General features: G+C 65.0%; 50 protein-coding genes (2 of these 50 cut by a window edge). 28 read left to right on the top strand and 22 right to left on the bottom strand.

What is annotated here, in order from left to right:
• Positions 1-394 carry the beginning of an MFS transporter gene (locus Q0030_RS22540; RefSeq protein WP_298371816.1) on the bottom strand. The gene continues 899 nt to the left of window position 1, outside the view, so the window shows 394 of its 1,293 coding nt (coding positions 1-394); its start codon is at positions 392-394; its stop codon lies beyond the left edge, outside the window.
• 704 nt (positions 395-1,098) lie between these two features.
• Between Q0030_RS22540 and Q0030_RS22545 the strand changes: the two genes are divergently transcribed.
• From Q0030_RS22545 to Q0030_RS22555, 3 genes are read left to right on the top strand one after another with little or no spacing between them, the layout of a single operon-like run.
• Positions 1,099-2,868 carry an adenylate/guanylate cyclase domain-containing protein gene (locus Q0030_RS22545; protein WP_298371818.1) on the top strand — a complete coding sequence of 590 codons (1,770 nt, stop codon included), beginning with the start codon at positions 1,099-1,101 and terminating at the stop codon, positions 2,866-2,868.
• 43 nt (positions 2,869-2,911) lie between these two features.
• A complete protein-coding gene (locus tag Q0030_RS22550; protein WP_298371820.1) occupies positions 2,912-3,793 on the top strand; it encodes a phosphatase PAP2 family protein in 882 nt (293 codons plus the stop codon).
• The gene (locus Q0030_RS22555) at positions 3,790-4,827 is read left to right on the top strand and encodes an A4/G1 family peptidase (protein ID WP_298371822.1); all 1,038 of its coding nucleotides are present in this window, start codon (positions 3,790-3,792) and stop codon (positions 4,825-4,827) included. Before Q0030_RS22550 ends, Q0030_RS22555 begins: the two co-directional genes overlap by 4 nt.
• A 59-nt stretch (positions 4,828-4,886) precedes the next feature.
• Here the strand turns inward: Q0030_RS22555 and Q0030_RS22560 are convergent, their stop codons facing one another.
• From Q0030_RS22560 to Q0030_RS22590, 7 genes are all read right to left on the bottom strand, one after another.
• Positions 4,887-5,630, bottom strand: a complete 744-nt coding sequence (locus Q0030_RS22560; RefSeq protein ID WP_298371824.1) for an ABC transporter ATP-binding protein — start codon at positions 5,628-5,630, stop codon at positions 4,887-4,889.
• On the bottom strand, positions 5,611-7,410 hold the full coding sequence (locus tag Q0030_RS22565; protein ID WP_298371825.1) for an ATP-binding cassette domain-containing protein: 1,800 nt from the start codon (positions 7,408-7,410) through the stop codon (positions 5,611-5,613). The genes Q0030_RS22560 and Q0030_RS22565 overlap by 20 nt, the downstream gene beginning before the upstream one ends.
• Positions 7,410-8,267 (bottom strand): branched-chain amino acid ABC transporter permease, encoded by an 858-nt coding sequence (locus tag Q0030_RS22570; protein WP_298371826.1) that lies wholly within the window; start codon positions 8,265-8,267, stop codon positions 7,410-7,412. The genes Q0030_RS22565 and Q0030_RS22570 overlap by 1 nt, the downstream gene beginning before the upstream one ends.
• Positions 8,268-8,286: 19 nt before the next feature.
• Positions 8,287-9,483, bottom strand: a complete 1,197-nt coding sequence (locus Q0030_RS22575; RefSeq protein WP_298371828.1) for an ABC transporter substrate-binding protein — start codon at positions 9,481-9,483, stop codon at positions 8,287-8,289.
• A 162-nt stretch (positions 9,484-9,645) separates the two neighbouring features.
• A complete protein-coding gene (locus Q0030_RS22580; protein WP_298371830.1) occupies positions 9,646-10,629 on the bottom strand; it encodes an NAD(P)-dependent oxidoreductase in 984 nt (327 codons plus the stop codon).
• Between the two features lie 12 nt (positions 10,630-10,641).
• Positions 10,642-12,498, bottom strand: a complete 1,857-nt coding sequence (locus Q0030_RS22585; RefSeq protein ID WP_298371831.1) for a TRAP transporter large permease subunit — start codon at positions 12,496-12,498, stop codon at positions 10,642-10,644.
• Positions 12,499-12,507: 9 nt separating this feature from the next.
• A complete protein-coding gene (locus tag Q0030_RS22590; protein ID WP_298371833.1) occupies positions 12,508-13,539 on the bottom strand; it encodes a TRAP transporter substrate-binding protein in 1,032 nt (343 codons plus the stop codon).
• Between the two features lie 181 nt (positions 13,540-13,720).
• Here Q0030_RS22590 and Q0030_RS22595 point away from each other — a divergent pair, with 181 nt between their 5' ends.
• Complete coding sequence (locus Q0030_RS22595; protein ID WP_298371835.1) at positions 13,721-14,467, top strand: FadR/GntR family transcriptional regulator; 747 nt, start codon at positions 13,721-13,723, stop codon at positions 14,465-14,467.
• Between the two features lie 307 nt (positions 14,468-14,774).
• Here the strand turns inward: Q0030_RS22595 and Q0030_RS22600 are convergent, their stop codons facing one another.
• Complete coding sequence (locus tag Q0030_RS22600) at positions 14,775-16,820, bottom strand: adenylate/guanylate cyclase domain-containing protein (RefSeq protein ID WP_298371837.1); 2,046 nt, start codon at positions 16,818-16,820, stop codon at positions 14,775-14,777.
• A gap of 190 nt (positions 16,821-17,010) precedes the next feature.
• Here Q0030_RS22600 and Q0030_RS22605 point away from each other — a divergent pair, with 190 nt between their 5' ends.
• The 10 genes from Q0030_RS22605 to Q0030_RS22650 all read left to right on the top strand — a co-directional run bounded on the left by Q0030_RS22605 (position 17,011) and on the right by Q0030_RS22650 (position 26,597).
• Entirely contained in the window at positions 17,011-17,742 is a 732-nt protein-coding gene (locus Q0030_RS22605) for a cytochrome c biogenesis protein CcdA (protein ID WP_229166761.1), read from the top strand.
• A 128-nt stretch (positions 17,743-17,870) separates the two neighbouring features.
• Positions 17,871-18,335 carry a DoxX family protein gene (locus Q0030_RS22610; RefSeq protein ID WP_298371842.1) on the top strand — a complete coding sequence of 155 codons (465 nt, stop codon included), beginning with the start codon at positions 17,871-17,873 and terminating at the stop codon, positions 18,333-18,335.
• A gap of 97 nt (positions 18,336-18,432) precedes the next feature.
• Complete coding sequence (locus Q0030_RS22615) at positions 18,433-20,223, top strand: DUF255 domain-containing protein (protein ID WP_298371844.1); 1,791 nt, start codon at positions 18,433-18,435, stop codon at positions 20,221-20,223.
• A 322-nt stretch (positions 20,224-20,545) separates the two neighbouring features.
• Positions 20,546-20,809, top strand: coding sequence for a hypothetical protein (locus Q0030_RS22620; RefSeq protein ID WP_298371846.1), 264 nt, complete (start codon positions 20,546-20,548; stop codon positions 20,807-20,809).
• A gap of 185 nt (positions 20,810-20,994) precedes the next feature.
• Entirely contained in the window at positions 20,995-21,252 is a 258-nt protein-coding gene (locus tag Q0030_RS22625) for a hypothetical protein (protein ID WP_298371848.1), read from the top strand.
• 103 nt (positions 21,253-21,355) lie between these two features.
• Positions 21,356-22,255 (top strand): DUF692 domain-containing protein, encoded by a 900-nt coding sequence (locus Q0030_RS22630; RefSeq protein ID WP_298371849.1) that lies wholly within the window; start codon positions 21,356-21,358, stop codon positions 22,253-22,255.
• Positions 22,252-23,037, top strand: a complete 786-nt coding sequence (locus Q0030_RS22635; protein WP_298371850.1) for a DNA-binding domain-containing protein — start codon at positions 22,252-22,254, stop codon at positions 23,035-23,037. The genes Q0030_RS22630 and Q0030_RS22635 overlap by 4 nt, the downstream gene beginning before the upstream one ends.
• Positions 23,038-23,049: 12 nt before the next feature.
• Entirely contained in the window at positions 23,050-23,826 is a 777-nt protein-coding gene (locus Q0030_RS22640) for a creatininase family protein (RefSeq protein ID WP_298371852.1), read from the top strand.
• The gene (locus Q0030_RS22645; RefSeq protein WP_298371854.1) at positions 23,823-24,812 is read left to right on the top strand and encodes a hypothetical protein; all 990 of its coding nucleotides are present in this window, start codon (positions 23,823-23,825) and stop codon (positions 24,810-24,812) included. The genes Q0030_RS22640 and Q0030_RS22645 overlap by 4 nt, the downstream gene beginning before the upstream one ends.
• Positions 24,813-24,908: 96 nt before the next feature.
• Positions 24,909-26,597: a SulP family inorganic anion transporter gene (locus Q0030_RS22650; protein ID WP_298371856.1), complete on the top strand. Its 1,689-nt coding sequence runs from the start codon at positions 24,909-24,911 to the stop codon at positions 26,595-26,597.
• Positions 26,598-26,732: 135 nt separating this feature from the next.
• On the opposite strand, the gene Q0030_RS22655 is transcribed toward Q0030_RS22650, so the two are convergent.
• The gene (locus Q0030_RS22655) at positions 26,733-27,125 is read right to left on the bottom strand and encodes a hypothetical protein (protein WP_298371857.1); all 393 of its coding nucleotides are present in this window, start codon (positions 27,123-27,125) and stop codon (positions 26,733-26,735) included.
• A gap of 32 nt (positions 27,126-27,157) precedes the next feature.
• Positions 27,158-28,582, bottom strand: a complete 1,425-nt coding sequence (locus Q0030_RS22660; RefSeq protein ID WP_298371859.1) for an FAD-linked oxidase C-terminal domain-containing protein — start codon at positions 28,580-28,582, stop codon at positions 27,158-27,160.
• A 130-nt stretch (positions 28,583-28,712) separates the two neighbouring features.
• On the opposite strand from Q0030_RS22660, the gene Q0030_RS22665 reads away from it, so the two are divergent.
• On the top strand, positions 28,713-29,228 hold the full coding sequence (locus Q0030_RS22665) for a thioesterase family protein (RefSeq protein WP_298371861.1): 516 nt from the start codon (positions 28,713-28,715) through the stop codon (positions 29,226-29,228).
• Positions 29,229-29,479: 251 nt separating this feature from the next.
• On the opposite strand, the gene Q0030_RS22670 is transcribed toward Q0030_RS22665, so the two are convergent.
• Complete coding sequence (locus Q0030_RS22670; protein ID WP_021077209.1) at positions 29,480-29,653, bottom strand: DUF1328 domain-containing protein; 174 nt, start codon at positions 29,651-29,653, stop codon at positions 29,480-29,482.
• Positions 29,654-29,946: 293 nt separating this feature from the next.
• Here Q0030_RS22670 and Q0030_RS22675 point away from each other — a divergent pair, with 293 nt between their 5' ends.
• The 5 genes from Q0030_RS22675 (at position 29,947) to Q0030_RS22695 (ending at position 35,742) form a co-directional block, all read left to right on the top strand.
• Entirely contained in the window at positions 29,947-32,529 is a 2,583-nt protein-coding gene (locus Q0030_RS22675; RefSeq protein ID WP_298371865.1) for a UvrD-helicase domain-containing protein, read from the top strand.
• 89 nt (positions 32,530-32,618) lie between these two features.
• Positions 32,619-33,032, top strand: a complete 414-nt coding sequence (locus Q0030_RS22680; protein ID WP_229166772.1) for a hypothetical protein — start codon at positions 32,619-32,621, stop codon at positions 33,030-33,032.
• Positions 33,029-33,721: an OmpA family protein gene (locus tag Q0030_RS22685; RefSeq protein ID WP_298371867.1), complete on the top strand. Its 693-nt coding sequence runs from the start codon at positions 33,029-33,031 to the stop codon at positions 33,719-33,721. Before Q0030_RS22680 ends, Q0030_RS22685 begins: the two co-directional genes overlap by 4 nt.
• Positions 33,722-34,060: 339 nt before the next feature.
• Positions 34,061-34,984: an ABC transporter ATP-binding protein gene (locus tag Q0030_RS22690; RefSeq protein WP_298371869.1), complete on the top strand. Its 924-nt coding sequence runs from the start codon at positions 34,061-34,063 to the stop codon at positions 34,982-34,984.
• On the top strand, positions 34,981-35,742 hold the full coding sequence (locus Q0030_RS22695) for an ABC transporter permease (RefSeq protein ID WP_097674556.1): 762 nt from the start codon (positions 34,981-34,983) through the stop codon (positions 35,740-35,742). The genes Q0030_RS22690 and Q0030_RS22695 overlap by 4 nt, the downstream gene beginning before the upstream one ends.
• Before the next feature lie 113 nt (positions 35,743-35,855).
• On the opposite strand, the gene Q0030_RS22700 is transcribed toward Q0030_RS22695, so the two are convergent.
• Positions 35,856-36,185: a hypothetical protein gene (locus Q0030_RS22700; RefSeq protein ID WP_298371871.1), complete on the bottom strand. Its 330-nt coding sequence runs from the start codon at positions 36,183-36,185 to the stop codon at positions 35,856-35,858.
• 296 nt (positions 36,186-36,481) lie between these two features.
• Between Q0030_RS22700 and Q0030_RS22705 the strand changes: the two genes are divergently transcribed.
• Together Q0030_RS22705 and Q0030_RS22710 are read left to right on the top strand one after the other, a co-directional pair.
• Positions 36,482-37,279: a L,D-transpeptidase gene (locus Q0030_RS22705; RefSeq protein ID WP_298371873.1), complete on the top strand. Its 798-nt coding sequence runs from the start codon at positions 36,482-36,484 to the stop codon at positions 37,277-37,279.
• Between the two features lie 261 nt (positions 37,280-37,540).
• Positions 37,541-38,389 carry an alpha/beta hydrolase gene (locus tag Q0030_RS22710; protein WP_298371875.1) on the top strand — a complete coding sequence of 283 codons (849 nt, stop codon included), beginning with the start codon at positions 37,541-37,543 and terminating at the stop codon, positions 38,387-38,389.
• Positions 38,390-38,439: 50 nt separating this feature from the next.
• Here Q0030_RS22710 and Q0030_RS22715 read toward each other — a convergent pair whose 3' ends face one another.
• Complete coding sequence (locus Q0030_RS22715; RefSeq protein ID WP_298371877.1) at positions 38,440-38,997, bottom strand: DUF308 domain-containing protein; 558 nt, start codon at positions 38,995-38,997, stop codon at positions 38,440-38,442.
• A gap of 137 nt (positions 38,998-39,134) precedes the next feature.
• Between Q0030_RS22715 and Q0030_RS22720 the strand changes: the two genes are divergently transcribed.
• A complete protein-coding gene (locus Q0030_RS22720; protein WP_298371879.1) occupies positions 39,135-39,722 on the top strand; it encodes a TetR/AcrR family transcriptional regulator in 588 nt (195 codons plus the stop codon).
• Positions 39,723-39,840: 118 nt separating this feature from the next.
• Here the strand turns inward: Q0030_RS22720 and Q0030_RS22725 are convergent, their stop codons facing one another.
• Complete coding sequence (locus Q0030_RS22725; protein WP_298371881.1) at positions 39,841-42,105, bottom strand: fused MFS/spermidine synthase; 2,265 nt, start codon at positions 42,103-42,105, stop codon at positions 39,841-39,843.
• Between the two features lie 178 nt (positions 42,106-42,283).
• Between Q0030_RS22725 and Q0030_RS22730 the strand changes: the two genes are divergently transcribed.
• The gene (locus Q0030_RS22730; RefSeq protein ID WP_298371883.1) at positions 42,284-43,885 is read left to right on the top strand and encodes an NAD(P)/FAD-dependent oxidoreductase; all 1,602 of its coding nucleotides are present in this window, start codon (positions 42,284-42,286) and stop codon (positions 43,883-43,885) included.
• 273 nt (positions 43,886-44,158) lie between these two features.
• Here Q0030_RS22730 and Q0030_RS22735 read toward each other — a convergent pair whose 3' ends face one another.
• Positions 44,159-44,323 carry a Flp family type IVb pilin gene (locus Q0030_RS22735; protein WP_229169912.1) on the bottom strand — a complete coding sequence of 55 codons (165 nt, stop codon included), beginning with the start codon at positions 44,321-44,323 and terminating at the stop codon, positions 44,159-44,161.
• A gap of 170 nt (positions 44,324-44,493) precedes the next feature.
• On the opposite strand from Q0030_RS22735, the gene Q0030_RS22740 reads away from it, so the two are divergent.
• On the top strand, positions 44,494-45,378 hold the full coding sequence (locus Q0030_RS22740) for a 50S ribosomal protein L11 methyltransferase (protein ID WP_298371885.1): 885 nt from the start codon (positions 44,494-44,496) through the stop codon (positions 45,376-45,378).
• A gap of 1 nt (position 45,379) precedes the next feature.
• Positions 45,380-45,886 (top strand): hypothetical protein, encoded by a 507-nt coding sequence (locus Q0030_RS22745; protein ID WP_298371887.1) that lies wholly within the window; start codon positions 45,380-45,382, stop codon positions 45,884-45,886.
• Between the two features lie 18 nt (positions 45,887-45,904).
• On the opposite strand, the gene Q0030_RS22750 is transcribed toward Q0030_RS22745, so the two are convergent.
• The gene (locus Q0030_RS22750) at positions 45,905-46,090 is read right to left on the bottom strand and encodes a hypothetical protein (protein ID WP_298371889.1); all 186 of its coding nucleotides are present in this window, start codon (positions 46,088-46,090) and stop codon (positions 45,905-45,907) included.
• A gap of 187 nt (positions 46,091-46,277) precedes the next feature.
• Here Q0030_RS22750 and Q0030_RS22755 point away from each other — a divergent pair, with 187 nt between their 5' ends.
• Positions 46,278-48,107, top strand: coding sequence for an aminopeptidase P family protein (locus Q0030_RS22755; RefSeq protein WP_298371891.1), 1,830 nt, complete (start codon positions 46,278-46,280; stop codon positions 48,105-48,107).
• A gap of 293 nt (positions 48,108-48,400) precedes the next feature.
• Entirely contained in the window at positions 48,401-49,693 is a 1,293-nt protein-coding gene (locus Q0030_RS22760) for a multidrug effflux MFS transporter (protein ID WP_298371893.1), read from the top strand.
• Positions 49,694-49,833: 140 nt separating this feature from the next.
• Here Q0030_RS22760 and ligA read toward each other — a convergent pair whose 3' ends face one another.
• From ligA to ftsZ, 5 genes are all read right to left on the bottom strand, one after another.
• Positions 49,834-51,987 carry an NAD-dependent DNA ligase LigA gene (gene ligA / locus Q0030_RS22765; RefSeq protein WP_298371894.1) on the bottom strand — a complete coding sequence of 718 codons (2,154 nt, stop codon included), beginning with the start codon at positions 51,985-51,987 and terminating at the stop codon, positions 49,834-49,836.
• Between the two features lie 8 nt (positions 51,988-51,995).
• The gene (gene recN, locus Q0030_RS22770; RefSeq protein ID WP_298371896.1) at positions 51,996-53,666 is read right to left on the bottom strand and encodes a DNA repair protein RecN; all 1,671 of its coding nucleotides are present in this window, start codon (positions 53,664-53,666) and stop codon (positions 51,996-51,998) included.
• Between the two features lie 13 nt (positions 53,667-53,679).
• Positions 53,680-54,573 (bottom strand): outer membrane protein assembly factor BamD, encoded by an 894-nt coding sequence (locus Q0030_RS22775; RefSeq protein ID WP_298372037.1) that lies wholly within the window; start codon positions 54,571-54,573, stop codon positions 53,680-53,682.
• Between the two features lie 273 nt (positions 54,574-54,846).
• Complete coding sequence (lpxC, locus tag Q0030_RS22780; protein WP_298371898.1) at positions 54,847-55,809, bottom strand: UDP-3-O-acyl-N-acetylglucosamine deacetylase; 963 nt, start codon at positions 55,807-55,809, stop codon at positions 54,847-54,849.
• A gap of 350 nt (positions 55,810-56,159) precedes the next feature.
• Positions 56,160-57,671 carry the 3' portion of a cell division protein FtsZ gene (ftsZ, locus tag Q0030_RS22785; protein WP_298371900.1) on the bottom strand. It continues 273 nt past the right edge of the window, so the window shows 1,512 of its 1,785 coding nt (coding positions 274-1,785); the start codon falls outside the window, past its right edge; it ends in the stop codon at positions 56,160-56,162.

Consider the following 57,671-nt stretch of genomic DNA (forward strand, 5'->3'; position numbering starts at 1 on the left):
GGCGGAGAAACCAGTTCGGCACGAACAGCGATTGGCCGGAATAGCCGAGGCAGACGCTGCCGGCGCCGACCAGCACGCCGATGGTGAGATAGAGGTGCCAGGGCTGTGTGGTCAGCGGCGCCAGCAGCAGGCCGGAGCCCATCAAGAGCACACCAAGCTCCATCACCGCGCGCGGCCCGCCGCGGTCCATCAGCCGGCCGATCAGCGGGCTCGCGATCGCCGAGGCAACGAAGCCGAACGAGAATGCGCCCGCGGTGACGCCGCGCTCCCAGCCGAATTCGGAGATGATCGGCGGATAGAACAGCGAGAATGCCGTCCGTGCGTTGACGCCGATCGCCATGGTGACGAAGGTCACCGCGACGATGATCCAGCCGTAGAAGAAGGGAAGTCGCATGGGGGGCTTCGTTGCCAGGGTTGGAGGACGACTACCTGTTTCAGCCCGCGCCCGCTGACGGTCAAGTCCCACGGACCGACAAGGCGGCTTCAAGGGCCGGTATTCCACCAGCCCGCGTCAATTCGCTCAATCAACAGGCCAAATTGTGTGAAGCAATTCATAGACAATCAGGCCTGGCGCGGCAGACTTGCGCGCGATGTCAACCACCTCGGCCATGTCAGTGACCTTCTGTTATCTGCGGGACTTCCGAGTACGCTCCATCGGACGACTGGCAGCACCGGATCCGACGATGGTGGTCGCTCCAGCGGTAACGCCGCGCTCCCGGCTAATCTCGCCCCTGATCGGCGGGAAGAAAGGAGAACACCGCTCCCGCATTGACCCAGATCAATGGAGACAAGTTTCGCCGCGACGATGATCCAGCCATGAAGCCAAGGGACGCATTTGCGTTGCATGTTCAAGGCGCGAATGCCTGCTTGGTCCGCACCGTATCCACTCGTCGGGCGGATCGCGATTGCGCGCCCACGGTCACCCCCTCAAAGGTTGCAAACATCATACTGTACCAGCGCACTTGGTTGGCACAGCCCACCGGATGGACCCTTCCTTTATGATCTTGATGAAGATATCCTTTTCGCGTTGATGTCCTTTTCTTCGTGCCGGATTTTAGTCGCGTATCAGTAAAATTTTGCAGAAGTATCAATAATATGATGACCCCATCGGTCCCGGAAGTTCGCCGACGTCTCGCGGCAATCCTTGCGGCAGACGTGGTCGGGTATACGCGCCTGATGGAGGCGCACGAGGAAAACACCCATACCCGGCTGATGCGATTGCGCTCGGAAGTCCTCGACCCCGGCGTCACGGCGCAGAACGGCAGGATCGTCAAGAATACCGGCGACGGCTTCCTTGCGACATTCGATACCGCGCGCGATGCAACGCGGTGCGCTCTTTCGCTGCAAGAAGCCCTGGCCGTGAACACGGCCGCGATGCCCGCCGACGAGCGCATCAGCTTTCGCATCGGGCTGAATGCCGCGGACATCATCGTTGAAGAGGATGACGTCTATGGCGAGGGCGTGAATATCGCCGCGCGCCTTCAGAACTATGCGCAAGCGGGCGGCGTCGTGGTGTCGGGAGCCGTTGCGGAGCAGATCGGCCAGGACCTGGACGTCAGCGTGATCGATCTTGGTGATCTGCATCTTCGCAACATGGGCCGGCCTGTCCGCGTGTATGCGCTCCACCGACCCATGCAGCCCGCGAAGCTGGTTGGCGAAGCCCCGGTGGGCTCGGAACCCCGCCCCTCGATTGCCGTGCTGCCGTTCCGCATGAACCTGGCCACGCCGGAAGAGGGCTATTTCGCCGATGGTGTCGTTGACGACATCATTCGCGGCCTGGCCGGGCTCAAGGAGCTTTTTGTCGTATCGCGCGGGTCCAGCCTTGGCTTCAGCGGCCGCAACGTCGACGTGCGCGAGATCGGACGTCGGCTCGGGGTTCGCTATGTCCTCTATGGCGGGATTCAGAGGACGGTGACCTCGGTCCGCATCGTGACCGAGCTCAGCGACGCCGAGTCGGGCGAAGTCATTCGTTCGGATTTGCACGAAGGCGACCTTGGCGAGCTGTTTGCGCTCCAAGATCGGATTGCCATCAATGTCGTAAGACAAATCGCGCCGCAGGTTCGCGAGCGCGAACTGATGCGATCGATGCGCAAACATCCGGAGAACCTGACCGCCTACGACCTCGTGTTGCAGGCGCTCGATCTGCTGTACCGGATGGACTACGATTCCTTCTCCAAAGCGCGTGGCCTGCTCGAGCAAGCCATTTCATACGACCCTAATTTTTCGTTGGCCTATTCCTACGTCGCGCTGTGGTACGTGTTCCGGATCGGGGAAATCGGATCGCCGGATCCCGAGGGTGACGTCATCGCCGGCGCCAGATACGCCAAGGAGGCGATCGATCGAGGCGGTGACGATGCATTCGCGTTGGCGGTGTATGGTCACGTCCAATCATTCCTGCTGCACGACTTTCAAAGCGCAAGGATAGCCCTCGACCGCGCGATTGCCGCCGGCCCAAGTTCGGCCATGGCCTGGACCATGGCGAGCGCAACATCCGGCTTTCTCGGTGACGGCCCTGCCGCCCTGCACCAGGGTGAGCAGGGCGTCCGGCTCTCGCCGCTCGACGCGCGCTCGTTCTGGCACGAGGGATTGTTCGGCCAGGCTCACTACGTGAATGGCGATTATGAGCAGGCATTGGAGTGGGTGCGTGGCGCACTGAACCGCAACGGACTTATTCGCTTCAATCATCGCCTGCTGATCGTCACGCTCGGTGCCTTGGGCCGTCGTGAAGAAGCGGCGGAGGCGGCGCGCCGCTACCTGGAAATTCAACCTGGATTCCGCATTTCGTCCTACGCGCCACACTGCCCGTTTCGTGGCGATGCATTGGAAACCTGGCTCGGCCACCTGCGATCGGCGGGGCTTCCTGATTGACTGCTATTGCTGACGACAACTGCCGACAGAGGGAGAGACGTCAATGACAGGCAACACGGGTAACACGGGCAATACCGGAAACACCGGCAATACGGGAAACACCGGCAACGTCGGAGGGGGTGGTTGGTTTATCTCAGACCGCGTCGACTTGCCGTTCGTCACGAGGCTCGACCCCTCGGGCACCAACGAGCTGAGCACCCTGCGGCGGACGCCGCCGGCGCATTTCGGCAGCCGGCAATGGTCTGCAGAATGGTATGCGTGGCGTGTCCTGCATCAGTTCGTCGCCAATGCCCCCGGCTGGGCAGCGACCGTCGACGCCGACGCTACCCTCACGCAGATTCGGGCCGACCTGGTCGCCGGCTATGCCGCCCAGATCGACAACCTCGTGCTCGCCGCGCGGGATGAGCGGCCGGATGCCATGGGCCTGATCCTCTCGCAGGACGTTGAATTCTTCACGGATTTTCTGGCCGTGCTGACCGCCAGGCCCGGCTCGCATACGCAAACCTGGCGCCTGTTGAATATCGCGAGTTTGATTGGGTCCTTTGCGGCATTGTATTTCAAGGACAGATACGATTTGCCTCGGCCGTCGCAGATTTGCCCCGCATTGCTGCCGCCGATCCAGGTCCCCGGTCACTCATCCTGGCCAAGCGGGCATTCCACCCAGGCGCATTTCATGAAGAACTGTATGCTTCGGGTGTTCGCTGCGACGGCGATGTCCGCGGCCGACCAGGCCGTCTGGAAATCCGACCTGTCGATCCTGGCGGATTCGATCGCCCGAAACCGCGAGATTGCCGGCGTGCATTATCCGAAGGATTCGGAAGGCGGCGCCAGAATCGCGGATCTGCTGGACACCGTCATTCTGACACCAAACGTCGTGCCGATGTTTGACGCCGCAATCGCGGCTGCCGCAGGCGAATGGCAATGAGCACCCGGGACGGGCGGAGCCCCACATACGACACCGAAGGCCTGAGGAAGGTCATCAGGGATTCGACAACCAGCGTGCTTCCTCCCACTGGATTCCGCACGATGGTCGCGTCGCAAGACGAGTTGAAGGCGCTCGGTTTTCCAAGACGACCGGACCCGGTGCTGCAGCCGGCCGAGTACGCATTCTGGCAGAAGATGTTTGGTCCGACGGTGGCGTTCGAGGCGTTCGATTTCCACGTGCTTTCCCCCGTCACGGCGGGCCTGCGCCGATCGCTCGACCAATCGCCGCGGCGGGAAAGCAGCCTCAACTGGTCCGGCGCCTACATAATGCCGAGGGATGGCACCGTATTCTCGTCGATCTGGGGGAAGTTTCAGGTGCCGACGCCAACCCAGCCGGCGAGCGGCCGCGCCAGCGAGACATATCACAGTTCGACGTGGATCGGCTTTGATGGACAACGTCGGTATTACAGATCGACGCTGCCGCAGATCGGCACCGCGCAGAACATCGACCCCGCCACGGGCGCGGGCAGCCCGACGACCTCGTTCTTCGCGTGGTGGCAATGGTGGGTAAGGGGCGATCCGGCCCAGGCGCATCCCATCACGCTCGTGTCGCCGAAGATTCATGCCGGCGATCTGATCATGTGCCTCATGCAGGTGGCGCCCGATCGCACCGGCGTGTCGTTCGTGATCACGAACCTCACGACCAGTCGCTCCGTGCAGTTCTTTCAAACCGCACCCATGACCCAGCTGGGGCAACCCTTCAAGATTCCCGGCGCGACGGCGGAATGGGTGATGGAGCGGTCGGCTCTCCCGGGAAATCCAACCCCGCTGCAGCTCCCGGACTACGGCACCGTGGTCTTCCACGACTGCGGCGCGTCGGCAATCAACATGGATACCGGAGCGATGGTCGAGCGCAATCTCTCCGGCGCGAAGCTCATCGACATGTACGTCGTGAAGGAGGGCCCGGAAAGGACCGAGAAGCCCTCGATTGCGAAACCGATCGATCCGACGGAGTTTCTCACCTACTTCCGCTAGCGCGCGTTCGACAGCACTCTGGCTACGAGACTCGGCACTGACGAAATTGGAACGGCGCCCTACGCCAGGGCGTGGCTTTCATGGCCGAAATAGGCGCGCTCGAGCCGATGGGCGAGGTCGCTCTCGCCGGTCACGGCCTCCAGCGCGATCGTTCCCTGCACCAGCGCGTAGACGCGATCGGCGCAGGCCAGCGCCTTCTCGAGCAGCTGCTCGACCAGCAACACCGAGGTTCCCTGCTCGCGCAGCCGCCCGATGACGTTGAGGACGCGATCGACCAGCACCGGCGACAGTCCCGCGGATGGCTCGTCGAGCATCAACAGCCGCGGCCGGCGGACCAGGCCCTGCGCCACCGTCAACATCTGCTGCTGCCCGCCCGAGAGTGCGCCGCCGCGCTCATGCCGCTTCTCGGCGATCTCGGGAAAGAATGACAATGCTTCCTCGATGCGCGCGGCGCGTTCGGCGCGCCGCAGATCATAGCCGGCGAGCAGCAGATTGTCGGTGACGGAGATCTGCGTGAACACGCGATGACCCTCGATCACATGCACGAGCCCGGCGCGTGCGGCATCGCGCGGCGTGGCGTTGGTCATGTCGCGACCGCCGAACCGCACTTGCCCGGCACTGACGGGCAACAGACCCGACATCGCGCGCAGCAGCGTGGTCTTGCCGGCGCCGTTCGGACCGAGCAATGCGACGACCTCGCCGGCGGCGATCGTCACGTCGATGCCGTGCAGCACGCGGATCTTGCCGTAGCCGGACTCCAGCCCGCTCACGTTGAGCAGAGGTTCAGCCGCCGAGGTAAGCACTGACGACCTCCTTGTGGACGCGGATCTCCGCCGGCGTTCCCGCCGCCAGCGTGCGGCCGAGATTGAGCACGGTGACCTGGTGGCAGATGTCGAAGATCAGGTCGGCATGATGCTCGACCAGCAGTACACCGGTGCCGCGGCCGCAGATCGCCTTGATCAGGCTCGCCAGCCGCTCGATCTCGTCGTTGGAGAGGCCAGCCGCGGGCTCATCGAGCAGCAGGAAATCCGGATCGAGCATCATGGCGCGTGCGATCTCGATGAAGCGCAGCTCGCTGTGCTGCAGGCGGTCGGCGCGCACATCGGCGAGCGCCTCCAACCCGACCACGCCGAGCAGCGCCCGCGCCTTGGCGGCAAGCAGACGTTCGTCCGCAGCGTTGCGCGGCAGTGCGAGCATCGCCTCGACGAAGTTCGCCCTGCCCTCGATCGAGCCGCCAATCATGACGTTCTCCAGCACCGAGGCTTCCCCGATCACGCGCGGCGTCTGGAAGGTGCGCGCGATGCCGCTGATCGCCCGCAGCACGGGCTGGCCGGCCGGCAACGCCGCATCGCCCAGCGTCATGGTGCCGGCCTTCGCGGCGTAGTACCCGGAGATCACGTTCAGCGTGGTGGTCTTGCCGCTGCCGTTCGGTCCGATCAGCCCATGGATCTGGCCAGGCGCAACATCGAGGTCGAGGCCGTCGATCGCCTTCACATTGCCGAAGCTCAGCGCGATGCCGCGCAACTGCAGCGTCTTGCCACCGTCGCGCCGGCGCACGATGTCGGCGAGCGCCGCCGGGCGCGGAACGATGGCGCGGTTGCTGGCGAGCGGACGGCGGTTGCGGAAATCGAGCAGCGCCGCGATGCCGCCGGGCATCACCAGCACGATCAGCAGCAGCAGCACCGCGTAGAGGAAGGTCGACCACGCCGCGAGCGGCGCCGCGATCTCCGGCAGGATGGTCAGGATGATGGTACCGAGCATCGGCCCGAGGATCGAGCCGCGGCCGCCGATCAGGATCGCGATGAAGAACAGCACCGAGAGATCGAAGGTGAAGGCGTCCGGCGTGATGTAGGTCTGTAGCGTCGCGAACAATCCGCCGGCGATCGCCGCCAGCGCCCCGGCGAACAGGAAGATCGCGATCAGCATCTTCGGCTTGGAGATGCCGCTGGCTTCGGCCGCGACCTCGGCGTCGCGCACCGCGATCAGCGCACGGCCGAAGCGGCTGCGCGCGACGTTGGCGCTCATCCATGTGGTGAACGCGGCAAACGCGATGCAGAGGCCGTAGAAACCCCACGGCGTGTTGAATGGCGCCGGGAATTCCGGACCGGCAATGCCGATGCCGCCGCCGGTTACGCTCTGCCAGGCCAGCGCGATCTGGGTCACGATGGTCGCAAAGCCCAAGGTCGACATCGCGAAATAGAAGGTGCGCAGGCGCAAGGCCGGCAGGCCGACGATCACGCCGAAGATCGCGCCGATGAGGCCCGCGACCGGCAAGGCGGCGAATACCGGAATAGCCGGCATCACGTTGCCGGCGACCAGCACGCTGGTCGTGTAGGCGCCGAGCGTCAGCAGCGCGACATAACCGATCGCGAGATGCCCCGCGAAGCCGACGACGAGATTGAGGCCGGACACCAGCACCCAGTAGATCGCGGCGCGGGTGCCGATCAACACCCAATAGTCGTTGCTGACGAAGGGCAGCAGCACCGCCGCGACCAAGATACCGATGAACGGCAGGATGTGCGGCAGCGCCGCGCGCCATGCGCCGCCGTCGGTTCGGGGCGAAGTGGCTGCGACCGAGGTCATCACACCCTCCGCGCGGTCGAGGCGCCGAACAAGCCTTGCGGCGCCGCGAGCAGCACCACGATGAACAGCGTGAACACCGCGACCGAGGAGAAGATGCCGCCAACCAGGAAGTTCGCCGCCTGCTGGAACAGGCCGAGCGCCAGCCCGCCGATGATCGCGCCTCGGTTATTGCCGAGTCCGCCGAGCGCCACCGGCACGAAGCCGTAGAAGTTGAGCAGCGCGCCATTGGCGAAGAAGGCCAGCAGCAATTGCCCTCCGGAAAATCCGGCGATGCCGCCGACCACTCCGGCGAGCGCGTAGCTCGCGACGCGCAGATTGCGCTCGGGCAGGCCAAGCGCCCGCGCCGCGAAATTGTCCTCCGCGATGGCCAGGAACGCGCGGCCGACCAGCGTGCGGCGGTAGAGATACTCAAGGCCGACGATGGTGATCGCGCAGGCGGCGACCGGCAGCCAGAATTTCTCGTCCCAAACGCCCTCGCCGAATCCTGCGATGCGCGGGAACGGCTGTGGCTCGGTGCCCCATTTAATCGCGGTGACCTGCTGGATCATCAGTGCGACCGCCAGGGTCGACAGCACGTACAGATGCTGGTCGAGGCTCTTGAGCACCGGCCGCACCGCGACGAATTCGGTGATGATCCCGATCACCGCGCAGCAGAGCAGCGTCAGCACGAAACCGGCAGCGATCGGCAGGCCGAGCTTCAGCGTGAACATCGAGCCGAACACGCCGCCCAGCATCGCGAGCTGGCCGGCGGTGAAGCTCATCACCCGCGAGGTCGAGAACATCGTGTTGTAGGTGACGCCGACCAGCGCGTAGATCGCGCCCGCCGCGAGACCGGATGCAAGGATCGAGGCCAGCATCGGCCGCGCCCTCGCCCTTCTATGTGTATCCCGGCGCCAGCGCGAAGGTGCCGTCCTTGGCGGTCGAGGCTTCCGACATCACGATCTCTTCGGTCAAATAGCCGTTATGCTGGGTCGGCGAGAAGCGGTAATTGCCGAAATAGCCGGGATAGGTCGATAGCGAATTCCAGTAGTTGACGATGCCGGCGCTGTCGGTCGAGCCGCTTTCCGCAACTGCTTTCGCGATCAGCTCGATGCAGTCGATGCCGCCCGCGATCCACCATAGCAGCGTGTCGTTCAGCGCGATGTTGGCCTTGGTCAGCCGTGCGACCAGGTCTGCGCTCTTTGGCGGCAGCTTGCCGGCGCTGTCATAGCTGCAGCTTTTGTAGCCGATCGCATAGACCTTCTTCCAATTCTCGGGCTTGGCGACCAGGCTCGCGAGCTCGCCCGACGCCATCGAAGGGTGGCCGACGAACGGAACGTCCCAGTTCATCGCGGCGCGGGTGTTGAACATGCGCGCCTCCATGCCGGTCGAGACGCTCCACACCACGATCGCCTCGGCGCCGGCATTCTTGGCGCGCAGCATGTCGGGCGTCATGTCGGGCTGCGTGGCGTCGATGTTGGCCTGATAGACCACTTCGGCACCGTCTTTCTTGAAGGCCGCGACGGACGCCCCGACCGCGGTGACGCCATAGCCGGTGGTGTCGCCGATCACGGCGACCTTCTTCACCTTGAGGATCTTGAGACAATAATTGCGCACGGCATCGTCCCATTGATTGTTCGACGGCGCGATGCGGAATGCATTGGGGAACTTGACCGGATCGATCAGGGTCTCGACGACGCAAGGGTGCAAATCGGGCATCTTGGCCCGCGCCATGATCGGCGTCGTCGCCAGCGCCTCGCCCGAATTCAGCGGGCCCCAGATCGCATGAACCTTGGCCTGGCTGATCAGCTCCTGCGTGGCGTTCACCGCCTTGGTCGGGTCGCCCTGGGTGTCGCGCATCACAAGCTCGATCTTGCGGCCCTTCACCCCGCCCGCGCCGTTGATGGCGTCGACCGCGAAGTTGACGCCGCGGTTGAAGCCTACGGTCGGCGCCGAGCTCGGGCCGGTGATCGCCGCGAGACAGCCGATCTTGATCGGTTCCGATTGTGCGATGGCTGGAGCCGGGAAGGAGAATGAGGCGGCGCCCAATGCACCGGCGCTGCCCAATATGACGTCACGGCGTGAAATGGCCATGTGATGCACTCCCTGTTTCCCTCTCGGCGCCCGTCGTTTGTTGCGGGACGTCCGTTGATTGATTGTCCGCGCGCTCAGGGCCGCGGTTTGACAGGCTCAAGTTTGAGCTGGATGCGAAGGTCTTGTCCAGCCCCTCGGACCGCATTGGGATCGGCCGAAGGTTCATGGCTTCGCCCGCCGCGTCCAGTGCTCGGCATTGACGGCGCCGACAGGGATCTCGCCGGCGATGATCTTCGCGACCTGGCGCACGGTCTCCGACGATTGATGCTCGATGGCTTGCGGCGTCAGGCCGCCGACATGCGGGGTTGCAATGACATTGCGCAGCTTCGCGAGCTCCGGCGTCGGCATCTGGTCGGGCGCGCGGCCGACATCCATCGCCGCACCCGCGATGCGGCCCTCGCGCAACGCGGCCGCCAGCGCCGCCTCGTCGACGAGATTGCCGCGCGACAGGTTGATGAAGAACGCGTGCGTCTGCATCCGCGCCAATGCGGCCCGCCCGACCAGGTTCTCGGTCTCTGCATTGGCGATCGCGAGACAGACGACGTAGTCGGCGCGCGCCAGCAGATCGTCGAGCGGCGGATGCTCGATCGCCGCATCGTCCGGCGTCACGAAGGGATCGGCAACCAGCACCTTCATGCCGAGCACCTTCGCGATCCCGGCAAGATAGCGCCCGATGCTGCCATAGCCGATGATGCCGATCGTGCTGCCCGCGAGCTGGCGGCCCATCACGACCTCGGGCGCCCTGCCCGCATGATAGTCAGCGGTGGCGCGCGAGACGCCGCGCGACAGATCGACCATGAAGCCGAGCGCGAGCTCGGCGACCGATTGGATGAAGCCGGCGCTCGCCTGCGTCACCAGCACGCCGGCGGCGGATGCTGCCGCGACGTCGATATTGCGGATATCGACCGCGCAGCGCACGAAGGCACTCAGTTTTGGTAGCCGCGGAAAGATATCACCGGGCCCCGGCGTCATGCGATCGGCGACGATGATGTCGACGTCGGCTGCGGCCGCGACCAGGGCAGCCGCGTCGAGCGCCTCGTCGCCCTCGTGCAGCCTGACGTCGGCGACCGCGCGCAGGCCGTTCAGGCTGCGCTCGCCGTAATAGTCGCGGCGCATCTGCGGCGTATGAGCGAGCAGGACCTTCACGCTTCTATTCCCCTAATAGCCGAGCGCATGCGGCAAGGCCGTGCTGATGGCGGGCACGAACGCGATCACCAGCAGGCACAGCAACAGCAGGCCGAGATACCCTGCTATCGGCTTGATGGTCTGCTCGATCGGCACATTGCCGATCAGGCAGGCGCCGTAGAGGCCAAGACCAAGTGGTGGCGCAAACAGCCCGAGCCCCATCGCGATCACAAGCACGATGCCGAAATGCAGCGGATCGATGCCGAGCTTGACGGCAACCGGCAGCAGCAGCGGCCCGAAGATGATCAGCGCCGCGGCGCCTTCCAGCACCGAGCCCATCACCACCAGCACCAGGATCGACAGCAGCATGAACAGCCAGACGCCGTGGCTGCCCGAGATCGCCAGCATGAGCTCGCCGACCGCGTGCGGTACCTGTTGCAGCGTCAAAATGAAGGCGAGCGACTGCGCCGCCGCAACGATGAACAGTACCAGCCCCGAACGAATAGCCGATTGCACGAAGCAATGCGCGAGGCTCTTGGCGCCGAGATCGCGGAACAAGAGGCTGCCGACGGCGATGGCGTAGACCGCGGCAAACGCGGAGATTTCCGTTGCCGTGGCAAAGCCGCTCTTGAAGCCGAAGAAGATCATGAAGATCAGCCCGAACGAGGCGATCGCGCCGGTCCACAGGCCCGATACTGCGGCGCGCGGCTCGGGCTCCTCGTTCGCGGCGGGACGCTTGCCGAAGATGATCGACACTGCGATCAGCGCCAGCGCCATCAGCGCGGCCGGCAGCATGCCGGCGACGAACAGGCCGCCGATCGACAGATTGGCGACGAAGCCAAGAATGATCAGGTTGATGCAGGGCGGAATGGTCTCCGCCATCACCGCGGAAGCGGCGAGCAGCGCCACGGCGCCGCCCGGGTTCTGCTGCGAGCGGCGTGCCGCCGGGATCAGCACCGAGCCGACGGCCGCGACATCGGCCATCTTGGAGCCGGAGATGCCGGAGAACAGCACCATCGACATCACCATCACGACGTTGAGGCCGCCGCGCATCCGTCCGACCGCGCGCTGCAACAGCTCGATCAAACGGACCGACATGCCGTTGGCTTCCATCAAATAGCCGACCAGGATGAAGAACGGGATCGCCAGCAGCACGAAATTGTCGATGCCGCGCGCCATCTGCTGCGCAAAGATCACGCCGGGCAGCGTGCCCTCCACCCAGATGAAGATCAGCGCCGCCAGCGCTAGCGCAAAGCCGATCGGCAATCCGCCGAACAGCGTGAGGAAGAAGCCGATCAGCATCAACGCCTGCGACGACGGCACGGACGATGGTGCAAACGCATCCCAGGCCAGATAAAGGCCGGCGATGATTGCGGTCGCGACGATGCCGGCCACCATGTCGCGCAGCGGCCGGCCGCAGAACGTCTCGAACGCGAAGATCGTCATGAACGCCGCGCCGACGCCCATCGGATAGAACGTCCATTCCAGCGGCAGGCCGGAACCGGAGGTCTGGCCGGTCGTCAACCAGCCCATCTTGACGGCGTTGAACGCGACATAGAAGGCAATGATGGTGACCAGCAGCGCACCGACCGCATCGACGACGCGCCGCACGGCCGGCGGCAGCATGTCGACGAAGAAGGCGACGCCGAGGTTCTCACTGCGCGCGAGCGCGCTCGCGGCACCGAAGAAACTCGACCCGACCATCAGGCCGCGGGCGACGTCGTCGGACCATTCGACGGGTGCATTGAACAGGAAGCGGGCCAGCACCGAGACGCAAACCACCACGAGATCGGCGGCGAGCAGGATCGCCGCGATCGCGTCACTGATGGCGAGCAGCGGCGCCGTGATCCGATCTGCGCTGCTTCTCGTCGCAACTGCGGCGACTGACATGCGCCGACCTCAGGCCTGGGTGGCGCGGATCAGATCGACGACGGCCTTCGCCTCGGGCCGTGCCTTGATGAAATTGTCGGTCTGCGGCAGCACGCGCTTGCGGAACGCCTCCTTGTCGCATTCGACGACGGTGACGCCCTTCTCCACCAGGGTCGCCAGCGCCTCCTTCTCCACCGCAAGGCCGTGTGCGCGGGTGTCGGTCGCGGCCTGCTTCGCCGCGTCGAGGAAGCCTTCGCGAAGCTTCGGGGCCATGCGGTTGAAGGTGGTATCGCTGAAATAGACCGCGAGCGGCGAGAAAATGTGCTGGGTCAGCGCGTAGTGCTTCGCCGTCTCGTAGAACTTGCTGGCCAGAATGGTCGGCGGATCGTGCTCAAGACCATCGAGCACGCCGGCTTGCAGCGCCGTATAGATTTCGCCGAACGCCAGCGGAGTCGCCGCGGCTCCCATCAGGCGCAGGCATTCTGTGATGATCGGGTTGGGCAGCGTGCGGATCTTCAGGCCGGCGAGATCGTCCGGCGTCTTCACCGGCTTCTTCGCCAGCACGCTGCGGGCGCCGAAATTGTAGGCCCAGGCGATGATGTGGATGCTGCCACCCTTGAGCAGCGCATCCTCGATCGGCTTTGCGGCGCCGGCATCGAACGCCTTGGTCTGCTGTTGGTAGCTGGTGAAGAGGTAGCCGAGATCGAAAGTGCCGACCAACGGCACGAGGTTCGCCGAGATCGACGAGCCCGAGACCATCAGGTCGATCACCCCGAGCTTCACCGAGTTGATGACGTCGATCTCCTGGCCGAGCTGGTTGTCGGGGAAGAAGGTGACCTCGATCTGCTCGCCGAGCCCGTTGGCTTTCAGGCTCTTGACGAGGTTGTCGTAGTAGACGCGGCCGTTGGCATATTTGGGGTCGTTCGGAAGCGACGACGAGCACCGCATCTTCATGGTCGCAGCCTCTGCGCGGCCGATGATGGCGGGCGCGGCGGCGAGCCACGCCGCAGCCGCGGCCGACGACCGCAGCACGATGCGGCGGTTCACATGCTTCGAGATCATGATGATGCTCCTCCCCAGGAACGGATCGTTTTTGTCGTCTCTTTGTCTTGGCGTTCTCTTGGCCGCCCGCCGCCTGGCGCGAGCTTGGCAGCGCTTTTGTCATAATGTATGACAAAACACATTCGGTTGTGCAAGAGCGCCGCGGCGGCGGTGCAGACAACCAACCGCAGCGAGGCTTCCGATGTTCCAGACCTCCAACGCGTTGCGCCGGAGCGTGCACAGCCAGGTCGCCGACCGGGTCGGCAGCAGCATCGTGCGCGGCGAGATCGGCGTCGGCGAGACGCTGCCGCCGGAAATGCAGATCTGCGAGATGATGGACGTCAGCCGCACCGTGGTGCGCGAGGCAATGCGGACGCTGACCGGCAAAGGGTTGATCGAGTCGCGGCCGAAGAGCGGCACGCGGGTGCGGCCACCCGAGCAGTGGAATCAGCTCGACCCCGACGTGCTGCGCTGGCACCTCGAGACCACGGAGATCGATCGCTATCTGGCCAAGTTGTTTCAGCTGCGCTCCGCGGTCGAGCCCGCCGCCGCGGCGCTGGCAGCGACCCATGCCGCAGAAGACGACATCGCCCGCATCCGCGTCGGATGCGACGGCATGGACGCGGCAAGGACCAATGAGGAGTTCGTCGCCGCCGACATCATGTTCCATCAGGCAATCTATTTCGCGACCCGCAACGAGTTCTTCTGGCCGATCGCGCAGATGTTCGAGATCACCCTGCGCCAGAGCTTTACGATCGCAGCCCCCGGTTCGCACCGCCCGCGCGCGCTGATCGAGCACCGCGCGGTGCTGGACGCGATCGTCGCGGGAGATGCCGAGGCTGCACGCGAGGCCACAGTGGTGCTGCTGACGCATTCCGCCGACGATCTGGTGCGGATTCGGGGACGGGAGTTCGAGACGGCACCGGGCAAAGGCGCGCGCAAGCCGTGATGGTAATAGCGATGAGTACACGGCTCTTTCCCCATCGTCGTCCCTGCGAAAGCAGGGACCCATAGCCACCGATGCAAATTGGTTTGCAGCACTGGGGCCGCAGCTCGCTTCAACAACAAAACCCTGTGGTTATGGGTCCCTGCTTTCGCAGGGACGACGATGAGGATGGTTCTCGATTCAAGTTGCCACACCACGCACTGTCATCGCCCGGCTCGAGCCGGGCGATGACGGGTGAGGATGAGGACGCAGCTTCGCATTGAGTTGCCCGTCGGGCTGTTTTGTCGCAGCCACAGCAAAAGCGAGGCCGCTATTTCGACCGAGCCACCGTGGTGCCGTCCCAATCCTCATCGGTGGGATTGGCGAGCTGATGCCTGCATCGCGCGATCATCTGCGCCGAGGCCGCATCCGTGCCGCGAAGTTGCAAGGACCTCTCGAACGCCGCGATCGCCGCGGTGAAATCGCCGGCGCGCCAGGCCGCAAGCCCGGCCTCATAGGACGCGATCCAGTCGCGCGCGACGGCGCCCTCGTCGGCCATTGCGATCAATTCGTAGATTTCCAGCCCGCCGGCGCGGCCGTAGACGGCGAGCCGGTCGAGCTCGCGGACGACGATGCGGTCACCGGCCAGACGCCGCGTCTCCGGACCGATGATGATCGTCGATCCATAGACCTTGTTGGTGCCCTCAAGGCGGCTCGCGATGTTCACGGCGTCGCCGATCACGGTGTAGTTGAGCCGCACCTCCGAGCCGATATTGCCGACCAGCATGTCGCCGGAATTGATGCCGATGCGGATCCTGACCGCCTCTCCCTTGTCGTCGGCGAGGCCGGCCTGCGCGACCGCGCGCTGGCAGGCGAGCGCCGCCCGGCAGCAATCCGCGGCATGGTCCGGGTTGGCCGCAGGCGCGCCCCAGAACGCCATGACGGCGTCGCCAATGAACTTGTCGATCGTGCCACCCTCCTTCTGGATCGCCGCGGAGACGATGTCGAAGTAGCGCGACAGCAAGGGGATGATGCGGTCGCCGAGCCGTTCCGACATGCCGGTGAACCCGGCAAGATCGATGAACATCACACTCATCGGCCGCACCGCGCCGCCGAGCCGCGCGCCGTTGCCGTCGCTGACCAGCCGCCGCACCAGATCGGCGGGAATGTATTTGCGGAACGCGGCGAGCCCCTGCGCCATGTCGCCGATCGCGCCCGAGAGGTTCTCGAGCTCGGCAAGGCGCGACGGATGCCGCTCGACCTTGTCGAGGTCGAAGCGCTCGACATGCCTGATCTCGCCGACCACCCTGATCAGGGGCGCCGCGATCAGGCGCTGCGCCAGCCAGGCCGACAACAGCCCGGCGCCCGCGATCAGCGCCGCGAGCCCGATCAGCAGGTTGCGGATCGTCATCCGCACCGGGCCGAGGAATTCGGCTTCCGGCACCACCGTCACTAGCGACCAGCCCGGGAACGAGATCGGCGTCAGCACCGCCTGATAGGCCTGCCCGTCCCGCGTCACCTGGGACCGGTACGCCTCGCCCTCGCCGGGATCGTAGGCCTTGCCGGCCTGCCTGATCGCGGCGACCGCAACCGGCAGCAGCGGGTGGTCGGTCTTCAGCGCATTCAACTCGTCGGCGTCAGCATCGGGAGACGCGATCACGCTGCCGTCGCGATCGAGCAGGAAGGCGCCCGCGGACTTGCCGACCGTGAGCTGCGAGAGGAAGTTCGACACCCGGGTCAATTCGATGATGATGGCGAGCACGCCGGTGCGCTCGCCGTCGACGTCGATCGGCACCGATAGCATCGCGGCCAGCCGCTCGCCGCGGGGCAGCGCCGTCAGCGTCGACCATTGCTGGTCGCGGGCTGCGATCGCATCGCGAAACCAGGGCTGCTCCGTGACCAGGTATTTGCTGTCCTCGACGGTGCTGCCCCTCGGCTTGATGTCGATGCCGGCATAGTCGTATTGATCGGCACGCAGCTTGCGGTCGGGCGAGATGGTCAGCATCTCGACGCCGGCATCGCCGAGCTTGTGGGCGCCAAAAAACGAGCCGTCCGGCCAGCCGAACGCGACCCACGAGATGGTCGGTTGCGACTGCAATTGCGACAGGAACACGAACTGCCGCTTGCGCGCGTCGCGGGCGTCCAGCACCTTCTCAATCAGCAGCGTCCGCACCGCCGTCATCGACGAGCGCGCTTCGGTCGTGATCGACTGCAGCTCGTCGCCGACCGCGGACACGATCTGGTCGTTGATGGTGTCGGCCAGCGTCTGGCTCACCCGTTGTGCGGTGCGCCACCACAACAGATGCACGCCGACGGCGCTGACCACGATCGAGGTCAGGACGAGGGCGGAGATGGCGCTGCGGATGCCGATACGCATCGATGAGGTCCGGATCAGCGGTTGCTTTACCGCATTACGGAACATATCCGCGATTGTTTCGCCAGTTCGGGACGCAACGCAGCCCCCGGACACGGGCCTGTGACCATAGTTGAAGGCCTCAGTGACGAAACTTCTGGATTGTTGGCAGCGTACACGCCAAGACAAGACAGCTATCTTCGAAGGTTCCTTGATGCACGACGTCACGATCCCGGCCGCCTTGATCGCCGGTCTAGTCAGCTTCCTGTCGCCCTGCGTGCTGCCGCTGGTGCCGCCCTATCTGATCTACCTGACCGGTGCGACCATCGAGCAGGTCAACCAGGACGGCGCCACTGCGGCCTCCAAGCGCGCGGTGATGACGGCGGCGCTGATGTTCGTGCTCGGCTTCTCGACCGTGTTCGTGGCGCTCGGCGCCAGCGCCTCGATCGTCGGCGGGCTGGTGCGCGCCTGGTCGGCCGAGCTCTCGATCCTGGCCGGCATCGTCATCATCATCATGGGGCTGCACTTCCTCGGCATCACCCGGATCGGCCTGTTGATGCGCGAGGGGCGGCTGACCGCGCCCAAGCCGGTCGGGCTGTGGGGCGCCTATGTCATGGGGCTGGCGTTCGCCTTCGGCTGGACGCCCTGCATCGGACCGATCCTGGCCGCGATCCTCTCGATTGCGGCCGCGGAGGCCACGGTGACCAAGGGCGCCGGCCTGCTCGCGGTGTATTCGGCCGGGCTCGGCATCCCCTTCCTGCTCGCCGCCTTCATGGTCAAGCAGTTCTCCTCGGTGTTCGCGCGGATGAAGCGCCATCTCGACACCGTCGAGCGCGTGATGGGCGTGCTGATGGTGGTCACCGGCATCGGCTTCCTGACTGGCGCGGTGTCCGGTGTCAGCGTCTGGCTGCTGGAAACCTTCCCGGCGCTGCAAAATATCGGCTAGCGCCCGTAACAAGCCCGCCTCCCCGGCGAAACTCCCACCATGACGCAGCCGTAGCTTCTGGCTCGTGCCTTTGCGTTCGCACCGGACACCGGCGCAGGCTGCGTGGCGGAATATTGGGAGGGTTTCGCATGAATTTCATCGTCAACCTGCTGATTCTGCTGCCGGCGCGGATCGCCGCGCATTTTTCCTGGGCCGGGCCGCTGATCATGCGGATCATCGTTGGCTACACCTTCATGCTGGCCGGCTGGGGCAAGCTCACCAACCTCGCCCAGGTCACCGAGAACTTCGCCGGCTGGGGCATTCCGTTCCCGACCATCCTCACCCCCTTCGTGTCCGGCGTCGAATGCTTCGGCGGCGCGATGCTGATCCTCGGCCTGTTCACCCGCATCCCGGCTGCGATGCTCGCGGTGGTGATGATCGTCGCGATCAAGTCGGCCAAATGGGGCGACGTCGATTCGCTGGAGACGCTGCTCGGGTTCGAGGAAGCGACCTACTTCGCCGCCTTCATGTGGCTTGCGATCGCAGGTCCCGGCGCCGCCTCGCTGGACCGCCTGCTGGTCAACGCGACCGAGGGCCAGAAGGCGCCGACCTGAGATCAGCCCGGAAGGCCGGCTCACAATGCCGTGACATGGCGAGCCCCGATCCCGGCGGCCCCGTAGCTGAAACGACCCTCGCCTCCGGGAGCGCGCCATGAGACTTGTCCGCAGCATCGCAATCCTCATGGCGTTGAGCGCACAGCCCTCACTTGCGGCGGACGCCCCGGCATGGAGCGACTGGAGCCACGATCTGTTCACGCGCGCCGCGACCGAGAAGCGGTTCGTCATCCTCGATCTCGAGGCGGCGTGGTGCCACTGGTGCCACGTGATGGAGAAGACGACCTACGCCGACCCCAAGGTACAGGAGCTGCTTGTGGCGAAGTATCTCCCGGTCCGCGTCGACCAGGACGCCAATCCGGATCTCTCGAGCCGCTACGGCGACTGGGGCTGGCCCGCGACCATCGTGTTCGCGCCCGACGGCAGCGAGATCGCCAAGATCAGGGGCTATATCGAGCCGGAGCGGATGCAGGCACTGCTCAAGGCCATCATCGACGATCCCTCGCCGGGCCCGTCGGTCGGCGAGGCGTTCGAGATCAAGCCCGCCACCTCGGCCTTTCTCGGCAAGGCGCAACGCACCGAGCTGACCAGGACGTTCGACGAATCCTACGACGACAAGCTCGGCGGCTGGGGCGAGAACCAGAAATATATCGACGCCGACAGCCTCGACCTTGCGATCAGCCGAGCCGAAGCCGGCGACACCACGGCAACGAGGCGCGCAAGGCAGACCCTCGATGCCGCGATCGCGCTGATCGATCCGGTGTGGGGCGGCGTGTTCCAGTATTCGGAAGGCGGCTCCTGGAGCCATCCGCATTTCGAGAAGATCATCTCGTTCCAGTCGCAATATCTGCGGCAGTACAGTCAGGCCTATGTGCAGTGGAAGGAGGCGAAATATCTCGCGGCCGCGCGCAACGTCGAACGTTACCTGACGGATTTCCTGCTGAGCCCCGACGGCGCCTTCTACGTCAGCCAAGACGCCGATCTCGATCACGAGGTCGACGGCCACGCTTATTATGGGCTTGATGATGCCGCGCGCCGCAAGCTCGGCCTGCCTCGCGTCGACAAGAACCTCTATGCGCGCGAGAACGGCTGGGCGATCTCCGGCCTCGTGGCCTATTACGACGCGAGCGCCGATCCGAAGGCGCTGGCGATCGCCGAGCGCGCCGCGAAATGGGTGCTCACCAATCGCGCGCTGCCGGACGGCGGCTTCCGCCATGGCGACAAGGATCGCGGCGGCCCCTTCCTCGGCGACACCGTCGCGATGGGACAGGCCCTGCTCGATCTCTACGCCGCGACCGGCAATCGCGACTGGCTGATGTCGGCGGTGCGAGCCGGCGACTTCGCCGCGACGTTCCGCGACGAGGCCGGCGGCTTCTTCACCTCGAAGACGTCGGAAGGGCAGGCCGGCGTGTTCGCGAGGCCCGCCAAGCTGATCGACGACCAGATCCAGGTCGCGCGCTTCATGAACATGCTCAATCGCTATGTCGGCAGCGACGGCACCCGTGAACTGGCCGCGCATGCGATGCGCTATCTCGGTGCGGCTTCGAGCGAGATGCCGCGGCCGATGCCCGGCGTGCTGCTCGCCGACGAGGAACTGGCCACCGAGCCGACGCATGTCACGATCGTCGGACACAAGGACGACGCTCGCGCGCAACGCCTGCATACGATCGCCCGCGCCCTGCCCGCCCGCTACAAGCGGCTCGAATGGCTCGACCTGCGCGAGGGCAAGCTGCCCAACCCGGACGTCGACTACCCCGACCTCGGCGAGCCCGCGGCCTTTGCCTGCAGCAACCGCATCTGCTCGTTCCCTGCGTTCAGCGCCGAGGAATTGCAGGCGAACGTGGCGCAGATGGCGAAGCTGAAGCCGGCGCGCGCGGCACAAAACTGATTAAAATGCAAACTGTGCAACGCAGCAAACCGATCGGCTCGGCGCAATGAAATACTCTCCGGCCGACGGTGTTTGACATGGACCGGGCGTCAGACCCGGCCCAGACAAAATTTTCTTTTGAAGCGCTGTAACCAAATCGCCTGATACCCCGTAGCTGATCTTGGACGAGCACTCAAATCGCGGGAAGCACCGCGCCGCGGACGCCCCTGCGATCTGATTGTTCTCCGAATGTCCATCCGTTGTGCGGTCCGGGATCGAACGATCGAAGGATGCTCACGGCGCCATGTTTTTTTGCCTTCAAACAATCACCGAGGAGATCGTCATGAAGTTGAATTCGAAGTCCGGCGCAACGCTCGCCGTCGCTGCGGCCACCCTGTTCCTCGCCGGCTCGGTGGTTTCGACCACCTCGACGCCCGCGAATGCCGCCATGGGCAAGTGCATGGCCGGCAACGCCTGCAAGGGCCAGAGCGCCTGCAAGGGCGGCGCCAATTCCTGCAAGGGCCTGAACGCCTGCAAGGGCACCGGCTTCTCGCTGAGCTCGGAAAAGCAGTGCAACGCGATGGGCGGCAAGTTCGTCAAGGGCTGATCGCATCGTCTCACGAGGGGCCCGGCGACGGCGCCGGGCCTTTTCACGCCAAGGCGTGGATAAATGATCCCGGCATGGGTAACCAAAGCCGACCAGATCCGTAGCTATCTTTGGGTGCAGCCTTCGGCCAACTCACACGGTTTGCAGGCGGCGCACCTTCAACCATCTTGCACAAGGAGACGCTCATGAAGCTTACAACCAAGTCCGGTGCCACACTTGCCGCCGCCGCCGCCACGCTTTTCCTGGCCGGAGCCGTGGTGTCGACGCAGTCCTACGCTGCGAGCGAAGGCAAATGCGTCGGCGCCAATGCCTGCAAGGGCCAGAGCGCCTGCAAGGGCGGCAATCACGCCTGCAAAGGTCAGAATGCCTGCAAGGGCCAGGGCTTTGCGCAGATGACGAAGGCCGACTGCACCGCGGCGAAGGGCAAGTTCAAGGCCGGGTGAACGGATCGGACCAAGCGGGGCCCGGTGTAGGCCGGGCCTCGTTTCCATGATAGTTTTTTGAAGTTGGGCGCCACGACCCTGGCGCCAGAAGCGCGGAGCCGCCATGAACGTCGCGAGCCGATCACCGGACAAGTCGGTGCTCGCAGAGCGCCCGCTGCAATCAGCCAAGCCGCCGTTCCTCGGCTTCGGCCTCGGCCTGCGTGCCCAACACTACGACGAGATCCTGAACGGAAATCCGCCGATCGACTGGTTCGAGGTGATCAGCGAGAACTACATGCTGCCGGGCGGCCAGCCGCTGCGCATCCTCGACCGAATCTGCGCGCGCTATCCCGTGGTGATGCACGGCGTCTCGCTGTCGATCGCCTCCACCGCGCCGCCGAATTTCGACTATCTGCAAAGCCTGAAGGACCTCGCGGCGCGCGTGCAGCCTAAATGGGTGTCCGACCATCTGTGCTGGACCGGTGTGCACGGCAAGAACCTGCACGATCTGCTGCCGATCCCCTACACGCAGGAGGCGCTCGATCACGTCGTGAGCCGGGTGCAGCTGGTGCAGGATTTCCTCGGCCGCGCCATCGTGCTCGAGAATGTCTCGACCTATGTGCAGTTCAACAATTCCGAGATGACGGAGTGGGAATTCCTCTCCGAACTGTCGCGCCGCTCCGGCTGTTGGCTGCTGTTCGACATCAACAATGTCTATGTCAGCGCTTTCAACCACGGCTACGATCCGATGGCCTTCCTCAACGGCATTCCAGCCGATCGCGTGGTGCAATTTCACATGGCAGGCCACAGCCATATGGGCACCCACATCATCGACACGCACGACCATCCGGTGTGCGAGGATGTCTGGGACCTCTATGTCGCGGCGTTGAAACGGTTCGGACGCGTCTCGACCATGATCGAGCGCGACGACAACATCCCGCCGCTCGACGAATTGCTGCGCGAGGTCGAGCGGACCCGCGAGATCGCCGGGCAGGTGCTACCCGCAGGCGCGCCGGCGGCATGAGCGACTTCGCGCGCCAGCAGAGCGAGTTTCAGCACGCCATCCTCACCGGCGACGAGGGCATCTTGACCGAAATCCTCGACAGCCCCAAGGAGACGCGCGCGACGCTGTTCGGCGTCTATCGCCATGCCTACGGCTCGCGGCTGGTCGAGGCGATGCGCAACGACCACGAGCTGCTGCATCAATTTCTCGGCGACGAGATGTTCGACGAGATGGGCCATGCCTACGTCAAGGCACGGCCGTCCGAGCATCCGAACCTGCGCTGGTTCTCGCAGGGATTGCCGGATTTCCTGAAGGCCACCGCACCGTACAGCAACCATCCGGTGCTCGCCGACCTCGCCGCGCTGGAGAAGGCGCTCAACGACGCGTTCGACGCCGCCGAGGGCGCCGTGCTCGCGCTGGAGGCGATGGCCGGTTTCGCACCCGAGCAGTGGAACGATCTGGTGTTCCAGCCGCATCCGAGCGCTGCGAGGGTCGACCTGTCGACCAATGCGGCCGCAATCTGGATGGCATTGAAGAACGACGAGACGCCGCCCGAGGCGGAGGCGCTCGTCGAACCCGCCCGCCTCCTGATCTGGCGCCAGGACACCACGCCGATGTTCCGCGAGCTGCCGACTGAGGAAGCGATGATGTGGGATGAAGCCTCTGATGGCGTTCCGTTCGGCGTGCTCTGCGAGATGCTCGCGACCTATGATGATCCCGACAACGCCGCAGCGCGCGGCGCCGGCTATCTGCATGGCTGGATCACGGCGGGGCTTCTGACAGCGGCATCCATCCGCAAATAGAGGGCCCGCGGCATGGGCGCCGACATCGTCAGCCATTTCATCGAACGCCTCACCTGGGACGAGGTCGCGCGGCGAATTGGGGCTGAGCGACCGGCGATCCTGCCGATCGGCGCCGCCGCCAAGCAGCACGGTTTCCATTTGCCGCTCAACACCGACCGCCTGCAGGCCGAGTGGTTTGCGGCGCATCTCGCCGAACGCATCGACGCGCTGATCTGGCCAACCGTCACCTACGGTCACTACCCCGCTTTCGTCGAATATGCCGGTAGCGCCAGCCTGTCGGCAGCAACGTTCGAAGCCATGGTGCATGAGATCGCTGCCGGCATCCTCGGCGGCGGCGTCAACAGATTGTTCGTGCTCAACACGGGGATCAGCACGCTCGCTCCGGTCGAACGCGCGCTGGCGGGCTTCGAACCGGGCCGGGTGAGGCATCTGCGGCTCTACCAGGGCCCGCGCTTCCGCCGCACGGCCGAGCAGCTCTCCGAGCAACGCCATGGCAGCCATGCCGACGAACTGGAGACGTCCCTGATGCTAGCGCTGGCTCCGGACGTAGTCGATCCGGCACGCGCCGAAGCCAGCCCCGCCCTGCGGCGCGAGGCGCCCGGCCGCCTGACGCCGTCGGACCGCACTTCGCCGAACTACAGCCGCTCCGGCAGTTACGGCGATCCGACGCTCGCGACATCAGCCAAGGGCGAGGCGCTGCTCGCGGCGATTCTCGACGATCTCTCCGATCAGGTGACCGCGGCCCTTGGCGAGAACGCCATGCCACGGCGGCGCGGCACACCGCGATGAGGAGCATCCCGACCTATCGCGTGATCGCCGCCGCGATGCTGGTCGCGGCGATCCTGATCGGCATCGCATCGTGCCACGTCGAGGCGCAGTCCGAGTTCATGCGCGGCGAAGGCATGCCTTACGACGCCTTCGACCGGTTGCCCAAGACCGATCTCGACGTCGCCGGCGCCACCATTCATGTCGGGTTCGCTCCCGGCGATATGGCGCTGCCGAAGGAAAAAATATTCGACTGGATCAAGGCGTGCGCCCGCGCGGTCTCGATCTATTACGGCCGGTTTCCCGTCAGCTCGTTGCGGCTGCTGATCGTGCCGGTCGACGGTTCGCGCGTTCGCGGCGGCACCACATGGGGCTATCGCGGCGCCGCGATCCGGCTGCCGATCGGCCGCGACGCGGGCGTCGACGATCTCAAGCGCGACTGGGTGATCGTGCACGAGATGGTGCACACCGCCCTGCCCGATCTCGACGACCGCTACGCCTGGCTGTCGGAAGGGCTCGCGGTCTATGTCGAGCCGGTCGCGCGGGTGCAGGCCGGCGATCTCACGGCGCGGGAGATCTGGCTGGCGATGCTGCGCGACATGCCCAAGGGCCTGCCGCAGGCCGGCGACGCGGGCCTCGACAATACCGACACCTGGGGCCGGAAATACTGGGGCGGCGCGATGTTCTGCCTGTTCGCCGATGTCGAGATCCGCAAACGGACCGGCAACAAATTCGGCCTGCAGGACGCGATGCGCGGCGTGCTCGCCGCCGGTGGCAATCACGAGAAGGACTGGCCGATCGCGCGGGTGCTCTCGACCGCCGACAAGGCGGTCGGCGTCGACGTGCTGACGCGGCTGCACGACGAGTGGGGATCGAAGCCCGTGACACCTGATCTCGCCGCGCTGTGGCGCGACCTCGGCGTTAGGCTTCAGGGCGAGAGCGTCGAATTCGACGATCGCGCGCCGCTGGCGGATATTCGCAAGGCGATCACCGAAGCGCGCGCGGGATAGCGACCGCTTCGCGGCTGCACACGGCCCAACTCTGCTGGATTTTGCCGGCGCGATGTCGGACTATCGGGGAATCGCCGCAATCCTCACGGGAGACCGATGGCCGACGTTCATCAGACACGCGCCAACTGGCCGATCTTCCGCTCGCTGAGGGCGTTCCGGCCGGGCGACTTGCCCGGAGATCTGATCGCCGGGTTGACGCTCGCCGCAATCGCGATCCCCGAGCAGATGGCGACCGCGCGGCTCGGCGGCTTCTCGCCGCAGATCGGCTTCTTCGCCTTCATGGCCGGCTCGCTCGGCTTTGCGATGTTCGGCGCCAACCGCTTCCTGTCCTGCGGCGCCGACTCCACCATCACGCCGATCTTCGCGGCCGGCCTGGCGCTGATGGCGACCGCTGGCTCGCCCGATTATCAGTCGCTGGCGATGGCGCTGGCGCTGATGGTCGGCGCGATCATGATCGCCGGCGGCCTGTTCAAGCTCGGCTGGATCGCCAATCTGCTGTCGACGCCGGTGACGGTCGGCTTCCTCGCCGGCATCTCCGTCCACATCCTGGTCTCGCAATTGCCGGGTGTGCTCGGCCTGACCACGCCGGACGGGCCGACGCTCTACAAGCTCGGGGTCCTCACTGAGAAGATCGGCCAGACCAATGCCTACACGCTGGCGATCGGCCTCGGCGTGCTGGCGCTGGTTGCCGGATCGGAGAAGATCAGCGCGCGGATTCCGGGCGCACTGATCGGCCTTGTGGTGGCCACTATCGCCGTGATCGCCGGCCAGCTCGAAAGCAAGGGCGTCAAGGTGGTCGGCACCGTGCCCGGGTCGCTGCCGACGCCATCGCTTCCGGTCATCGCTCCGGAGCGATGGATCAAACTGTTGTCGCTGGCGATCCTGATCTCGATCGTGGTCATGGTGCAGACCGCGGCGACGACGCGCTCGTTCCTGTCAGATCCGGACAAGCCGGCCGACGTCGATCGCGACTTCCTCGGCGCCGGTGCCGGCAGCCTGCTCGCCGGCCTTTTCGGCGCCTTTCCGGTCAATGCCAGCCCGCCGCGCACCGGCATCGTCTCGGAGACCGGCGGCCGCACGCAGCTTGCCGGCCTGTTCGCCGCCGCCATCGTGCTCGCGCTGCTGGCGTTCGGTGCGACGCTGCTGCAGCACGTGCCCGATGCGGCGCTCGGCGGCGTCCTGCTGTTCGTGGCGCTCCGCATCATCCGCGTGAAGCAGATCGTCGCGATCTACCGCCAGTCGTTCTACGAATTCCTGCTGGTGGTGGCGACGGCAGCCGCGATCATCGTGCTGCCGATCGAGCAAGGCGTCGCGGTCGGCATCGCGTTGTCGCTGCTGCACGGCATCTGGACCACGACACGCGGCCAGCTGGTGGAATTCGTCCATGTGCCCGGCACCACGATCTGGTGGCCGACCGGCCCGCACGTCGCCGGCGAGCGCAAGCCCGGCATTGCCGTGGTCGGCCTGCAGGCGCCGTTGTCGTTCCTCAACGCAGAAGGTTTTCACAGCGGCGTGCTCAAGACCATCGGCCGCGCGACACCCAAGCCGAAACTGCTGGTGATCGAGGCCAGCGGCATGGTCGAGATCGACTTCACGGCGGCGCAGGCGTTGCGCGACCTGTTTCGCGAATGCCGCGATGACGGCGTGACGGTGGCGGTGGCGCGGCTCGAATCCTCCCGCGCCCAGGAGGCGTTCGAGCGCTTCGATCTCTACGGCGTGCTGCAGAGAGACCACGTCTTCCACAGCGTCGATGAGGCGGTCCGCACGCTCGGCGGGCAGAGCTAGCGATTGGTGAGATCCGTCGCTGCGTAGCCCGGATGGAGCGAAGCACAATCCGGGATTCTCGCGCACGTTGAAGAACCGTCCCGGATTTCGCTTCGCTCCATCCGGGCTACTGGCTCTCCACTCGGCCAGACCAGCTCAAGCCTGCTCGCCCTCGAGCGTCGGATGCTCCTTCAGCACCTCCGCCTTGATCGAGGCCGCGTGGATGGCGCGGAACAGCGCCCGCCCGGCCTTGATGTTGTTGGCCTTCATGCACAGACTGACGATCTCGCGCACCGCGGAATCCCGCACCAGCTCGTCGGAGATCTTCATCGCGGTCTCCATCGCGACCTTGGCGGCACGTTCGTAACGTTCGCGCTCGATCTGCTGCTTCTCCTTCGCGCGCTTGTTGGGCGAGCCGACCGCCTCGGCGCAGCTGGCCGCATCGCGGCAGATCGCACGGATCCGCTGCGCAGCCTCGATGTCGCCGAGCGGCTGCGCGACGGGATCGTCCCAGATATCCTTTCGCCTGGCCTTGCTGAACCACGACATCGCAAAGTCCTGTGGCCGGAATATCCGATCGGTTAAGCCGCAGGAACGATCTTGCCGGGATTGAAAATATTCTGCGGATCGAGCGCCTGCTTCAGCGCCCGCATCGCGTCGAGCGCCTCCGGGCCGAGCTCGGCCTTCAGATATTTCTGCTTGCCCTGGCCGATGCCGTGCTCGCCGGTGCAGGTGCCGCCCATGGCCTGCGCCCGTTCGACGAGCCGGTGCATGAACTCCTCGCCGCGCGCCATCTCTTCCTTGTTGTTGACGTCGCAGACCAGCGAGCAGTGGAAATTGCCGTCGCCGACATGGCCGACGATCGGCGACAGCAGGTTGAGCCGCTTCAGATCGTCCTCGGTCTCGGTGACGCAGTCGGCAAGCCGCGAGATCGGCACGCAGACGTCGGTTGCGACCACGCCGATGCTGTCGCCAGGACGAATCGCCTTCACCGACCAATAGGCATCGTGCCGGGCCTGCCACAGCTTCGTGCGGTCTTCCGGCTTGGTGGTCCAGCTGAAGTCGCCGCCGCCGCACTCGGCGGCGATGTCGCGGAAATTCTTCGACTGCTCGGCGACCTCGACCTCGCTGCCGTGGAATTCCAGCAAGAGCAGCGGCGTCTCCGGCAGCGACAGCTTTGAGTAATTGTTGCAGGCCTTCACCTGCGCGGCATTGAGCAGCTCGATCCGCGCGACCGGGATCCCGGTCTGAATCGCCAGGATCGTGGCCTGGCAGGCGCCGCGCACCGTCTCGAACGAACAGGCGGCGGCCGCGATCGTGTCGGGAATGCCGCGCAGGCGGATGGTCAGCTCGGAGATGATGCCGAGCGTGCCCTCGGCGCCGACGAACAGATGCGTCAGGTCGTAACCGGCCGACGACTTCTTGGCCCGCGTGCCGGTCGTGATGATCTCGCCGTCGCCGCGCACCACCTTCAGCGCCAGCACGTTCTCGCGCATGGTGCCGTAGCGCACCGCATTGGTGCCGGAGGCGCGGGTCGAGGTCATGCCGCCGAGCGAGGCATCGGCGCCGGGATCGATCGGGAAGAACAGGCCCTGGTCGCGCAGATGCTCGTTCAGCGCCTTCCGCGTCACACCGGGCTGGATCACGCAGTCGAGGTCCTCAGCGTGCACCTCGAGCACCTTGTTCATGTCGCGCAGGTCGATGCAGACGCCGCCCGCGGGCGCGTTGACCTGGCCCTCGAGCGAGGTTCCGGTGCCGAACGCGATGACGGGCACGCGATTGGCGGCGCAGATCCGCACCACGTCCTGGATGTCGGCCGTTTCCTGCGCCATCACCACCGCATCGGGCGGCTGGGTCGGCAGCCAGGTGGTGGTATGGGCGTGCTGCTCGCGCACCGCCTGCGACGTCACGAGCCGGTTGCCGAACCGCGCCGCCAGCGCGTCGATCGCGCGCTTCAGGGCCTCCGGCTCAGGTCGCGTCACATTGCTCGAAATCGTTGTCGCCACGTCGAATTTCCTCCCGGATTTAGCCGACCGTGACAAAGCTTGTATAAGGGGTCAAGAGAGCCTGACTTGAAAAAGTGGACGCCGGTGTCACAGAAAAGTTCATGCTCGCACGCCAACGAACCGGGGATGGATGATGACTTCAGTGACTGCCGCCAGCGAGACGCCGCTCCCTTCAGCTCCGTTCAAATCCTCGGTGATGCAGATCGAGCCGCAATGGATCGATTATAACGGCCACCTCAACATGGCCTATTACAATGTGATGTTCGACCGCGCCATCGACGAGATGTGGCTGGAGCTCGGGATCGGGCCTGCCTATATGAAGGAACGGCACTGCTCGACCTTCACCGCCGAGTGCCACGTCCGGTACTTGCGAGAGATTCATCTCGGCGATCCCGTGCAGGTCTCGGTCTTCCTGCTCGGCGCCGACGAAAAGCGGCTGCACACGTTCGAGGAGTTGCGCCACGCCACCGAGGGCTGGCTTTCCGCGACCTCGGAAAACCTGACGCTGCACATCGACATGGAGGCGCGCAAGGTGGCACCGTTTCCACCTGACATCCGTGCCCGCGCTCAAAGGATCGTGGATAGCTATGCGGGCGTGCCGCGGCCCGAGGGCATCGGCCGCAACGTGGCGATGCCCTCGAAGTAGATCAGCGCTGCGCCAAAGTGGGATGGCGTTAGAGATTCAGCAGTCGGTCCGGCCGCAGGCTCGCTGCACCTCTCCCGCTTGCGGGGGAGGTCGGATCGCATCGTTAGATGCGATCCGGGTGGGGGCTCTCACCACCAAGCGACTCGTGGAGAGAGCCCCCACCCTAGCCCTCCCCCGCAAGCGGGAGAGGGAACGCAGTTTCGATGCCGCTACGGCTCGACCTCATCTCATTGCTTCGCTTCATTGCCTCGCTAGACCCTTGTGCGGCCGCGCGCCAGTCCGACCACCGCCGACACCAGGAACAGGATGATGGCGATGAAGAAGATCGCCTTGGCGATTTCGATCGAGGCGCCGGCGATGCCGCCGAAGCCCAGAATGCCCGCGATCAGGGCGATAACCAGGAATGTGACGACCCAGCTCAACATGATCAAACCTCTCGCTTCGTTTCCTCGTTCGATTCCCGGCGCGGGCGCTTAGCCGACGCCGCATTCGTTGAAACAATCCTGCGGGGAAACGCTGGTTCCTGAGCGCGAAACCGGGAAATTTTCGCCGATTTCAGGAACCAGGCCGGTTGTGCACTGCTGCCAAAACCGTTCCAAGCGGCCGCGATAAAACCTGTCAAAACGGCCGATCAGGCCCTATATGCCACTCAATCCCTGTTAAGAAGGCTCCCCTTCACCGTCCCACGGTGCCATCGTGGGGCCGAGACGATTCGCCAATGACCGAGCCGAGCAAACTGCCCCATCACGGCGTTCCCGAGCACCAGCCGGTGGCTGGCGGCATCGCTGCGCGTGCGCGGGCTGCGGCGGGCGCTCCGCAATATCTCAACGGCCTCAATCCGGAGCAGCGCGAGGCGGTCGAGACGCTCGACGGCCCCGTGCTGGTGCTTGCCGGCGCCGGCACCGGCAAGACCCGGGTGCTCACCACGCGCATCGCGCATATCCTGAGCCAGGGCCGCGCGCGGCCGCAGGAAATCCTGTCGGTGACCTTCACCAACAAGGCGGCGCGCGAGATGAAGCTGCGGCTCGGCCAGATGCTGGGCCAGGCGGTCGAGGGCATGCCGTGGCTCGGCACTTTCCACTCGATCGGCGGCCGCATCCTGCGCATCCATGCCGAGTTGGTGCAGCTCAAATCCAACTTTACGGTGCTCGACGTCGACGACCAGGTGCGGCTGCTGAAGCAACTGCTGCAGGCCGAGAACATCGACGACAAGCGCTGGCCGGCACGGATGCTGGCCGGCCTGATCGACAGCTGGAAGAACCGCGGGCTGTCGCCGTCGCAGGTGCCTGCGGGCGAAGCCGCCTCGTTCGGCAACGGCAAGGGCGGCAAGATCTACGCGACCTATCAGGAGCGGCTGAAGATCCTCAACGCGGCCGATTTCGGCGACCTCCTGCTCGAGAACATCAGGCTGTTCCGCGAAAATCCTGACGTGCTGCGGCAGTACCAGAACCGCTTCAAGTTCATCCTGGTCGACGAATATCAGGACACCAACGTCGCGCAGTATCTGTGGCTGCGGCTGCTGTCGCAGGCGCCGTCGCGGCCGGGGCGATCGCTCGCGGATGTCATTCCGGGCGACATCACCTCTCCCGTCATTCCGGGACGCCTCGACGAGGCGAACCCGGAATCTCGAGATAGTGAGGACTCATCTCGAGATTCCGGGTCTGCGCCTGCGGCGCATCCCGGAATGACGGAGAATGCGGCCCCACTGAAAAACATCTGCTGCGTCGGCGACGACGACCAGTCGATCTATGGCTGGCGCGGCGCCGAGGTCGACAACATCCTGCGCTTCGACCACGATTTTCCCGGCGCCAAGGTCATCCGTCTCGAGCGCAATTACCGCTCCACCGGCCACATCCTGGCCGCGGCCTCGCATCTGATCGCGCACAATGAGGGCCGGCTCGGCAAGACACTGCGCACCGAGGATGTCGACGGCGAGAAGGTCACCGTCACTGGCTCCTGGGATTCGGAAGAGGAAGCGCGCGCGATCGGCGAAGAGCTCGAGGAGCTGCAGCGCTCAGGTGAAAACCTCAACAACGTCGCCATCCTGGTCCGTGCCTCGTTCCAGATGCGCGAGTTCGAAGACCGCTTCGTCACGCTCGGCCTGCCCTACCGCGTGATCGGCGGTCCGCGATTCTATGAGCGCGCCGAGATCCGCGATGCGCTGGCATACTTGCGCACCATCAATTCGCCGGCCGACGATCTCGCTTTCGAGCGCATCGTCAACGTGCCCAAGCGGGGGCTCGGCGATGCCACCGTGCAGCTGCTGCACGACCATGCCCGCAAGCGCCGCATTCCGCTGTTCGAGGCGGCGCGCGCCGTGGTCGAGACCGACGAGCTGAAGCCGAAGGCGCGCGGATCGTTGCGCGATCTGGTCATGCATTTCGACCGCTGGCGCACCCAGCGCGAGGTCACCTCGCATACCGAGCTCGCCGAGATCGTGCTTGACGAGAGCGGCTACACCGAGATGTGGCAGAAGGACCGCTCGGCGGACGCCGCGGGCCGGCTGGACAACCTCAAGGAACTGGTGCGTTCGATGGAGGAATTCGAGAACCTGCAAGGGTTTCTCGAACATATCTCGCTGGTGATGGACCGCGACGGCGAGGCCGGCGACGAAGCCGTGTCGCTGATGACGCTGCATTCGGCCAAGGGCCTCGAATTCGACAACGTGTTCCTGCCGGGCTGGGAGGAAGGCCTGTTTCCGAGCCAGCGCACGCTGGACGAACAGGGCCGCGCCGGGCTCGAGGAGGAGCGCCGCCTCGCCCATGTCGGGCTGACCCGCGCCCGCCGCCGCGCAAAAATCTATTTCGCCACCAACCGCCGCATCCATGGCACCTGGTCGACCACGATCCCGTCGCGCTTCCTCGACGAGCTGCCGGCGCACAATGTCGAGATCACCGAATCCAAGGGCGGATCGGGCTGGGGCGGCAGCGGCGGCTATGGCGCCTCACGCTTCGACAACCTCGAATCATTCGGCTCGAGCTATTCGACCCCGGGCTGGCAGCGCGCCCAGGCCAACCGCAACCGCGGCGGCGGGGGGCGTAGCGGCGGCGGCTTCGAGGAGCGGCAGTCGTCGTTTTCCTCCGATAGCTTCAGCCGCAGCAAGCGCGGCCCCATGGTGATCGAGGGCGAGCTGGTGGCGAAGTCCACGGGCACGACGTCGGAATTTTCGCTTGATGACCGGGTGTTTCACCAGAAATTCGGCTACGGCCATGTGGTGAAGATCGACGGCAACAAGCTGACCATCGCCTTCGAAAAGGCCGGCGAGAAGAAGGTGGTCGACAGCTTTGTGGAACGGGCGTGACATAGCGGCCTTGCTTGGCGGCTTTCCTTGGCGGCCTTCTCTGTTCGTAGCCCTTGACCATTGCTGATTTCACGGGTTGAGATGGCCCCATGGTCCGGGGTGGGTTTTTTCTTTTTGTCATCGCGCTCACTGCGCCGTCGCTGGCGGTCGCAGAGACGATCAGCTTTGGCGATTCCGCAGCGCAGCTCGCCAAGGCCTGCGGCGCCGACATCACCGCCAACTGCCGCGGCGTCAATCTCGACTCCAACCGCCTCAAGGAATGCCTGTCGCGCAACCGCGACGTGATATCGCCGCAGTGCAAGGAGAGCTATTTCTCCACCCTCGATGCGATTCAGAAGCGGATCGCGGCGCGCGTGACCGTTGCCAACGTATGCACCCGCGAGATCGTCAAGGTCTGCGGCGGCTCGACCAAGGAGACCAGCAAATCGGTGCCCTGCCTCGTCGGCGCCAAGGGCCTCAGCCGCAATTGCGCCCAGGCGATCAATGACGCGGGGTATCAATGATGCGCCTGACGACGCGAGGCTTGCGCGATCTTGGCCTTTTGGGCGTGCTTGGCACGCTGGTCTTGCTGGCGATGCCGCTTGCGCCAGCTCAGGCGCAAACCGCCATCACGCGCGACGACGTCATCGCCAAGCTGAATCACTACGAAACGGACGCAACGATCGACGTCCCCGCATTGCGCCAGCAAGTGCTCGAACGATCGCGGTCGCGATCGAAGAACGAGCCGCCGCCGCAAAAGCGCCCGCCGATCGCCCCCGACCTGACCAACCTGCCGACATTCAACGCCGACATCCAATTCGACGTCGACACGCCGATCGTGCTGCCGGACTCCTACCAGTCCGTCGGGCGCATCGCCGATGCGCTGACGCACTCTTCGCTGCTGCCGTACACGTTCCTGATCGTCGGCCACATCGAATCGACCGGACGGCGCGAGAACAACGTGCTGCTGAGCCAGCGCCGCGCCGACGCAATCCGCGACATCCTGGTCAACACCTTCAAGATCACGGCGAAGCGCCTGCAGTCGGTCGGGCTTGGCGAAGAGCAATTGCTCGACCCCGCCCGCCCCAACGCGCCGGTCAACAACCAGGTGCAGATCATGCTGGTCGGCAAGGTCGCCGATACCGCGCCGCCCGCGCACCCCGCCCCGGCGGCGGCCGCCAAGAAGCCGGCGAAACCGGCGAAGCGGCACTGATTGGATTGAATAGCGGGGCGTCGGAACCGCGTCCCCTCCCGCCCGTATGCGATGGCCCCGGAGCGAAGGGCGCCTCCACGACTTCGGAATACTAGAAGTAGTACCGCTGATTTGCCCGACTGGTCAAATTGCAATGCCCGCCGCCAGCCGCCGGCTCCTTTGCATGGGGTTGTTTTTGATATTTAGGCAGTGCGCCCCTAAGGCGCGCCGCAGAATAAATTTCTCCCTCGCCGACCGATTGCAGAACGGACCGTGCGTTCATATCTGGGCTGAACCCGCATCACGCCCCCGCCCGGGCTCCAATCCGCGCGCGCCCTTCCCTCACGCTGCCGATCCTCCATGTCGCCGATCATTTCCGTATCCAATCTTTCAAAGACCTATGGCTCCGGTTTCAAGGCGCTGAAGGGCATCAATCTCGATATCGTCAAGGGCGAGATCTTCGCGCTGCTTGGGCCGAACGGCGCCGGCAAGACCACGCTGATCAGCATCATCTGCGGCATCGCCAATCCAAGCGAGGGCCGCGTTTCGATCGGCGGACACGACATCATCGCCGATTATCGCGCGGCGCGGTCGATGATCGGGCTGGTTCCGCAGGAACTGCACACCGATGCCTTCGAGACGGTCTGGGCGACGGTCAGTTTCAGCCGCGGCCTGTTCGGCAAGCCGAAGAACCCCGACCATATCGAGAAGGTGCTCAAGGACCTGTCGCTGTGGGACAAGAAGGACAACAAGATCATCACGCTGTCCGGCGGCATGAAGCGCCGCGTGATGATCGCCAAGGCGCTGTCGCACGAGCCGCAGATCCTGTTCCTCGACGAGCCCACCGCCGGCGTCGACGTCGAATTGCGCAAGGGGATGTGGGAAGTGGTCCGCACACTGCAGGCCTCCGGCGTCACCATCATCCTGACCACGCATTACATCGAGGAAGCCGAGGAGATGGCCGACCGCATCGGCGTCATCAACAAGGGTGAGATCATCCTGATCGAGGACAAGGCGACCTTGATGCAGAAGCTCGGCAAGAAGGAGCTGACGCTGCAATTGCAGAACAAGCTCGATGCCATTCCGGCTGCGCTCGCCGCCTACAATCTCGAATTGTCCGACGACGGGCACGCGGTGACCTACGACTACGACACCAAGGGCGATCGCACCGGCATCACCAGCCTGCTCAACGATCTGCGCAATGCCGGCGTCCGGATCTCCGATCTCGATACCAGGCAGAGCTCCCTCGAAGACATCTTCGTCAGCCTCGTGAGGGCGCCATGAACTACCGCGCAATCCGGGCGATTTACCTGTTCGAAATGGCGCGCACCTGGCGCACGCTGCTGCAGAGCATCGTCTCGCCCGTGGTCTCGACCTCGCTGTATTTCGTGGTGTTCGGCGCCGCGATCGGCTCGCGCATCACCGAGGTCGAGGGCGTCAGCTACGGCACCTTCATCGTGCCGGGCCTCGTGATGCTGTCGGTGCTGACCCAGAGCATCTCGAACGCCTCGTTCGGCATCTACTTCCCGAAATTCGCCGGCACGATCTACGAGATCCTGTCGGCGCCGATCTCCTATTTCGAGATCGTCATCGGCTATGTCGGCGCGGCCGCCACCAAGTCGATCATCCTCGGCCTGATCATCCTGGCAACCGCGGGACTTTTCGTACCTCTGCATATCCAGCATCCGGTGTGGATGCTGACCTTCCTGGTGCTGACGGCCGTCACCTTCAGCCTGTTCGGCTTCATCATCGGCATCTGGGCCGACGGCTTCGAGAAGCTGCAGATGATCCCGATGCTGGTGGTGACGCCGCTCACCTTCCTCGGCGGCAGCTTCTACTCAGTGAACATGCTGCCGTCGGGCTGGCGCACGCTCACGCTGTTCAATCCGGTGGTCTATCTGATCTCCGGCTTCCGCTGGAGCTTCTACGAGATCGCCGATGTTAGCGTCGGGCTCAGCCTCGGCATGACCGCGGGTTTCCTGATCGCGTGCATGGTGATCGTGGCCTGGATCTTCCGGACCGGCTACCGGCTGAAGAATTGACGTCGGTCACGTAGCCCGGATGAAGCGCAGCGCAATCCGGGACAGCCTCGCAATTTGGCAGGACCGGCCCCGGATTTCGCTTCGCTCCATCCGGGCTACAGGTTCTTCCCCAATCAGTAGCAATGAAAATGCCCGTGGCGGTAATAGCCGCGGCAACGGTGGCCACGGCGGTAGCCGCGATCCGGGATACCGAACACGCCCTTGACCGCGCCCATGGCGCCGCCGACGCCAGCACCGACGGCTCCGCCAACCACACCGCCCACCGGACCGGCGACCCGGTTGCCCTCATGGGCGCCTTCATGCGCCCCGCGGACGATGCCCTGGGCACGGCCGGCATGGGGGACAGTCACCAGCGCCAAAGCGAGGGCTGCGGCCGCAAGCAGGAGCCGCGCCGAGAGGCCGGCTGGGACGACGGCCGCGGTCTTAACCTTGGTGTTGTTCATCTTGGTTCCTTGGTGCGCGGCGCGAATGCGCCGCCGGGGCGGGATTGCGCCGCCGGGGCGGGATTGTGAAACGCCCATGCGGCCAAATGGTTGCGTAGCGGGCCGTTGTCGCGGCCTGCTCGCGAAAATGTCAGTCCGCCGTGACAGGAGAGCCCGGCTTCGGCCTTGTTTGCGCCGCGTGCGGGATTAACGATGCACGAGATCCGCGACTGGAACCAAATTCGGATTCCGTGCATATTGGTTGCGGGGACGGAGAGCTGCTACTGCGATCGGGCCTGGAGGCCAAAGGTAAAAAAATGCGTTCGTTCCTCATTGCATTCACTTCCGTGATGCTTTTCACGGCCGGCGCCGCGCAGGCCAAGGTCGATATCACCATCGACAAGGACAACCAGCAGATGACCGTCGCGGTCGACGGCGTCGCGCGCTATCACTGGCCGGTCTCGAGCGGCATCCCCTCGCGCGAAACCCCGAACGGCACCTTCCGCGCCTTCCGTATGGAAGAGGATCACTACTCCAAGGAATTCGACGACGCGCCGATGCCGCACTCGATCTTCTTCACCAAGATCGGGCACGCGATCCACGGCACCGACTCGGTGAGCCGCCTCGGCACGCCAGCCTCGCATGGCTGCGTGCGGCTGTCGCGCGACAACGCATCGACGCTCTACGCCCTGGTCCAGAAGGAAGGCGTGCTCAACACCACGGTGACGCTGACCGGTTCGGCGCAGGTCGCGCTGGCACGCAATCCGCGTGGGCGCAACGGCACCGCCGTCGCCCGCCGCGTGCCGCAGCAGGACGAGCAGTATGGCACCGCCGCCGCCGGCGACCCGGTCGTCCTGACGCCGCAGCCGCGTGAATATCCGGCGGCGCAGGCCCGCGTCGACGATGGCTACATCTATCCGGCCGACGGCAGCTCGACCGCGCAACGCTACCCGGCGCCGCCGTCAAGCCGCCGCGTCTACGACGCGCAGGCCTATGGCCAGCAACAATACTACGGCAACCAGGGCTACGCGGCGGCGCCGCAAGGCACCTATCAGCCGCGATCGTACTACCAGCAGCAGCAGCGCGGCTTCTACGGCAACAACTATCAGGACTGAGACGCGCAATCTCCTGATCCACTGACGGCGCCACAGCACTCGCGCCGTCAGCTCACAGCCCCCTCACCCGCTTGTGACCGTCGCAAATGGCCCGCGACGTCGTGCGCCGTGGCCCGTCGTCGCGCTGTCATCTGATTGTAAAATTACCCCGATATTCGGCGGCAAGAGCGCCCGCCTGGCCCCTGGAGGCCGATTCACGCGGAATGCCCGATGAAACCAGGGCGAGAAGCGCGGGTCGCGTAGTCAATATCAGAGGTCGACATGAAACGGGGCATCATTGTCCTTTGCCTGTGCATCGTGGCGATGGCCGGCTATTTCACGACGGACAGGTGGGCCATCCGTCACACGACGCTGACGTTCCACGACGTCCTGCGCGACGACCGCAACGTCACGGTCGAGGTCGCGGTCCGGCGCGACCGGCAAATGCAGGCGATGGCCGAGATGATCGAGCTGCCGGTCGCGATCCTGAGCCACGGCAACACCGTCAGGAACACCGAGTACTCGTTCCTCACCAATGTGTTCGCGTCACGCGGCTACCTCGTGGTCAGCATCCAGCATGATCTCGACAGCGATGCACCGATGGTGACCAAGGTCGGCGAGGAATATGTCGGCCGCCGCATGCAATACAATCGCGGCGCCTTCAACATCATGTACGCGATCGACGAGCTGAAGAAACTCTATCCGAACGCAAACTTTCGCGCGCTGACCTTGATCGGCCACTCCAACGGAGGCGACATCTCGATGTTCTTCGCCAAGCAGCATCCTGACCTCGTCAAGAAGGTCGTGACGCTGGACAATCTGCGCGTCCCCTTCATCACCGACAGCAAAATCAAGATCCTGTCGTTCCGCTCCAGAGATCCGGTGTTCAAGGCCGATCCGGGCGTCGTGCCTGACGACGAGACCTGCGCGAGACTCGGCATCAAGGTGGTCAGAACCGAATTCCAGCACAACGACCTCAGCGACCGCGGCCCCGACAGCGCGAAATCGTCGATCCAGGCGGGCGTGGAGCAATTCCTCGACGAGGACGCCGGCGAGAGCGCGCGGACGATGCCCCTGCTCGCTGCTTCGGCGTCCACGTCTGCGAACGCAACGCCGGCAGAGAAGAAATAGCTTCTCAAAGTGACGTGGAGCTGGCGCGCTCCAGCGCGACCACACAGCACCTATGCGTGCGCGCTACGCCAGGCCAGGGCGGCGAGCCAGATTGCGGACAGCATGAAGTAAAACGCACCGAACCCCGCATAGGGAGCGACGTCGAGGATAGTCGGCGCAACGGTGCCGATGGATCGGCTGATCATGTAACCGCCGGCGAGGGCCGACTGCGCGCCACTCAGGATCATTGCCCATTGCGCACCATACTGACGCCAGCGCCCCACGCCCGTGTACAGTTGCAGCAGACCCGAAAGGATCGCCCAAACCCCGAACACGGCAAGGACGGCATAGGTGCTGTGGCTGACCGCCGCAAACACGGCGAGCGCAGTTACCGTGCTGACCACGACATTCAATGCCTGGGATGGGCTGGCCTTCAGGCCGCCGTTGACCCGGGCGTCAGCCAGATTGGCGAGGGCGTCCCATGCTGGATAGATCACGAGCAAAAACGCGGCGGCGCCGGGTTGCCCGCTGAACAGGACAGCGGCGGCAACCCAGGCGATCGAGAATATGCCGCGCCCGAGATAATAGGACCGCAGCCAGGCGGATTGGGTCGAAGGGTGGCTTTGCATTAACAGGCTCCTCGTTTACCTTCCTACTAGTAGGGAGGCTGCTCTTTTAAGTCAATCCGATGCCCGGACACCTTCTTGTGTGGGACGGAAGAGCTGGACTAGGTTGACAACTTACCTACTGGAAGGTAGGCGCCGGTATGGGATCAATGAGTTCGACATCGGAAAAAATCCTCGACGTCGCGCAGTCTCTCATCGTCGCAGGAGGCTACAACGCGTTCAGCTACGCCGACATCTCGGATGCGATCGGCATCAGGAAGGCGAGCATTCACCATCACTTCCCGACAAAGGCCGAACTGGTCTCGGTGCTGGTGGATCGCTACAGGCGACAGGCGGAACTGGGCCTGAGGTCTCTCCAGGAGCAATTCGCGAGCCCGGCCGAACAACTGCAGTCTTATCTGAACTTCTGGCAGACGTGCATTCGGGATGCCTCGCTGCCCTTCTGCGTCTGCGCGATGCTTGCCGGCGAGATGCCGATGTTGCCCGAAGAGGTCGCATCGCGCGTCCGGGCCCATTTCCATGGTCTCGCGACATGGCTTGCGTCGGTGCTGAAGGCCGGTGCAGAGCAGCACCTGTTCCGGTTGGACAATCGGCCGGAAGACGAGGCGCAAATGCTGATGGCGTCGGTTCACGGAGCTATGCTCTCTGCGCGGGCTTTCAACGACCCCGAACTGTTCACCGCGATCGTCAGCTCCCAGATCGCGAAGCTGCTGGTAGCCGACCGCTAGAGCGTTTTCGAGCGAAGTGGCTACCGGTTCGCGTGAAGAAAACGCGTCAAACAAGAATCTAGAGCTTCGGTTCAGATTCAATCAGAACCGAAATGCTCTAGAGCAAGACCGCTCGACCCTACTGCTCGCCATCGCGCAGGCGCCGGTAGACCGCCCCCAGCACGTTCGAATAGTCGTCGGTCCAGACCCGCTGCTTCTCGTTAGCATCGGTCTCGGTCCAGACATCAGACGATGCGAGCTTGCCGACATCGGCGTCTTCGCGCGCGGAGACCACGACCGAGGTCGGGAAGATGTACTCGTTGTCGCGCCCGGAATCCTCGCTGTAGACCCAGCTCTTCATGTCGTTGGCATCGGCGATGCCGACCACGACGCTGGCAAGTTCGAGATGGCGGTTGGAGACGTGCATCACGACCGCGCCCTGCGGCGCCAGCTTCTCCTTGTAGATCGCCATCGCCTCCTCGGTCGCGAGATGGATCGGGATCGCGTCCGACGAATAGGCGTCGACGATGATGAGATCGTAGACGCCATCCGGCTCCTTGGCGAAGGTCAGCCGCGCGTCGCCGATCACGGGCTTCAGATTCGGCTCGCAGCTCTGGATGTAGGTGAAGTATTTTGGATCGCGCGCGGTATCGACCATCGACTGGTCGATCTCGAAGAAACGCCAGTCCTCGCCGGGCGCCGAGGCGCAGGTCAACGTCCCTGAGCCGAGCCCGATGACAGCCACTTTCAGCGGCGCGCCCTTGCGCGCGCGCATTGCGGTAATCGCCTGCCCGATGCCGCCGTCCTTGTGATAGTAGCTGATCGGCTCCGGCTTTCCGGTGACCGGCGTGCCGTCGTCGTTCTTGAACTTCTCGGCGCCGTGGATCGTGGTGCCGTGCATCAGCACGTGATACTGCCCGTTCGGCGTCACCACGATCTTGTGCACGCCGAAGAAGCTGCGCACGGTTTCGACGCGGCCATCGTCGGATGGATAGGCGCGCAGCACCACCAGCGCGACGGCGACGGTGGCGAAGATCTTCCAGCGATTGGCGTTCAGTGCGAGTGCGAGCAGCGCCGAGAGCACGCCGACTGCGCCGATCATCCACACCCGGTGGTCGTCGAACCAGTTGAAAATGTCGCCGGCCGAGTAGCTCGGCGCGATCAGCGCCACCGCCAGCACCGCAAGGAACGGCCAGTACCAGGCGCTCCAGCGCGGCAGCCGCTCTGCGCCGCCGGGCGGACGGCACAACGCCGCGAGCGCCAGCAGGATCGGATATTCGGCGATCCATGAGAAGGTGAACGGCGCGATCAGCCCCGCGAACAGGCCGCCGACCATGCCGCCGAACGACAGCGCGACATAAAAGCCGGTGAGATATTTCGCGGCCGGGCGGGTGCGCGCGAGCTCGCCATGGCAGGCCATCGCGATGATGAAGAAGCAGAGCTGATGGCCGCCGAGCGTGAGCAGCAGGTTCTGCTCGCCGCCGACCGCGAGCAGGATCACGACGCCGGCAATCGCCAGCGGCTGCGCCAGCAGCATCCATTTGTGCGGCAGCAGCGGCCGCGACTGGAACACCAGCACCCAGGTCAGCAGATACAGCGACAGCGGCAGCACCCAAAGCAGGGGAGCGGCCGCGACGTCGGTCGAGATATGCGCCGTCACGGCGATCAGCAGGCCGGACGGCACGGCAGCCAGGAAGATCCAGCGCGCCCGCCGCGACCAGGACGGCGCCGGCGCATCGGCATCATCGACTTGCGTGTCCAGCGCGGCGGCATAGGCCGGCGAACGCAACAGCAGCACGCCGCAGCCTGCAATCAGGATGATCAGCAGGCCATAGCCGCCGGTCCAGATCAGGTTCTGGGTGCGCAATGTGAACATCGGCTCGAGCAGCACGGGATAGGACAGCAGCGCCAGGAAGCTGCCGATGTTCGAGGATGCATAGAGAAAATACGGGTCGGGGCCGTTGGGGTGGCCGGTGCGCACGAACCAGGCCTGCAGCAGCGGATTGTTGGCGGCGAGCGCGAAGAACGGCAGGCCGATCGAGACCGCGAACAGGCCGAGCAGCCAGACCGCATAGCCCGAAGTCGGCGGCTCGCCCCAGCCGCTTTTGATCGAGAGCGGCAATGTCAGCAGCGCGACGACGAGCAGCACCAGATGCACCACGATCGGCACAATGCGGCTGTTCAGCTTCATCAGGAGATGCGCATAGGCATAGCCGCCGAGCAGCAGCGACTGGAAAAACACCATCGCCACCGACCACACCGCCGGCGAGCCGCCGAGCCGCGGCAACACCATCTTGGTGAACAGCGGCTGCACCGAGAACAGCAGCAGCGCACTGACGAAGATCGCCGCGGTATAGACAACCAGCACCAGCCGGTTTCGCGAGGCGGACGGCTCAGATGTCATGAAAGCTCCGGCATGGACCCGGCGGGCGCCGGAGGCGGACGGTCCGGCGGCACCGACCGGAGGATTTGAATTGATCATACGGCAGTATCACGGACAAGAAACCGCGGTCACGCGGACTTGACGACGCGGCGCTGCGGCGCCACAGCACGTGCTCTAATCACTGCTTGTTGAAGCGGACATGAACGAAACAGACGTCGTCATCATCGGTGCGGGGCACAACGGCCTGACCTGCGCGGCCTATCTCGCGATGGCCGGGCTCAAGGTCAGGGTCGTGGAACGCCGCAAGGTGGTCGGCGGCGCCGCCGTCACCGAAGAGTTCTGTCCGGGCTTCCGCAATTCGGTCGCCGCCTACACAGTCAGCCTGCTCAACCCGCAGATCATCTCCGACCTGAAACTTGCCGATCACGGCCTCAGGATCGTCGAACGCCGCGCGCAGAACTTCCTGCCCGCACCCGACGGCAGTTATCTGCTGACCGGCGAAGGCCGCACCCAGCAGTCGGTGGCGAAACTCAGCCAGCGGGACGCGGCCACAATCGGCGTGTTCTCGGGGGAACTCGAAGCCATCGCCGACGTGCTGCGCCAATTGGTGCTGCGCGCGCCGCCGAACGTCGTCGAGGGCTTCGGCCTCGGCGCGATGAGTGAAGCCTTCAACGCGCTCGGCACCGCCAACATCCTGCGGCGGCTGTCGCTCGAGCAGCAGCGCAATTTGCTCGACCTGTTCACCCGCTCGGCCGGCGAGATGCTCGACGAGCGTTTCGAGAACGACCTCGTCAAGGCGCTGTTCGGCTTCGACGCCATCGTCGGCAACTATGCCAGCCCCTACGCGGCCGGCTCGGCCTATGTGATGCTGCACCATGCATTCGGCGAGGTGAACGGCAAGAAGGGTGTCTGGGGCCACGCGATCGGCGGCATGGGCGCGATCACCCAGGCGATGGCGCGCGCCGCGCGCAGCCATGGTGTCAAGATCGAGACCGATGCTGGTGTCCGCGAGGTGATCGTCGACAAGGATCGCGCCATTGGCGTCATCCTCGACAATGGCGAGACGGTGCGCGCCAAGTACGTGGTCTCGAACGTCAACCCGAAGCTGCTCTACACACGCCTGGTGCCGGAGGGTGCGCTGGCAAGCGAATTCCGCACGCGCATCTCGCGATGGCAGAACGGCTCCGGCACGTTCAGGATGAATGTGGCGCTCGATACCCTGCCCTCGTTCACCGCGCTGCCCGGCCCCGGCGATCACCTCACAGCCGGCATCATCATCGCGCCTGGTCTCGGCTACATGGATCGCGCCTGGCGCGATGCACGCGAATTCGGCTGGAGCCGCGCGCCCGTCGTCGAGGTGCTGATCCCCTCGACACTCGACGACAGTTTGAGCCCGCCGGGCCAGCATGTCGCGAGCCTGTTCTGCCAACACGTCGCGCCGCAATTGCCGGACGGCAAATCATGGGACGACCATCGCGAGGAGGTCGCCGACCTCATGATCGCAACCGTCGATAACTACGCCCCCGGCTTCGCGGGCAGTGTGGTCGGCCGCCATATCCTGTCGCCGCTCGACCTCGAGCGGCAGTTCGGCCTGCTCGGTGGCGACATCTTTCACGGCGCGCTGACGCTGAACCAGCTGTTCTCGGCGCGTCCCATGCTCGGCCATGCCGATTACCGCGGACCGCTCCGGGGTCTCTACCATTGCGGTTCCGGCGCCCATCCCGGCGGTGGGGTCACCGGCGCCCCCGGCCACAACGCCGCGCGGGCCGTGCTCGCCGACCATCGCGCGCTGTTCGCATAGGGCGGACGGCGCATCGGGCGCGCCGATCGCGTGGCAAGCTGTGGACAGATCTGTTGAGAGGCTGTGGGTCGGCTGTAGTCAGACCTGGTGTCCCCTAGCGGGACAATCGGTGAGTATCCCGGTGGACTGCCTGTGGAACTGAGGCCGACAACCCCGGGACGACGCGCTGGATGTCTTGTGGACAGGCTACGCGAGGCTCTGTGGACAACCTGTCAAAAAAGAAAACACCGGGCCTCATTGCCCGGTGCTTGCTCGAGAACGCCGTCTGCGAAATTACTTGAGCGAGCTGGCGACCGTGTTGAACGTCCCGCTCAAGTTCGTGCCGACGCCATTTACCGCAGCGATGATGGCGATGGCGATACCGGTCGCAATCAGTCCATATTCGATGGCGGTCGCGCCGGATTCATTCTGCAAAAATCTAACGAAAAGAGTCTTCATTGCAGCCTTGCCCTTAGTTGTGATGCCCTGGAACAGGGGAGTTCCCGGTTCCGGAACTGGTACTACTACGGTGAAATCTAAAGTTGCCTGAATCGGGAACCTATCAATTCTCGCGATATTCGATTGAATCCGGCTTGAAATTTTAACAAAAACCGCGCTACCGGCCTCCGATGACCCCGTCCACACACCGCGCCAGCATCACCCTGCCAGACGAACCGACCGCAAAACGCGTGGTCGACACGCTTTCCGAGCTGTATTTCGAGGATCAGGCGGCCTTTGCCGCCTTCGAGCGGCCGGATGGCCGCTGGGACGTCACCGTCCATTTTGCGGAGCCGCCGGACCAAACCTTGCTGCGCGAGATGGTCGGACAGGCTGTGCGGCCCGATGTCGCATCAACTTTGGTCTTTGACACCGTCGAGGCGAAGGACTGGGTCAAAGCCAGCCTGGAAGATTTGGTCCCGGTCGCAGCCGGCCGGTTTATCGTCCACGGCCAGCATGACCGGCACAAGATACCGCCGAACAAGCTCGGGATCGAGATCGAGGCGGCGCTCGCCTTCGGCACCGGCCATCACGGCACCACGCGCGGCTGCCTGCTGCTGCTCGACCACGTGCTGAAGGCCTATCAGCCTCGCCGGGTGCTCGATCTCGGCACTGGGACCGGCGTGCTGGGGATCGCCGCCGCCAAGGCTCAGCATCGCAAGGTGCTGGCGAGCGACATCGACCCGCCGTCGGTGCGGGTCGCCGATGAGAACGCCCGGCTGAACGGGGCAGGACATCTGGTGGATGTGATCCGTGCCACCGGCTTTGCGTCGCCGCGGTTTGCCGAGGACGGGCCGTTCGATCTGGTGCTCGCCAACATCCTCGCCAATCCACTGCGCCAGCTGGCGGGACCGATGGCACGACACCTCGCTTCGTCGGCGCAGGTCATCCTCTCGGGCTTGCTGACGCATCAGGCGCCGGCGGTCATTGCCGCCTATCGCGCCCGCGGGCTGGTGCCGCTGCGGCATCTGAGGATCGAGGGCTGGAGCAGCCTGCTGCTGCGCTCGGTCAGGTGAAATGACCGCGACCGGCAGACAGTGCGGCGACTGCACGCTCTGCTGCAAGGTGATGGCGATCGAGCAGCTGGCGAAGCCGGCCAACGCGTGGTGTGCGCATTGCAGGCCGGGGCGCGGCTGCCGGATCTATCCGAGCCGGCCGGCAGAGTGCCGCGCGTTCAGCTGCGTCTGGCTGGTCAACGAATTGCTGGAGGAGCACTGGAAGCCCTCTCGATCGAAGCTCGTCCTGACCACGTCGGACGACGGCCTCGAGGTCAGATGCGATCCGGGCTTCCCCGACGCCTGGCGCAGGGAGCCGTTTCGCAACGAGCTCAGGGAGTGGGCGATATCCGGCGAGACGCTCGACATGACCGTCGTCGTCATCGTTGGCCAACGCATGACGCTGCTGACGCCCGAGCGCGAATTCGATCTGGGTATCGTCGGCCCTGATGAGCGGATCGTGCGCGAGCTCGAAGGCACCAAAGTCGTCAATGTGACCGTGGCGAAGGCATCCGACCTTGCGCAGTAAGCGGAATCTGCGGGTTGGTTATTTCGGCGCTAGGGAATCGCGGGCAGGCGTCTCGACCTTGTCCTGACCGGCTGCGCGCCTGGCCCGCGCCTCGACCAAACGGTCGAGCATCTGCACGATGACGCCACGTTGCTTCTGTTCGATCGGAGGGATCGGGCCGCGGGGGACCGGCGGCGAGATCTTCTCAAACGTGAATGCAGGCATCGTGCTTCTCCTCACCGTTGAGTTGAGACACTCCTGGACACTCCCCGTACGCTTGACCGGCGATGGTGGACATCGTCCGGTCACTTCCACTATGCCATGATTCAAGCATAAGTTATGCCAAAAATGTGGTCATGCCTCAGCGCGTTGGCGCGAAGATCATGCTGCATCGGAAGAGAGTGCAAAGGCGATGTTCGAAGCCCATTTCCAGACGTTCGAAGAGCCCGAAGGCGGCGTGGCGCTGACTGCCCGCTTAAGCGCACTGCGTGAGGAACTGGCGCGGCGCAAGCTGACCGGCTTTGTGGTTCCGCGCGCCGATCAGCAGCAGAATGAGTATGTTGCGGCGTCCGAGGAGCGGCTTGCCTGGCTGACCGGCTTCACCGGATCGGCTGGACTTGCGATCGTGCTGAGCAAGGAAGCCGCCCTGTTCGTCGACGGGCGCTATACGTTGCAGGCCGGCAAGCAGGTCGACGCTAAGGCCTGGCAGGTCGAGCCGCTGGTCGAGCCGCCGCCGGAGCACTGGCTGACCCGGCATCTGGCAGCAGGCGACCGCCTAGGATTTGACCCGTGGCTGCACACTTCCGCGGCAGCCGAACGGCTGGCGGCGGCCTGCGCCAAGGCCGGCGCCGAGCTGGTCGCCGTCGACGGCAACCCGGTCGATACGGTCTGGCACGAACGGCCGGCTCCGCCGCTCGGCCCGGTCGCGATCCACGGCATGCAGTTTTCCGGCGAGATCGAGGCCGAGAAGCTGAAGCGCATCCGGCTCGAGATCAACAAGCTCGGCGTCGATGCGCTGGTGCTCTCGGACAGCCACGCGGTGGCCTGGACCTTCAACATCCGTGGCGCCGATGTCTCGCACACGCCGCTGCCGCTGTCCTACGCGCTGGTGCCGAAGGAAGGCCGGCCGCTGGTATTCATCGATCACCGCAAGCTGTCCAACGCGACGCGCGACCATCTCGAGCAGTCCGCCGATGTCGAGGAGCCGGCGGCGCTGACGCCAAAACTGACCGAGCTCGCCAAACGCGGCGCCTCGATCGCACTCGACAGCGCGACCGCGGCCGACGCGCTGAGCCGCCTGATCACCGGCGCCGGCGGCAAGCCGGTGCGCGGCAGCGATCCGGTCAGCCTGCTGAAGGCGGTCAAGAACCTCACCGAGATCGACGGCACGCGGACGGCGCATCAGCGCGACGCGGTGGCGCTGACGCGCTTCCTCGCCTGGATCGACCGCGAGGCACCCTCGGGCCACCTCACCGAGATCGACACCGTCGAGGCTTTGGAAACCTTCCGCCGCCAGACCGGCGCGCTAAAGGACGTCTCGTTCCCGACCATCGCCGGCACCGGGCCGAACGGCGCCATCGTGCATTATCGCGTGACGCGCAAGAGCAACCGCCGCATCGCGCCCGGCGATCTCCTGCTGATCGATTCCGGCGCCCAGTATGAGGACGGCACCACCGACGTCACCCGCACCATCGCGATCGGCAAGCCGACCGACGAGATGCGCGACCGCTTCACCCGCGTGCTGCGCGGCCATATCGCGATCGCCCGCGCGATCTTCCCCGACGGTACCACCGGCGCGCAGCTCGACAGCTTCGCGCGGCAACATCTCTGGCAGGCCGGGATCGACTTCGAGCATGGCACCGGCCACGGCGTCGGTAGCTATCTCAGCGTCCACGAAGGGCCGGCGCGGATCTCGAAGCTCGGCACCACGCCGCTGAAGCGCGGCATGATCCTGTCCAACGAGCCCGGCTACTACAAGACCGACGCCTACGGCATAAGGATCGAGAACCTCGAGCTAGTGATCGGCACCGACATTGCCGGCGCCGAGAAGCCGGTCAACGCATTCGAGACCCTGACCCTGGCGCCGATCGATCGCCGCCTGATCGAGGTCAGCATGCTGAGCGAAGGCGAATTGAGCTGGCTCAACGACTACCACGCCCGCGTCGCCCGCGTGGTGCGTCCGCACCTCGACGACAACGCGACGAAGCTGTGGCTCGACGAGGCGACGGCGGCGCTGAAGTAGCAGCGTCGAGTTTAGCGCTCCCCGCTCCTCACACTCGGTGTCATCCCCCGCGAAAGCGGGGGATCCAGTACGCCGCGGCCTATCCGTTAAGCAATGACCGCCTCTGGAATACTGGGTCCCCCGCTTTCGCGGAGGACGACAGCGGAATTTGTGGCTGACGGCACCTGTGCTTGTTGCGCGAGACGAAACATCACCGCTGCGTCTCCTGAAATCGCATGGGCGTATGCCGAAACACCCGTATTCCGCGCGAACGGGCACGCTACAGTCGTTCGACAATGCTGGATCGGACCTGAATGCACGGCGTGATGGGCAAGCCGCCCGGCGCGGCCCAAGGCAACACTGAAGACAACAACATCGCGACATCGAAGGTCATGCTGCTGATGCTCGTCGTGATGACGGGCGTCGCGCCGATCTCGCTCTACATGCTGGTTCCGGCGCTGCCCGTACTGGCGACCACGTTCGGCCGCGACATCGGAATCGCGCAGATGACCGTGTCGCTCTACATGGTCGGCATCGCGCTCTCGCAGCTGATCATGGGGCCGCTGTCCGACAAGTTCGGCCGCCGGCCGGTGCTGCTCGCGGGTCTCGGCCTGATGGTGGTGGCCGGCATCGGCTCTGACTTCGCCGAGACCCTGCCGCAGCTGATCGCGGCGCGCTTCTTCCAGGCGCTTGGCGGCGCCAGCGGCATGGTGATCAGCCGCGCCATCATCCGCGATCTCTATCCGCGCGAGCGGGTCGGCGCCATGATCAGCCTCGTCGTTGCCGCGCTAATGATCGCACAGATGGTGAGCCCGCTCACCGGCGGTCTTTTGGAGACCACATTCGGCTGGCGCGCGATCCTCTATCTCATCACCGCGGCGTCGCTGGTCACCACGATCTTCATCACGCTGGCGCTGCCCGAAACCCGCCGCGACCGCGCCGACAGCTCCAGCTTTCGCGGCGACCTGGGCAAGTTGATGCGAAGCCGCGCCTTCGTCGGCTATCTGCTGTGCCAGGTGCTGGCCTCACAGATCATCTTCGCCTTCGCCGGCGGCGGTCCCTATATCGTGGTGACCCAGATGGGCCGCAGCAGCGCCGAGTACGGCGCGTGGTTCGCGATGACGGGGTTCGGCTACTTCATCGGCAATCTGCTCTGCGTCCGCTTCGCACCGCGGCACTCGCTGGAGAAGCTGATCTGGTTCGGCCTCGCGCTGCAGGTCGGCGGCAGTCTCTTGAACCTGATCTGGAGTTTCGCCGGGCTGAACCAGGCGCCGCTCTGGCTGTTCGGCACCCAGATGATCGTGATGGTCGCCAATGCCTTCGTGATGGCGAATTCCGCCGCCGGCGCCATCAGCATCCGCCCCGAGGCCGCCGGCACCGCCTCGGGCGCCATGGGCTTCCTGCAGCAGGGCATCGGTTCGCTGGTCTCGCAGTTCGGCGCCTATCTCGGCGGCCACTCCACCACCACGCTGCCGCTGACATCGGCCCTCTTCGCGATCTCGCTCGCCTGCGCCTGCACCATGATCTTCGTGGTGCCGCGGCGGAACGTGGTGGTGAGCGAAGAGCTGATCGCGCAGGCCGAGGAGGATGAGCAGGGGATGATGTGAGGCGTGCGCCTCACCCGCAACTCGTCATCCTCCGCACCTTGCCGTCATTGCGAGCGAAGCGAAGCAATCCATGCTTCGGCGTATGCGGAGCGATGGATTGCTTCGTCGCTATCGCTCCTCGCAATGACGGAGGAAGCGTCTCACTCCTCGATCAGCTTCAGCCACTCGTCTTCGGTCAGCACCGCAACGCCGAGCTCGCGCGCCTTGGTCAGCTTCGAGCCTGCTTCTTCGCCTGCGACAACGTAATCCGTCTTTTTTGAAACCGAGCCCGCGACCTTGGCGCCGAGCCGCTCGGCCATCGCCTTGGCTTCGTCGCGGGTGAATTTCGTCAGCGACCCCGTGAACACCACGGTCTTGTCCGAGACCGGCGAGCTCTTGCGCGGCTGCTCGGCGGGCTTCACCTCGATCTGGTGCAACAATTCACCGAGCGCCTTGACGTTGCGCGGCTCGGCAAAGAACTCGACCACCGCATCCGCGACGATCTCGCCGATGCCATCGATATCGTTGAGGTCATGATAGGCCTCGGTGGTGTTCTCTTCGTCCGCGCTGCCCTTGGCGGCGGCCAGCATCGCCTCACGGAAATTCTCGATCGTGTGGTAGTGCCGCGCGAGCAGCTTGGCATTACCTTCGCCGACATGGCGAATGCCGAGCGCAAAGATCAACCGGTGCAGGTCGATGTTGCGGCGAGCATCGATCGCGTCGAACAGGTTGCGTACCGAGGTTTCGCCGTAGCCTTCGCGCTCCAGCAATTTGCTGGTCGAGCGTTGGTCCCGCTCGCGAAGCGTGAAGATATCGACCGGCGACTTCACCAGTCCGTCCTCGTAGAATTCCTGGATCTGCTTTTCGCCGAGACCATCGATATCGAAGGCAAGGCGCGACACGAAATGCTTCAGCCGCTCGACCGCCTGCGCCGGACAGATCAACGCGCCGGTGCAGCGGCGCACCGCCTCACCCTCCTCGCGAATCGCGTGACTGCCGCACACCGGGCAGGTGTCCGGAAACTTGTACGGCTTCGCGCTCTTGGGCCGCTTGTCCAGAACGACGCTGACGACCTGGGGGATGACGTCGCCGGCGCGCTGCACCACGACGGTGTCGTCGACGCGGAGATCGACGCCATCCCGGATCGGATTTCCATCGTTGCCGATGCCCTTGATGTAGTCCTCGTTGTGCAGGGTCGCGTTCGAAACCACGACGCCGCCGACCGTCACCGGTTCGAGCCGCGCGACCGGCGTCATCGCTCCGGTGCGCCCCACCTGGATGTCGATACCCTTGAGAACCGTCGTAGCCTGCTCGGCCGCGAATTTGTGTGCGATGGCCCAGCGCGGGCTGCGCGACACGAAGCCGAGCCGCTCCTGCCAGTCAAGGCGGTCGACCTTGTAGACCACGCCGTCAATGTCGTATCCGAGCGAGGCCCGCTCCTCGCCGATCTTGTTGTAGAACTTCAGGACGTCATCGACGCTCTTGCAGAGCGTGATCAGCGGATTGACCACAAAGCCTGCTTTGTCCATCCACTCCAGCATGCCGTGCTGGGTGTCGGCGGGCGGCTCGCTCATCTCGCCCCATGTATAGGCGAAGAATTTCAGCGGTCGTGACGCGGTGATCGAGACGTCCTTCTGACGCAGCGAACCCGCCGCCGAATTGCGCGGATTGGCAAACACCGTGTCGTCGGCCGCGGCCTGCTTCTTGTTCAGCTCAAGGAAGTCCTTCTTGAGCATATAGACTTCGCCGCGCATTTCGCAGGCTGCCGGAACGTTGCGTCCCTTCAGGGTGTGCGGAATGTCCTTGATGGTACGGACGTTGGCGGTGACATCCTCGCCGGTGAAGCCGTCGCCACGGGTCGCGGCGCGGACCAGTTCGCCATCTTCGTAGCGCAGCGAAAGCGACAGGCCGTCGATCTTCGGCTCGGCGACCAGCGCCAGAATATGATCGGCATCCAGTTTGAGAAAGCGCCTGATCCGTTCGACGAATTCGGTGACGTCCTCGTCGCTGAACGCATTGCCGAGCGACAGCATCGGAACGACATGCTGCACCTTGGCAAAGCCGCGGGCCGGCGCAGCGCCGACCGTCTGCGTCGGTGAGTCCCTGGTGACGAGATCGGGAAACCTGGCCTCGATTGCCTCCAGGCGCTGCCGCAAAGCGTCGTAGGCCGCGTCGGATACGGTCGGCGCGTCCTTCTGATAGTAGCGCTCGTTGTGCGCCTCGATCTCGAGTGAAAGCCGCATATGCTCGACCTTGGCCTGGGCCTTGGTGAGCTTATCGACGTCGACCAGCGCTTTCTTCGCCTTGGTGGCCATGGGCGCGACTAGCTCGCCGCCCGCAGCAGCCGCTCCGCCGCTGCCCTCGCCTCCGCGGTGATCTCGGCGCCGGCCAGCATACGCGCGATCTCTTCGCGGCGATGGTCGGCGGCGAGCGCGTTGACGCGGGTGGCGACCCGCTTGCCCTTGTCGAGCGCATCCTTGGAGATCAGAAGATGCTGGCTGGCGCGGGCTGCGACCTGCGGCGCATGCGTCACCGCCATCACCTGCACCTTGCCGGCGAGACGTGCCAGCCGCGAGCCGATCGCATCCGCCACCGCGCCGCCGACGCCGGTGTCGATTTCGTCGAATACCAAAGTCGGCGCCGAGCCGCGATCCGCCAGCACGACCTTCAGCGCCAGCAGGAAGCGCGACAGCTCTCCGCCGGAGGCGACCTTCATCATCGGCCCGGGCTTGGTCCCCGGATTGGTCTGGACCCAGAACTCGACGCGGTCGATGCCCTGCGGCCCCGGCGCGGCGGCATTGGCCTCGACCTGGGTCATGAATTTCGCGCGCTCGAGCTTCAGCGGCGCGAGCTCGGCGTTGACGGCCTTGTTGAGCTTCTCGGCCGCCTTGGTGCGTGCCGCCGACAGCTTTGCCGCCGCGGCAGCATAGCGCTTGTCGGCCTCGGCGGCCGCCGCTTCCAGCTTCTTCAACTGGTCGGCGCCGGCATCGATCAGCGCGACATCACCAGCATATTGCGCAGCCAGTGCGGCCAGCAGATCGACCGGCGTCGAATATTTGCGTGAGGCAGCGCGCAGCGCGAACAACCGCTCCTCGATCCGTTCGAGCTCGGCCGGATCGAAATCGGTCGCCGCCAGTGCCGCGTGGAGATGCTGGTCAGCCTCTTCCAGCGCATTGATCGCGATATCGATCGCCTTGACCGCCGGCTCGATCAGGCTGGGCGCATTGGCGGCGCGCCGCTCCAGCCGCCGCACCGCGGCCGACAGGGCCGACACCGGCGAATGCGAGCCGCCGATCGCCTCCTGCGCCTCGCGCAGATCGGTCGCGACCTTCTCGCCCTGCATCATGGTGGTGCGGCGGTTGGCGAGCTCGGTCTCCTCGCCCTCCTTCGGCGCCAGCGTCTTCAGCTCCTGGGAGGCATGGCGCAAATAGTCGGCCTCGCGCGCGGCGCGCTCCATGCCGGCGCGATGCGCGTCGAGGTCGGCGTTGGCGGTCCGCCTGATATCCCACAGCGCCTCCAGCGCCGCGACGTCCTTCTCGTGCCCGGCGAAGGCATCGAGCAGCTGGCGGTGGGTGGAGGCATCGACCAAAGCACGCTCGTCGTGCTGGCCGTGGATCTCGACCAGTGCCGCGCCAACCGCCTTCAGGGTCTGCACGCTGATCGCCTGGTCGTTGATGAAGGCGCGGGTGCGGCCGTCGGCGAGTTGCACGCGGCGCAGGATCATCTCGCCGGTGTCGTCGAGGCCGTTCTCGGCGAGGATTTTTGCGGCCGGATGACCCTTCGGGACATCGAACGTGGCGGTGACCTGGCCCTGCTCGGCGCCATGGCGCACCAGCCCGGCATCGCCGCGGCCGCCGAGCGCCAGCGCAAAGGCATCAAGCAGGATGGATTTGCCGGCACCGGTTTCGCCGGTCAGCACCGCCAGGCCACGGGAAAATTCGATATCGAGCCGTTCGATCAGGACGATGTCACGGATCGACAGACGGGCCAGCATGCGAGGACAATTCCTAGCCGAGACCTATCTTCTTGAAGGTCCTGCTGATCCAGGATCCCTGATTCTCGCTCGGCTCGAGACCGCCGGACTTTACTAGATTATATGCGTCCTTGTACCAGCGGCTGTCCGGAAAATTGTGGCCGAGCACTGCCGCCGCGGTCTGCGCCTCGCCGGCGATGCCGATCGCCATATAGGCCTCGGTGAGCCGGTAGAGCGCCTCTTCGACGTGGCGGGTGGTCTGGTACTGGGTGACCACGGTCTTGAAGCGGTTGATCGCGGCGGTGAAGTCGCGCTTCTCGATGTAATAGCGCCCGACTGCCATCTCCTTGCCGGCGAGCTGGTCGCGCGCGGCCTGGATCTTGTTCTTGGCCTGGGTGGCGTATTCCGAGGTCGGATATTTGCGCACCACCTCTTCGAGCGCCGCGATCGCCTTCTCGGTGCGGCCCTGGTCGCGCGAGATGTCCGGGATCTGGTCGAAATGCGATGCCGCGATCAGGTACTGCGCATAGGACGCGTCCGGGCTGCCGGGATGCAGCGTCACGTAGCGGGTGGCGGAGCCGATGCAGCTGTCGTAGTCGCCCGCCTGATAGTACGAATAGGCCGACATCAGGAGCGACTTGCGCGCCCAGTCCGAATAAGGATGCTGACGGTCGACTTCTTCGAACTTCTTCGAAGCGGCCTTCAGGTCCTTCTTCTCGTTCATCATGTACAAGCCCTCATTGTAGAGCTTGTCCGCGGGCTCATCGACGAAGGTATCGTCCTTGGCCATGAACTTGTCCCACAGCGCGCCGGTGCCGCAGCCTGAGAGCGGCAACGCCAGCACGATCAGGCCCGCCGCGAAACGCAGCGTGCGCACAGCCTTGGTCAGGCCGGAGACGTCAGAAGAAGAGCGTGGTTCGAGCGCCATACGCATTGCCGACATGGATTGTAAAACCTGACGCCTTTGATGCGGTTAACGGCGACCCCACTCCACCCATGAACCGCGATCATGGATGCAATATCTCTCGCGCCGTTGGCGCCGTATCAAGGCAACCGCGGGCCTGTTTAACCGAAAAATGACCGTCGACCAACCGAATAGGGAGCCAATCCGCCGGGAATAAGGCGACCCGGCGAAGCTCACAGCCTGCTGTGGTTATTACGGAAATCGGGCTGACCGGCCAAGCGATCAGGACTTGGGCGATCAGGACACGTCCGGACCGTAGGCCGGGGCGACGAGGCCGCCCACCGCGCTTGCACCGGCTTCGACATGGCCGCGGACCGGCCGCCGGGCGGTTTCCGATTCGACCACGCGCCAGGCGCTGCGGTCGGAGAGCAGCGCCTTCAGCACCGCGTTGTTGAGCTTGTGACCGCCGCGAACCGAACGGTAGCTGCCGAGCAGCGGCAGGCCGGCCAGCGCGAGATCGCCGATCACGTCAAGCACCTTGTGGCGGGCGCACTCGTCGGCGTACCGCAGGCCCTCGGCGTTGAGCAGGCGGGCCTCGTCGAACACCACCGTGTTGTCGAAGGAGGCGCCGAGCGCGAAGCCAGCGCCCCACAGCCGCGCCACGTCATTCATGCAGCCGAACGTACGGGCCCGCGCGACTTCGCGGCGGAAGCCTTCCGGCGACAGATCGAAGGAGTAGGTCTGGTGACCGATCACCTTGTTGGCGAAATTGATTTCGACCTCGGCGCGGAACCCGCCGGCGAACGGACGCAGCTCACCCATCGCGTCACCGATCTTGACCTGCACCGGCTTCAGCACCTGGATGAAGCGGCGGACGGCGGGCTGGGTCACAATGCCGGCCTGATCGATGGCTGCAACGAACGCCGCAGCGCTGCCGTCCATGATCGGAACTTCTGCCCCATCGACTTCGATCGTGGCGTTGTCGACGCCCATGCCGCGCAGCGCGGCGAGAACATGCTCCGCGGTCGAGACGAGCGGGCCTTCGCGGTCACCCAGCACCGTCGCGAATTCGGTCGCGATCACAGCGTCGGCGGTGGCGGTAACTTCGCGGTCGGCACCATCGAGACCGGTGCGGACAAAAATATAACCCGCGTCGACAGGCGCAGGTCCCAGCGTGAGACTGACAGGAAGACCGGAATGAACGCCTACGCCAGTCACGGTGGCTTGCGACCGAAGCGTTGTCTGACGGCTAAACTTCATTCGATAATGCCCACTACCCGACTTCGCTCAATTCAAGTGGCCAAACTTCCCCAAGGCCGACTCGCATGAGCTCCCCAAGTCCCGGCAGACCATAGTCACAGCCCTAAACCGCGCCAACTCACGCTTCTTTACCGATTGTTACCCCATCTCCGCCGCATTCGCGCCCAAGGTTAACCAAATTGCGGCAGCGAAAACGGCCCTCGGCGAGTGGCCATCTGACCACCGAAAGAATAATTAATGATTTAAAATCAGTCGCTTGATTACCAAGCGCAACCGCCTGCCCGCCAAAAGGAGAAGGCCCCGGCGGTTCCCCGCCGAGGCCTTCTTCGTCGTCAAGGTTGTAACAAACTTCAGTTTGCCTGCCGGCGCAGGAAGGCCGGGATATCAAGATGGTCGTCACCCTGTGGCGCCGGGGCAACAGGCGCCTGGCGGCCATGGGCGTCCAATCCCTGCGGTGCCGGACGCTTCGCATATTCCGATACCGGCGATTCGTTCGCCGAAATCTGTTGAGCGACGTTGCGGGCCGGCTTGCGCTCGGGCAGCGGCGGCATCGTCGGCATCGCCGGACCGGAGGCACGGGCCGCGATCGGCGGCTCGGTCTCTTCGTCGCGGCGGCCGAGGCCGACATTGGCCAGCCGCTGCAGCAGCGACAGCCGGGTCTTCTGCGGGTGCTCTGCCTCGCCGTCACCGCTGGCCTGGCGGATCTCCGCCTGAGCCGGCATCGGCAGATCCTCGAACTTCGGCATTCGCGGGGCACGGACCGGCGACCGCTCCGCCGCCTGCGGGATGAAGGTCTCGGGCGGCATCGGCTCATGCTGCTCGGCGCGAGCCGCCTCATGGTCCGGGAACAGCGTGGGCTTCTGGGCGATCGGCCGCACGGTGACGTCACCGTAAGACCCGGGCTGCATCGGCGCCTGAGCCGACGCGCTGTCCGGGGCAACCGCGGCAGCGATCGCCGCGAGCGCGGCGCGCTCGACGGCCGGACGCTGCTGCGGCGCGGCGGAAGCAGCAATCGGAGCAACCGTCACGCCCGTCGGCGGTTCCAGCTTCTGGGCGCGCTCGGCCATCCGCTGATTGTCAGCACGCAGGCGAGCGGTCAGATCGGCCAGCCGGCTCTCGGGCGAGCCGCCCGACTGCTGCGCGGGAGCCTGGGCGCGGGAAGCAATCGCGGCCTGCTCGATACCGGTTGCGACCACCGAGACGCGAATGACGCCGTCGAGCGATTCGTCGAAGGTGGCGCCGACGATGATGTTGGCGTCGGCATCGACCTCTTCGCGGATGCGGGTTGCGGCTTCGTCGACCTCGAACAAAGTGAGGTCCTTGCCGCCCGTGATCGAGATCAACAGGCCGCGGGCGCCCTTCATCGAGCTATCGTCGATCAGTGGGTTGGCGATCGCGGCTTCGGCGGCGGTCAGCGCACGCTTCTCGCCGGTGGCCTCGCCGGTGCCCATCATCGCCTTGCCCATTTCCCGCATCACGGCGCGGACGTCGGCGAAGTCGAGGTTGATCAGGCCTTCCTTGACCATCAGGTCGGTGATGCAGGCGACGCCCGAGTACAGCACCTGGTCGGCCATCGCGAAGGCGTCGGCGAAGGTGGTCTTCTCGTTGGCGACCCGGAACAAGTTCTGGTTCGGGATGATCAGCAGCGTGTCGACCACCTTGTGGAGCTCGGAGATACCGTGCTCGGCGGTGCGCATCCGGCGCTGACCCTCGAAGTGGAACGGCTTCGTCACCACGCCGACGGTGAGGATTCCCATCTCGCGGGCAGCCTTGGCAATCACCGGCGCAGCCCCGGTGCCGGTCCCGCCGCCCATGCCGGCGGTGACGAACACCATGTTGGCGCCGGTCAGGTGATCGCGCAG

The sequence above is a fragment of the uncultured Bradyrhizobium sp. genome, from assembly GCF_947648125.1.
Classification (GTDB): Bacteria; Pseudomonadota; Alphaproteobacteria; order Rhizobiales; family Xanthobacteraceae; genus Bradyrhizobium.

Bases quoted from the DNA above. Each gene is read 5' to 3' on its own strand.
- Q0030_RS22545 (WP_298371818.1), top strand. From the start codon at position 1,099: ATGACCCCATCGGTCCCGGAAGTTCGCCGACGTCTCGCGGCAATCCTT.
- Q0030_RS22550 (WP_298371820.1), top strand. From the start codon at position 2,912: ATGACAGGCAACACGGGTAACACGGGCAATACCGGAAACACCGGCAAT.
- Q0030_RS22555 (WP_298371822.1), top strand. From the start codon at position 3,790: ATGAGCACCCGGGACGGGCGGAGCCCCACATACGACACCGAAGGCCTG.
- Q0030_RS22565 (WP_298371825.1), bottom strand. From the start codon at position 7,410: ATGACCTCGGTCGCAGCCACTTCGCCCCGAACCGACGGCGGCGCATGG.
- Q0030_RS22570 (WP_298371826.1), bottom strand. From the start codon at position 8,267: ATGCTGGCCTCGATCCTTGCATCCGGTCTCGCGGCGGGCGCGATCTAC.
- Q0030_RS22575 (WP_298371828.1), bottom strand. From the start codon at position 9,483: ATGGCCATTTCACGCCGTGACGTCATATTGGGCAGCGCCGGTGCATTG.
- Q0030_RS22585 (WP_298371831.1), bottom strand. From the start codon at position 12,498: ATGTCAGTCGCCGCAGTTGCGACGAGAAGCAGCGCAGATCGGATCACG.
- Q0030_RS22590 (WP_298371833.1), bottom strand. From the start codon at position 13,539: ATGATCTCGAAGCATGTGAACCGCCGCATCGTGCTGCGGTCGTCGGCC.
- Q0030_RS22595 (WP_298371835.1), top strand. From the start codon at position 13,721: ATGTTCCAGACCTCCAACGCGTTGCGCCGGAGCGTGCACAGCCAGGTC.
- Q0030_RS22600 (WP_298371837.1), bottom strand. From the start codon at position 16,820: ATGCGTATCGGCATCCGCAGCGCCATCTCCGCCCTCGTCCTGACCTCG.
- Q0030_RS22605 (WP_229166761.1), top strand. From the start codon at position 17,011: ATGCACGACGTCACGATCCCGGCCGCCTTGATCGCCGGTCTAGTCAGC.
- Q0030_RS22610 (WP_298371842.1), top strand. From the start codon at position 17,871: ATGAATTTCATCGTCAACCTGCTGATTCTGCTGCCGGCGCGGATCGCC.
- Q0030_RS22615 (WP_298371844.1), top strand. From the start codon at position 18,433: ATGAGACTTGTCCGCAGCATCGCAATCCTCATGGCGTTGAGCGCACAG.
- Q0030_RS22620 (WP_298371846.1), top strand. From the start codon at position 20,546: ATGAAGTTGAATTCGAAGTCCGGCGCAACGCTCGCCGTCGCTGCGGCC.
- Q0030_RS22625 (WP_298371848.1), top strand. From the start codon at position 20,995: ATGAAGCTTACAACCAAGTCCGGTGCCACACTTGCCGCCGCCGCCGCC.
- Q0030_RS22630 (WP_298371849.1), top strand. From the start codon at position 21,356: ATGAACGTCGCGAGCCGATCACCGGACAAGTCGGTGCTCGCAGAGCGC.
- Q0030_RS22635 (WP_298371850.1), top strand. From the start codon at position 22,252: ATGAGCGACTTCGCGCGCCAGCAGAGCGAGTTTCAGCACGCCATCCTC.
- Q0030_RS22640 (WP_298371852.1), top strand. From the start codon at position 23,050: ATGGGCGCCGACATCGTCAGCCATTTCATCGAACGCCTCACCTGGGAC.
- Q0030_RS22645 (WP_298371854.1), top strand. From the start codon at position 23,823: ATGAGGAGCATCCCGACCTATCGCGTGATCGCCGCCGCGATGCTGGTC.
- Q0030_RS22650 (WP_298371856.1), top strand. From the start codon at position 24,909: ATGGCCGACGTTCATCAGACACGCGCCAACTGGCCGATCTTCCGCTCG.
- Q0030_RS22655 (WP_298371857.1), bottom strand. From the start codon at position 27,125: ATGTCGTGGTTCAGCAAGGCCAGGCGAAAGGATATCTGGGACGATCCC.
- Q0030_RS22665 (WP_298371861.1), top strand. From the start codon at position 28,713: ATGATGACTTCAGTGACTGCCGCCAGCGAGACGCCGCTCCCTTCAGCT.
- Q0030_RS22670 (WP_021077209.1), bottom strand. From the start codon at position 29,653: ATGTTGAGCTGGGTCGTCACATTCCTGGTTATCGCCCTGATCGCGGGC.
- Q0030_RS22675 (WP_298371865.1), top strand. From the start codon at position 29,947: ATGACCGAGCCGAGCAAACTGCCCCATCACGGCGTTCCCGAGCACCAG.
- Q0030_RS22680 (WP_229166772.1), top strand. From the start codon at position 32,619: ATGGTCCGGGGTGGGTTTTTTCTTTTTGTCATCGCGCTCACTGCGCCG.
- Q0030_RS22685 (WP_298371867.1), top strand. From the start codon at position 33,029: ATGATGCGCCTGACGACGCGAGGCTTGCGCGATCTTGGCCTTTTGGGC.
- Q0030_RS22690 (WP_298371869.1), top strand. From the start codon at position 34,061: ATGTCGCCGATCATTTCCGTATCCAATCTTTCAAAGACCTATGGCTCC.
- Q0030_RS22695 (WP_097674556.1), top strand. From the start codon at position 34,981: ATGAACTACCGCGCAATCCGGGCGATTTACCTGTTCGAAATGGCGCGC.
- Q0030_RS22700 (WP_298371871.1), bottom strand. From the start codon at position 36,185: ATGAACAACACCAAGGTTAAGACCGCGGCCGTCGTCCCAGCCGGCCTC.
- Q0030_RS22705 (WP_298371873.1), top strand. From the start codon at position 36,482: ATGCGTTCGTTCCTCATTGCATTCACTTCCGTGATGCTTTTCACGGCC.
- Q0030_RS22710 (WP_298371875.1), top strand. From the start codon at position 37,541: ATGAAACGGGGCATCATTGTCCTTTGCCTGTGCATCGTGGCGATGGCC.
- Q0030_RS22715 (WP_298371877.1), bottom strand. From the start codon at position 38,997: ATGCAAAGCCACCCTTCGACCCAATCCGCCTGGCTGCGGTCCTATTAT.
- Q0030_RS22720 (WP_298371879.1), top strand. From the start codon at position 39,135: ATGGGATCAATGAGTTCGACATCGGAAAAAATCCTCGACGTCGCGCAG.
- Q0030_RS22725 (WP_298371881.1), bottom strand. From the start codon at position 42,105: ATGACATCTGAGCCGTCCGCCTCGCGAAACCGGCTGGTGCTGGTTGTC.
- Q0030_RS22730 (WP_298371883.1), top strand. From the start codon at position 42,284: ATGAACGAAACAGACGTCGTCATCATCGGTGCGGGGCACAACGGCCTG.
- Q0030_RS22735 (WP_229169912.1), bottom strand. From the start codon at position 44,323: ATGAAGACTCTTTTCGTTAGATTTTTGCAGAATGAATCCGGCGCGACC.
- Q0030_RS22740 (WP_298371885.1), top strand. From the start codon at position 44,494: ATGACCCCGTCCACACACCGCGCCAGCATCACCCTGCCAGACGAACCG.
- Q0030_RS22745 (WP_298371887.1), top strand. From the start codon at position 45,380: ATGACCGCGACCGGCAGACAGTGCGGCGACTGCACGCTCTGCTGCAAG.
- Q0030_RS22750 (WP_298371889.1), bottom strand. From the start codon at position 46,090: ATGCCTGCATTCACGTTTGAGAAGATCTCGCCGCCGGTCCCCCGCGGC.
- Q0030_RS22755 (WP_298371891.1), top strand. From the start codon at position 46,278: ATGTTCGAAGCCCATTTCCAGACGTTCGAAGAGCCCGAAGGCGGCGTG.
- Q0030_RS22760 (WP_298371893.1), top strand. From the start codon at position 48,401: ATGCACGGCGTGATGGGCAAGCCGCCCGGCGCGGCCCAAGGCAACACT.
- ligA (WP_298371894.1), bottom strand. From the start codon at position 51,987: ATGGCCACCAAGGCGAAGAAAGCGCTGGTCGACGTCGATAAGCTCACC.
- recN (WP_298371896.1), bottom strand. From the start codon at position 53,666: ATGCTGGCCCGTCTGTCGATCCGTGACATCGTCCTGATCGAACGGCTC.
- Q0030_RS22775 (WP_298372037.1), bottom strand. From the start codon at position 54,573: ATGGCGCTCGAACCACGCTCTTCTTCTGACGTCTCCGGCCTGACCAAG.
- lpxC (WP_298371898.1), bottom strand. From the start codon at position 55,809: ATGAAGTTTAGCCGTCAGACAACGCTTCGGTCGCAAGCCACCGTGACT.